Here is a 56,306-nt window from a genome sequence, read left to right on the forward strand (position 1 = left end):
CGTTCTCGTAGGTGGTGAGGTGGTCGAGCAGGCGGAAATCCTGGAACACCACGCCCATGCGCCGCCGCAGGCCCGTGAGCGCGGCGCTGGAGATGGCGCTGACCTCGTTGCCGAACACCGAGACCAGCCCGCGCGTCGGGCGCACCGAGAGCAGGATCAGGCGCAGCAGGGTGGTCTTGCCGGCGCCCGAGGGCCCGGTGAGGAACTGGAACGAGCGCGGCCGGATGCGGAAGCTGACGTCCGAGAGCACCTCCGGCCCGAGGCCGTAGCGCATGCCGACGTTCTCGAACCGCACCACGGGCCCTTCCGCCCCGGAGAGCAGGCTTTTCGTCGTCACCGGTTCGCGCAAGGGCCCCGATCGCTCCCGTTTCGTCCCGTCCGAGGGGGATGGGCGCCGCGCACGGCCATTTCAAGTCCGGCTCCGCCGCCGCGCCCGGCCGGTCGCGAGACCATCGCCGCGGACGGCGTCGGCCCCGGCCGTTTCACCGGAGCTTAACCCTAACCGGCGATGATCGCTCAAGGGTTTTCGCCGCAGGCCTCCCGGGGCGGCGGCCACCGAGCGAGCGTGCCGCGTATGATGATCGTCTGCCCGACCTGCGCGAGCGCGTACCGGATCGAGGCCGGCCGGGTCGGGATGGAGGGCCGCTCGGTCCGCTGCGCCGCCTGCCGCGAGACCTGGTTCGTGTCGCCGGCCGAGGTGCTCGCCGCCCACGCGGCCGAGCTCGACGCGGATCAAGCCCCCGAGGCCGGCGCGGACGCGGCCTCCGAGGATGCCTGGGCGGAGGCCGCGGCCGCCGTGCGCAGCACCTCGGCGGAGGCGACCATCGACAACGTCCCCGCCCCGCCGCGGGGCGCGCGCACGAAGAAGGCCAAGCCCGGCTACAAGCCCTTGGGCAAGGGCCGAAGCATCGCCGGGCTGTCGCCGGCGCTGGCTGCCGGCCTCGTGGTGCTGGCGGCCCTCCCGCTCGCGTGCCTCGCCCGCGTGCCGGTGGTGACGGCGCTGCCGCAGTCGGCCGGCCTCTTCGCCCGCATCGGCCTGCCGGTGAACCTGCGCGGCCTGGAGATCCGGGACGTCGCCGCGTTCCGCAACCCCGCCGACGGCGAGCGGCCGGCGGAGCTGGTGGTCGAGGGCGACCTCGTCGGCATCGCCCAGGACGCGGCCGCGGTGCCGCCGATCACCGTGGCGCTGCGCGACGCCGCCGAGCGCGTCGTGCGGACCTACACGATCGCCCCGCCGCGGAGCCGGCTCGGCCAGGGCGAGACCGCCCGGTTCTCCGCCCGCTTCCCCGACCCGCCGGTGCAGGCGCGCGCGCTGGAGTTGCGCTTCGCCGACGCCGCCACGGCCGGGCGGCGCACGGAGGCCGCGCACTGACGGCTTTTTGCAGCCCGACCGTGGCCGTACCCGGTCGGAATAGGCTATGGAGAGGCATGACCAGCGCATCCCGACGCGTCCGCGTCCTGTTCGACGAAGCCACCATCGCGCAGCGCAACGAGACGCTGGCCCGCGACATCCTCGCCGCCCGCCCCGAGAACCTCCTCGTGGTGGCGGTGCTGAAGGGCAGCTTCATGTTCGCCGCCGACCTGCTGCGGGCGCTGCACCGGGTCGGGCTGGCGCCGCAGGTCGAGTTCGTCCACCTGTCGAGCTACCGCAGCGGCACGGTCTCCTCCGGCCAGGTCGAGATCCTGCGCGACGTGCAGAGCGAGGTGCGCGGCCGCGACGTGCTGCTGGTCGACGACATCCTCGAATCCGGCCGCACCGTCGTCTTCGCCAAGGACCTGCTGATGGCCCGCGGCGCCAAGCGCGTGCTCACCGCGGTGCTGCTGGAAAAACCCGGAAAGCGCGCGGTGACGATCGACGCCGACTTCGTCGGCTTCACCTGCCCGGACGCCTTCGTCGTCGGCTACGGCATGGACGCGGCCCACGCCTTCCGGCAACTGCCCTTCGTCGGCGTCGTCGATTACGACAGCCCCGACCCCGACCTGTTCGGGGGCGCCTGACGCGGCGGGAGACGCGGCATTTTCGCGACCGAGGGAAGCGGGCGGGCCTTCCGCCGAGACAGATCTTGACAGGCCGCCGTGCATTCAGGCGACTTTCCCCACAGGATGAACTAGAAGGTTTCTCCCGACCCGAAAGGCGATCACGGACGACATGGCGCGCATCCTCCTGGTGGATGACGAAGAGACGGTCAGGGGCTTCCTCAAGCGGGGTCTGGAGATCGACGGCCACGCCGTCGTCACGGCGATCGACGGCAGCGACGGGCTCGACCGGCTCAACGAGGCGGAGGGCGGCTTCGACCTGATGCTCACCGACATCCGGATGCCGCTGATGGACGGCATTGCGCTGGCGCTCGCCGCCAAGCGCGACTTCCCCGACCTGACGATCCTGCTGATGACGGGCTTCGCTGACCAGCGCGAGCGCGCCCGCGGCCTCGACGCCATCGTCACCGACGTGCTGACCAAGCCGTTCTCGCTCGCCGACCTCCGCGCCACCGTGAGCCGGGCACTCGCCGCCTGAGGCGGGCCCCGCGAGCCGTGACGGATCGCGGCGCGGGGCCTCGGCGGCACGGGGCGGGTCGCGCGCCCTCCGGTTATGGCCAGCTCAGGCTGCGCGGATCGCGGCCGCCACGGCATCCGGGTATTCCTCGTGCGGGCTGAGCGCGCCCGGCACCGGCCGGCCCGAGACTTGGCTGTGCGAGACCCGGCCGGCGGCGATCAGCGCGTCCATCTCGGCGCCGGAGCGGCGCGGCGCGCGCTCCGGGCGCAGCACTAGCACCGGCGGCAGGCCGTCGCCGAACAGGTCGAGGAAGGCGGCGCGCGTCGCCACCGGGTCGAGCCCGCCGGTGACGAAGGCCGCGGTGCCGAAGCGCGCGCCGGGCTGGCGGGTGACCGCGTGCTTGTCGGCCACCAGCGCCGCGGTGACGTGGCCGGGATCGGCGTAGACGTGGGCGCGCAGCATCCGCCCGATCACCCTGGGCCGGATGTTGAGGGCGTAGAGCGCGTCGCCGATGAGCGGCGCCTCGACGGCGCGGCGGATCGCCGTGAACAGGCTCCGGCGCTCCGGCCCCATCGCGGTCGGCAGCGGGCCGCGCCACGTCGGCGCCACCAGCACGAGCGCCCGGAACGCGTCCGGGTGCCGGCGGGCGGCGGCTGCGAGGTAGCCCGCCCCGTGGCCGGCCGCGATCCCCAGCGCGTAGGGGCCGGGCGCGGCGGCGAGAAGCGCGTCGAGGAAGGCGTGCAGGGTCTCGGGCGTCAGCAGCAGCCGCGCCCGGGGATGGGCGCCGAAGCCCGGCCAGTCCGGGATCAGGCAGCGATGGTCACTGAGCGCGGCGGCGAGCCCGCGCATCTCGGCGCGGGACGAGATCGTCGAGAGCGCCGGCAGCAGCAGGGTCTCCGGGCCCTGCCCGGCGACGTCGCAGGGCGTCGGCACGGCGCGGCCGGCGACGACGAGAGCGAGGGTGCGGGTCTCCATCGGCAGCGATCGTCCCGGACGCTCAGGTGCGCAGCAGGTCGTTGATGGCGGTCTTGGCGCGGGTGCCGGCATCGACGCGCTTGACGATGACGGCGCAGTACAGCCCCGGACCGGGCGAACCGTCCGGCAGCGCCCTGCCCGGCATCGTGCCCGAGACGACGACCGAGTAGGGCGGCACGCGGCCGTAGAACACCTCGCCGGTGGTGCGGTCGACGATGCGGGTCGAGGCGCCGATGTAGACGCCCATCGAGAGCACGCTGCCCTCGCCGACGATCACCCCCTCCGCGACCTCGGCCCGCGCGCCGACGAAGCAGTTGTCCTCGATGATGACGGGGTTGGCCTGGAGCGGCTCCAGCACCCCGGCGATACCGGCGCCGCCCGAGATGTGGCAGTTCTCCCCGACCTGCGCGCAGGAGCCGATCGTCACCCAGGTGTCGACCATCGTGCCGGCGCCGACCCGCGCGCCGAGGTTGACGAACGAGGGCATCAGGATCGCGCCCGGCGCGATGAAGGCGCCGCGGCGCACGAAGCAGCCGGGCACGGCGCGGAAGCCGCCCGCACGGAACTCGGCCTCGGTCCAGCCTTCGAACTTCGAGGGCACCTTGTCCCACCACGGCGCCCCGCCGGGGCCGCCGGGGATCGGCACCATGTCGTTGAGGCGGAACGACAGCAGCACCGCCTTCTTCAGCCACTGGTTGACCACCCAGGCGCCGTCGAGCTTCTCGGCGACGCGGGCCGCACCGGAATCGAGCAGCGCCAGCGCCGCCTCGACCGCCTCGCGCACGGGGCCGCGGGTGGTGGTGTCGATGCCGGCACGCTCGTCCCAGGCGGATTCTATGGTCTGGGCGAGATCGGCGTGGGACATCGGGCGGTTCCGGGGACTTCGGCGTGGAAGGCCGTTGCTTACAAGCGGTGCCGCGGCCTGTCACCTGAGGCGAACCGGAAGCCGGATCGCGACGTGGAATGCGGCTTCCTGCCAAAGGCCGACGTTCGCATGCGCTCAGCCTGACGGCGGATAGGCTTCGCTACGCGGCGAGCTGCGCCGCGAGCATCGCCCGCACTTCGCCGATCAGCGCCGCTTCACCCTCCCGCGGTGGTAAAAGACTGAACTCGACCTCGGGCAGTCGCGGCAGGTGTCGCATTGACCGGCATATGGCCGCCCCGGCAGGGATAGCGGACGTGTTGAGGCACGCGATGCCCAAGCCCGCCACGACGGCCGATTGCAGCCCCGCGACGCCCGAGGCGGAGTGCGCGATCACGTAAGGGACGCCCTGCGCCTCCAACACCTGCCGGACGAACCGTTGCAGCGAGCAGCCCTCCGGCAGAACCAGGAGGGGCAGCGGGTCTTGCGTCGACGGCTCGAAGCCGACGCCAGCGATCCAGTTCAAGGGCTCCCGCCTGACCGGTATGCCCTCCGGCAGGCTCCGCCCGTCGAGGATTCGCATCGAGAGTCCGAGATCGAACCCGCACCCCGGCGTCTCTTGCTCGATCTGCAGGCTCTTGCGCACGGTGACGTGCAGGCGCAGCCGGGGATAGCGGGCCTGGAGCTGCTTCAGCATGTCGGCGACCGCGTCCGGGCGGAAATAATCGGTGATCGCGAGGCGCAGTTCACCGACCAAGTTCACGCCGCGCATGTCCTCCAGCGCGCGGTCGCTCAGGTCCAGCAGCGCGCGCGTGGCGCAGCAGCCGCTCCCCGGCCGGCGTCGGGCTCACGCCCCTCTTGCCGCGATGCAGCAGTGCGATGCCGGTGAACGCTTCGAGCTTGGCGAGTTGCTCGCTCACCGCCGATTGCGATCGGCAGAGATGCGGCGCCGCTGCCGAGAGGCTACCCGCCTCGCTCACGGCGACCAACGTCCGCAGATGCTCGAGATCGAAAGGGCGCATGAGAATCCAACGGTTTTTCCGAAGTGTTTTATCAGATCTTCCTGCTTTTCCGAAATCGTCTGCGTGAGCATCCTGTCCTCCCGCAATGCACGCCACAGAGGCGACCATGCCCGGTATCATTCTGAAACTGTCCGGCGAGCCCAACCTGGATCTCGTCCGCCGTATCGTTCCGCAGATCACGGCGCTCACATGCGCCGTCCTGGAGAAGCGGCCCGAGCAGACGCTCGTCATGCTCCAGTTCGTCCCACACGATCACTGGTTCATCGACAATCGCTCTCTGATCGAGCATGGCCGAAACTCCTTCCGCCTGGAGGTCACGATCACCGACGAGACCAACACTAAGGTTCAGAAGGCGCGCTACCACCGCGAGGTCTTCGCCCTGCTGTCCGACCTGATCGGCAACCTGCACCAGCATTCCAGCGTTCACCTCGTAGATTGCCGCGCTGCCACGTATGGCTATGGCGGCCTGACGCAGGAATTCCGGCATCAGCGTGCCTGATCCCGTCTTCGATCGGGTCGGACAGGGATTCCTGTTTCCGCGCGGCGGCGGCCACTGCCGCGTCACGCGCGCTTTCATGGGCTGCGCGGAACCGACGCGCGGGCGATCGGATTGCCGCCTGCAACAGGCTTCGCGCTCGCGCGTAGCCTTCGGCAGCGCGGATTTCGGGCGTGGGTGCGGAGCGACGGGGCGACATGAGACACAAGGCGTTGCGCGATCAGGTGATCGTCGTCACCGGGGCGTCCTCCGGCATCGGACTGGCGACCGTGCGCATGGCCGCCGAGCGCGGGGCCCGCGTAGTGCTCGCCGCCCGCAGCGGCGACGTGCTCGCGCAGGTGCAGGCCGAGATCGAGGGGGTGGGCGGCAAGGCCGTCCACGTCGTCGCCGACGTCGGCCGCCGCGCCGACGTCCAGGCGATCGCCGACAAGGCGGTCTCCGCGTTCGGCGGCTTCGACACCTGGGTCAACGTCGCGGGCCTGACCATCTACGGGCCGCTGCGCGACGTGTCGGACGAAGACAACACCCGCCTGCTGCAGACCAACCTCTGGGGCACGGTGTTCGGCTCGCTCGTCGCGGTCGAGCACCTGCGCAGGCGCGGCGGCGCGCTGATCAACCTCGGCAGCGTCGCCTCCGACCTCGCCTTCCCGTTCCAGGGCATGTACGCGGCGAGCAAGCACGCGGTGAAGGGCTTCACCGACGCCCTGCGCATGGAACTGCTGGACGAGGGCGCGCCGGTCTCGGTGACGCTGGTCAAGCCGACCTCGATCGACACGCCGCTGCCGCAGCGGGCGCGCAACTACATGGATCGCGAGCCGACGCTGCCGCCGCCGGTCTACCGGCCGGAGGAGGTCGCCAACGCCATCCTGCACGCGGCGGTGCACCCGCAGCGCGACATCGTCGTGGGCGGCGGCGGCAAGCTGTTCGTCGCGGCCAAGGAGTTCGCGCCCGGCGCCTACGACCTGCTCGCGCCGGCTATCATCGCCTTCCAGAAGCGCGGCGAGGCCCCCCGCGACCCGGCCGGCGCGCTCCACGCCCCGACCGGAGCCGGGCGGGTGCGGGGCAGCCAGCCGGGCTACGTCATGCGCACCAGTGCCTACACGCGGGCGAGCCTCCATCCCGTAGCCACCTCGGCGGCGGTGATCGGCCTCGGCCTCGTCGCGGCGCTGGCGGTCCTCGGCACGGGCAAGGCGACGGATAAGGAGACCGGCCGTTCCCGACGCGGTCCCGGCCGCGCCTCCTGAGATGACGGTCCCCACGGGCCACCGCATGGCCGACGCGCCCGGCCCGGTCCCGGACACGACGCGGACGGTGCCGCGAACGATCATCGACCTGCCCGGGGGCCGCACGATCGCCTATGCCGAGACCGGCACGGGGCCCGATCTCGTGGCGATCCACGGCACGCTGATGACCCTGGAGGACCCCTGGCTCGGGCCGGTGCCGGCACTGGCGCGGCACTTCCGGGTCGTCGCCGTCGACCGGCCGGGACACGGCCTGAGCGCGCGCGCCCGGTGGGGCGACGCCTCTGCCTGGCGCCAGGCCGAACTGATCCACGCGGCCGTGCAGGCGCTGGGCCTGCGGCGGCCGGTGATCCTCGGGCACTCCTTCGGCGCGGCCGTCGCGCTGGCCTACGGCCTGCGCTTCCCGGACGCGGTCGCCGGCGTCGTGGCGCTCGCCCCGGTCTGCTTCCCGGAACCGCGCCTGGAGCAGATGCTGTTCGGCCCACGCGCGATGCCGGGGGGTGAGGCGCTGTCGGAGACCCTCGGCAAGGTCTCGGACCCGGCGCTGCTGCCGCTCCTATGGAACACGATGTTCCTGCCGCAGACCATGCCGGCAGCCTTCGCTGGCGCGTTCCCGTTCGGGCTCGCGGGCCGGCCGTCGCAGATCCGCGCCGAGGGCGAGGACGCGCTGGCCCTGTGGCCGGGCCTCGCCCGCAGCGCCGCGGCGTACCCGTCCTGCCGGGTGCCGGTGCGCATCCTGTGCGGCGATGCCGACCTCGTGGTCAACACCCTGGCGCAGGGCGCCCTCGCGTCCCGGATGATCCCCGGCGCGCGCTTCGAGCGGCTGCCGGGCATCGGCCACATGCTGCACCACTTCCGGATCGATGCGGTGGTCGAGGCCGCCCGCGCGCTGGTCGCCTGAGCCGGACCAGCATCGGCTCAGCCCGGCGCCAGCATCGCCCGCACCCGCTCCAGGCCGACGCTCAGCCCGGACAGGTCCTCGGCGAGCCCCGCGCGGATCTCGGCCGCCGCGTCCGGGAACTCTTCCAGCACGCGGCGCATCAGGGCGGGGGTGATGCGCATCACCGCGGCCGGCTCTCGAGCCGTCGCGTCGCTCGGGCGCGCGCCGCGCACGAACAGCGCGAGCCGCCCGATCAGCGCGGAGGGGCCGGCGATGACCGGCGCAGCACCCGCTACGCGCGGCGCCAGCGCGATCGTCCCCGACATCACCACGAAGCCGCCATCCGCCGGATCGCCGCGGGCGAACAGGACGTCGCCGGGGCGCAGGACGCGGCGCTCGGCAGCGAAGGTGAGCAGGCGCAGCGCGTCCTGCCCGAAGGATTCGAACACCGGTGCGGCGGCGAGGATCGCGATGTCGTCGTCGAGGCCCAACGCGCGCCGCCTTCCTGAACCCGGTCCGATCCCGGTTGCTTACCCGACCGGGACGTGCCTTGGAACGGCCTCGGCGCGCGGCGGACCCGAACCGGCTGGGCGAGCCGTGCCCCGCCGCGACGCGCACGCCGCTTTCAGGGCAGCAGCTTGTAGCCGCCGCCCTCGGTGACGAGGATCGCGGCGAGGCCCGGGTTCGGCTCGATCTTCTGACGCAGGCGATAGATGTGGGTTTCGAGCGTGTGGGTGGTGACGTGGGCGTTGTAGCCCCAGACCTCGGCGAGCAGCGTGTCGCGGGCCACCACCGTGCGGCCGGCGCGGTAGAGGAAGCGCAGGATCGCGGTCTCCTTCTCGGTGAGCTTCAGCTTCGAGCCGCGCTCGCCGACGAGCAGCTTCGCGCCCGGCCGGAAGGTGTAGGGGCCGATCTGGAAGATCGCGTCCTCGGACGCCTCGTGGCTGCGCAGGTGCGCGCGGATGCGGGCCAGGAGGATCGCGAACTTGAACGGCTTGGTGACGTAGTCGTTGGCGCCGGCCTCCAGGCCCTCGACGGTGTCGGCCTCGGAATCCTGCGCGGTCAGCATGATGACCGGGCCCTTGAAGCCGTTGCGCCGCATCAGGCGCACCGCCTCGCGCCCGTCCATGTCCGGCAGGCCAACATCCATCACCGCGAGGTCGATCCGCTCCTGCCCGACGCGGGCGATGGCGCCGCCGGCATCGACCTCGGCGACCACCGTGAACTCCTCGCAGAGGTCGAGCTGCTCGGTCAGGGTCTCGCGCAGGATCGCGTCGTCGTCGCAGATGAGCAGGCGGTAGGCGTTGGACATCGTCCGTGGGACTCTTCGGCTGAGCACGTCGGAAACGGATCGTGCCCCGGAGGTCCGGCGCGGCGGGCGATCTCGCTCCCCAAAAACCCGGTGTTCTTCTGTCGCGGGCATACGCACCGGAATCGTGTGCTTTTCGCGGCCGGGACTCGGCGCGTACCCACGTGTCCGGACGCTCCGGCGTCGTCGCGGACCGCGCCACGCCGATGCGTGGCGATCCGGTGGTGATCGCCGCGGCCGGCCGTGGCAAGCCGGCATCCGGCCCGTCGCGCGAAAACCCATGACACAACGTCCGATTCAGCCACGAACGACCAAGGCCAAGACCCTGTCCCGCCTGCGGGTGCATCCGCGGGTCGGCGACCGGCGCAAGGGCCTGATGCAGGCGGGCGGCGCCGTGATCCCCTGCGCGCTCGGCGGCGGCGGCATCGTCCAGGTCAAGCGCGAGGGCGACGGCGGCTCGCCGCGCGGGCGCTTCCGCCTGCGCGGGGGGGCGTACCGGCCCGACCGGTTCGGGTGCCGGCCCGCCACCGCGCTGCCCCTGCGCCCGACCGCGCCCGGCGACGGCTGGTGCGACGACGCCCGCGACCGCCGCTACAACCGGCCGATCGCCCTGCCCGCGCCCGGCGTCGGCGCGGAGGCGCTGTGGCGCCAGGACGGTCTCTACGACGTGGTGATCGACCTCGACCACAACCGCGGCCCGATCCGCCCCGGCCGCGGCTCGGCGATCTTCCTGCACATCGCCCGGCCGGGCCACGCGCCGACCGAGGGCTGCGTCGCGCTGAAGCGCGACGACCTGCTGCGGCTGCTGCGGCGGCTCGGGCCGCGGACGCACCTCCTCATCGTCTGAGAGCCGTTCACCCCGCCGCCGGCACCGCAGCGGGGACTTCGTCCCGCCGCGGCGGCGCCAGCGTCAGGATCAGCGCCGCCGCGACGAGGCAGAGCGCGCCGGCGACGAAGAACGCCGGGAGGTAGCTCTGCAGCTCGGTGCGCGACAGGCCAGCGCCGAAGGCTGCCGCCGCCGCGCCGAGCTGGTGCCCGGCAAACACCCAGCCGAACACCACGTTGGCGCGCTCGCGCCCGAAGCGTTGTGCCGCGAGCTTCACCGTCGGCGGCACGGTGGCGATCCAGTCGAGGCCGTAGAACACGGCAAACACCGACAGGCCGGCAAACGAGAAGTCCGAGAACGGCAGGCACAACAGCGAGAGCCCGCGCAGGCCGTAGTACCAGAACAGGAGCCAGCGGTTGTCGTAGCGGTCCGACAGCCAGCCCGAGGCGACGGTGCCGACGAAATCGAACACCCCCATCCCGGCGAGCACGCTCGCCGCCTGCACCGGGCGCAGGCCGTAATCGGCGCAGAGCGGGATGAAGTGGGTCTGGATCAGCCCGTTGGTGCTCGCGCCGCAGATGAAGAAGGTGGCAAACAGCACCCAGAACACGTTCGTGCGCGCGGCCTCGCGCAAAGCCGCGACGGCGCCGACGGCGGGGCCCTTCGGGGCCTGCGCCGTGCCGCGCGTCTCGCCGTAGGGCAGCAGGCCGACATCCTCCGGCCGGTCGCGCAGCAGCAGGAACACCGCCGCGGCGGCGAGGCCGAGCAGCCCGCAGATGGTGAGCAAGGCCGCGCGCCAGCCGAGCGCCTCGGTGAGCGCGGCCAGGATCGGCAGCACGATGAGCTGCCCGGTGGCCGAACTCGCGGTCAGCAGGCCGACGACGAGCCCGCGCGATCGCGAGAACCAGCGCGTCGCCACCGTCGCGCCGAGCACCAGCGCGGTGAGCCCGGTGCCGATGCCGACCACCACGCCCCAGAGCAGGATGAGCTGCCACAGCCGGGTCATGGCGAGCGAGGCGAGCAGGCCCGAGGCGATCAGCGCCAGCGCCGCGAGCACGATCCGGCGCGGGCCGTAAGCGTTCATCAGGGCGGCGGCGAACGGCCCCATCAGCCCGAACAGCACGAGGCGGATGGCCAGCGCCGAGGAGATCGCGGCGGTGTCCCAGCCGAACTCCTGCTGGAGCGGCAGGATCAGCACGCCCGGCGCGCCGACGGCACCCGCCGTGACCAGCATGGTGAGGAAGGTGACGGCGGCCGCGACCCAGCCGTAATGGACGTTCCGGCGGGCGAGGAAGCCGGCGAGGTGAGCGGACACGGCCGTCGACGGGCTGGTTGCGATCATCAGCGACCTCGGTTCCCTCAGCGCGTTCCGCGGGAGGCCGGCATAGGCACACTTTAAGCCGCCGACGCCAAGGGGGCCGTTCCGAATTCCGGGCCGGTCCGCCCTGCGAACCCCGATCGATCGCTCCGCGAACCGGCTACGCCTTCGGCGTGCGCGCTCCGAAGATCGACGTGCCGACGCGGACATGGGTCGCGCCCATCTGGATCGCTGCCGGATAGTCGGCGCTCATGCCCATCGAGAGGATCGGCAGGCCGTGCCGCGCGGCGATCCCGGCGAGCAGGGCGAAGTGGGCCGAGGGCGGGTCCGCGACCGGGGGCACGCACATCAGACCGTGGATCGCGAGCCCGTGGGTGCCGCGGCATTCGGCGAGCAGCACGTCGACCGCATCCGGCGCGACGCCGCCCTTCTGCGCCTCGCCGCCGGTGTTGACCTGGATCAGGAGTTTTGGCGAACGCCCGCTCCGCGCGATCGCCTTGGCGAGCGCCTTGGCGAGCGACGGCCGGTCCAGCGCGTGGATCACGTCGAACAGCGCGACCGCGTCTTGGGCCTTGTTCGATTGCAGCGGCCCGACGAGGTGCAGTTCCACGTCTGGGTAGCGCGCCCGGAGCGCCGGCCACTTCGCCATCGATTCCTGCACGTAGTTCTCGCCGAACAGGCGCTGGCCGGCCTCCAGCGCCGGCACGATGCTCTCCGCCGGCACCGTCTTCGACACGGCGACGAGGTGCACCCCGGCCGGATCGCGCGCGCCATCCTCGGCCGCGCGCCGGATGCCGGCCCGCACCGCGCGAAGCCCGGCGGCGACGTCGGCCTCGCCGACGGGGGGGTGGTCGGCGGGCAATGGGCTGGCGTCCGTCATGAAGGGCTCCCGATGTCCTATGGTTGCGGGCTCTATCGGCCGGAACGCGGGCGCGCCATCGTTGACCGGTGCCCGCGCGGATATGCTAGTCCGCCCGCATCGATGCCGGCCTCGTCGCAAGCGGATTGCCGGCGCGCCTCATATACCGAAAAGCCATGACCGACAGCGCCCGCTCTCCCGCCCTCGAGCGGTACAACGCCAAGGAATCCGAGCCGCGCTGGCAGGCGGCCTGGGCGCAAGCGCGGCTGTTCGAGACCGACAACGCCGATCCGCGCCCGAAATACTACGTGCTGGAGATGTTCCCCTATCCGTCGGGGCGCATCCACATGGGCCACGTGCGCAACTACGCGATGGGCGACGTGGTGGCGCGCTACAAGCGGGCCAGGGGGTTTGCCGTGCTGCACCCGATGGGCTGGGACGCTTTCGGCCTACCGGCCGAGAACGCGGCGATCGAGCGCAAGGTCAACCCGCGCGACTGGACCTACGCCAACATCAGGGCGATGCGCGGGCAGTTGCAGGCGATGGGCCTGTCGCTCGACTGGAGCCGCGAGATCGCGACCTGCGATCCCGATTACTACAAGCACCAGCAGCGCATGTTCCTCGACTTCCTGGGGCGCGGCCTGGTCACGCGCCGCACCGCCAAGGTGAACTGGGACCCGGTCGACCGCACCGTGCTCGCCAACGAGCAGGTGATCGACGGCCGCGGCTGGCGTTCCGGCGCGCTGGTGGAGAGCCGCGAGCTGACGCAGTGGTTCTTCAAGATCACCGACTTCGCCCAAGACCTCTACGACGCGCTGGACGGGCTGGAGCGGTGGCCGGAGAAGGTCCGGCTGATGCAGCGGAACTGGATCGGCCGCTCGCAGGGGCTGGAGGTCCGCTTCGCGCTGACGGCGGCGGTGGCCGGCTGCGGCGCGGCGATCGCCGTCTACACCACGCGGCCCGACACCCTGTTCGGCGCGAAGTTCCTGGCCATCGCCGCCGACCATCCCGTGGCGGCCGCCCTGGCGGCCTCAGCTCCCGACCTGCAGGCCTTCATCGCGGAGTGCCGCCGCATCGGCACGGCGCAGGCGGCGATCGATACGGCGGAAAAACTCGGGTTCGACACGGGTCTGAAGGTCCGCCATCCCCTCGACCCGTCCTGGACGCTGCCGGTCTACGTAGCGAACTTCGTGCTGATGGAGTACGGCACCGGCGCCGTGTTCGGCTGCCCGGCGCACGACCAGCGCGACCTCGATTTTTCCAACCGCTACGGCCTCGGCAACACAGCCGTGGTCTGCCCGGAGGGGCAGGACGCGCAGTCCTTCGTCATCACCGACACCGCCTACGACGGCGACGGGCGGATGATCCACTCGCGCTTCCTCGACGGCATGACGACGGCGGACGCCTTCGAGGCGGTAGCGAACCGCCTCGAAGCGGAGGTGCTGTCGGGCGAGCCGGTCGCATCGCGAAAAGTGCAGTTCCGCCTGCGCGACTGGGGCGTCTCGCGCCAACGCTACTGGGGCTGCCCGATCCCGATCATCCATTGCGGCGCCTGCGGTCCGGTGCCGGTGCCGGTGGCCGACCTGCCGGTGCGGCTGCCCGAGACGGTGTCCTTCGACGAGCCCGGCAACCCGCTGGAGCGGGACCACGCGTGGCGCGACGTCCCCTGCCCGTCCTGCGGCGCGGCGGCGCGGCGCGAGACCGACACGATGGACACCTTCGTCGACTCGTCCTGGTACTACGCCCGCTTCACCGCGCCTTGGCTCGCCGAGGCGCCGACCGACCGCGGGGCGATCGACCGCTGGCTCCCCGTCGACCAGTATATCGGCGGCATCGAGCACGCGATCCTGCACCTGCTCTACGCGCGCTTCTTCATGCGCGCGATGCGCGAGACCGGCTGGTCGGGGACAGCCGAGCCGTTCGCAGGGCTGTTCACGCAGGGGATGGTCGTCCACGAGACCTACAGGGACGCGGCCGGCGCCTGGGTGGCGCCGGCCGACGTGAGGCTCGCCACGGAGGGCGGCGAGCGCCGGGCGTTCCACGCGACGACGCACGCGCCGGTCGCGATCGGCGCGATCGAGAAGATGTCGAAGTCGAGGAAGAACGTCGTCGATCCCGACGACATCATCGCCTCCTTCGGCGCCGACACGGCACGCTGGTTCATGCTCTCGGACTCGCCCCCTGAGCGCGACGTGATCTGGACGGAGGAGGGCGTGCAGGGCGCCGCCCGCTTCGTGCAGCGGGTCTGGCGGCTGGTGAACGCGGCCGCCGCGGCCGCCGGCGCAGGGAGCGCCGACGCGGCCCTGCGCAAGGCCGCGAACCGGGCGCTTTCCGCCTTCGGCGAGGACGTGGAGCGGCTGCGCTTCAACCGCTGCGTCGCCCACGTCTACACGCTCGCCAACGCCCTGGAGGAGGGTCTTCGCGCCGGCGCGGCGGAGCCGGCGGCGCGGGATGCCGCCGGCCTCCTGGTGCAGCTCATCGCGCCGATGATGCCGCACCTCGCCGAGGCCTGCTGGGAGGCGCTCGGCCGCGACGGCCTCGTGGCGCAGGCGCCCTGGCCCGACTTCGACCCGGCGCTGCTGGTCGAGGACGCGGTCACGCTCCCCGTCCAGGTCAACGGCAGGAAGCGCGCCGACGTCACGGTGCCGCAGGACGCGGACGCCGCCGCCGTCGAGGCCCTGGTGCTGGCCGACGAAGGCGTGCGGCGGGTGCTGGAGGGGCGCAGCCCCCGGAAGGTCATCGTGGTGCCGGGGCGGATCGTGAACCTCGTGGTGTGAGGGGCGATCGCAGTCCGAGGCGCGGGTTCCCTCCCCCCTCTGCGGGGGAGGGACGAGGCGGCTCGCTTTACCTGAAACGCTCAGTCGCCCGAAGCCGGCCCGTCGAGCGGATGCAGGCGGTCGGCCTCGGGGGCCGAGACCCGCACCGGCCGCGACAGCCGTCGCGCGAGGGCGGGGAGGTCCGGCGGCGGCGCCTCGGCCGGGGCGTAGAGCGCCCAGTCGAGGGCGGCTAGGCCCGCCTCGGTCGCGGGGTCGGCGCGCCAGTGGCGGGCGAGCGCCGGGTCGGCTTCCAGGGTCGCCGCGCGGAACGCCGACACGTCGCCCGCCGCCGCGGCGCGCCGGAGGGCGCGGCGGCCGCGTCCGGAGAGGCGCAGGGCCCCCGCGCCGGCCCCGAAGCCGATCAGCGCCAGCCCGAGGCCGAAGGCGGCGAGCCCCGCGGCGGCCGCGACCCACGGCGAGGCCGTCGTCGGGGGGCCAAGGTCGGTCTCGCGGTCGGGCAGGCCGCCGCCGATCTGGCGGGCCGGGATCTCGGCCTCGCGCATCGTGCGCGAGGCGGTGTCGAACCATGGGATGACGATGGCGTCGAGCGGGATGATCTCCGGCACGCCCGGCCGCACGTCCCACTGGTAGGTCGCCCGCGCCACCGGGCCCTGCGGCGTCACCAGGGTCTCGCGGGTGACCGGGCCGGCGAAGGTGAGGATGCCGCGGGTGCGCATCACCGGGCGCGGCGGCAGCCCTTCCGCGACCATGCCCTGCGCCTCGATCGTGACGATGCGCCGCGTGGTCTCGCCGAGCTTCACCGTCTCCGGGTCGGGCGCCCAGGAATCGGTGATCGTCACGTCACGCGCCGGCAGCCACCACGGCTCCTTCACGTCCGGCCCATTGCCCTCCCTGGTCCAGGCCGCGACCGGCAGGGGTATGGGGGCGGAGCGCACGTCGACGACCCGACGCGCGCCGTCGACGTTGACCGTCAGGCGGTGGTCGAACGGCTCGATGACGAAGTCGCCGGCATGGTGCGGGAACACCGCCACCACCCGGTCGAAGGCGATCGCGCTCTGGCCGTCGGGGAGCTTGGTCCTGCTCCAGCGGTCGCGGCCGAGCTGGCTCCAACTGAAGTTGGCGAGACTCGGCTGGACCACCTCCTCCAGCAGGATCGGCTGCTTGTAGACCCCGTGGATCTTGAGCAGCACCATCTCGCGGGAGAACGGCGCGGCGTTGCCGTTGCGCTCGGGCGTGACGGTGAGCGTCAGGTCGCCGGGCTCGATCTCGGCGCGGGCGGGGGTGGCGAGGAGGGCGAGGACGATCCAGAAAGCAGCCTTCCCTCGACGCGCGCGCCCTCCCCCATCTGCGGAGGAGGATGGCCCTTGCGTCAGCGAGGGTCGGGAGAGGGGAGCGACGATGCCGGAGACGGCGCTCCCCGCTCCCGACTTAGCTCGCCGGCCACCCTCCCCCGCAGGGGGAAGAGGGAAGATGCGCGTTGCGCGATTTTTGCCCAAGGCAGTCACCATGGGTTGCTCCCGGCGGGCATGCTGGTCCCGGCCTCGATGCGGCGGGTCTGCTCGGCCTTGAGGCGGAGCTTGAGGAAGCGGCCGGGGTCGTCCGGCAAGGTCTGGAGCCAGAGCCGGTCGGGGCGGATCTCGTGGGCCTCGAAGCTCTTGGTGACGCGGCGGACCTCCTGCTCGGGGGCCTCGGCCACCATCGCCGAGCCGCCGCCGGTGCGCCCGCGCCCGGCGGCGTCGCCCGCCGAGCCGCGGGCCTCGCCGCGGCCGGACTCGACCGTCTGCTGCTCGGCACGCCCGCGGCGCGCGACCTTGCTGTTGCCGGGGATCGAGGCCGACGAACTCGCCTCGCGGTTGCCGGCCAGCCCCTCGCCGCTGGAATTGGCCTGGACGGTGTCGTCCTTCTCCTGGTTGGCCGTGTTGTTGTAGCGGGCGCCGTACTGCGCCGAGCCGTTGGCGGTGCCGCCGCCCTTGCCACGGTCGATCGCCTCCGCGACGAGCTTGGCCAGGAGCGAGCGGTTGGCCTGCGCGTCGGCGTCGCGCGGGTTGAACTGGAGCGCCGCGTCGTAGGCCGCGATCGCGCCCGCGTAGTCGCCCATCCGCGCGAGCGCGTTGCCGAGGTTGTACGCGTTGCGCCGCCCGCCGTTACGGAACAGCGCCGCCGCCGCTTCGTAGCGCCCGGCCGCGTAGAGCGCGGGCCCGAGCCACGCGGGCTCGTCGAGCACGGCGACGGCGAGCGACGGCAGGCCGATCCCCATCAGCAGGCGCCCGAGGCCGGTGCGCGGCTGGGAGACCAGGGCGAGCGCGAGGAGGCCGGCGCCGGCGAGCGCCATTCCCCCGATCTGCGCCCAAAGCCGCCAGCGGCGGGAGAGGGCGGCGCGCAGCGGCATCGCCGCCGCGGAGAGGGCGTGCATCGACAGGGCCTGCATCGTCACGCGCTCCATCATCACGCGCTCCTGCGGAACAGGATCAGGGCGGGCACCATCGCGAGGAGCAGGAGCCAGCGGCCGAGGTCGGCGAAGGCGAGCACGGTGTAGCCGCCGGCCGCGAGGTGCTGCGCGGTGCTGGCGCCGACCGCGTCGAGGACCGGCGCGGGGCTCGCCAGGTCGGCCGCCGTGCCGCCCCCGGCCGCGACGACCTGGTCCAGCGCCGCGCGGTCGGGCTTCGGCGCGCCGGCTGGCAGGGACACCTGGGCGGGCACGAACAGGCCCTGCAGGCGCCAGCCCTGTTCCCGGATGGCGCGGGCCTCGCGAAGGGCCGCCTCGCCGATGCCGTCGCCGTCGGTGATCAGCACCACGTCGGCGGCGACGACCCCGGCCTCGCCGAGCGTCCGGCGGGCGAGCGCCAGCCCGCGTTCCGGGTGGCTGCCGCGGTCGGGCACGGTGTCGGCATCGAGCGCGAACAGGGTCGTGCCGAAGCTGTCGCGGTCGGTGGTCGGCGGCACCGCGAGGTAGGCGTCGCCCGCGTAGACCACGAGCGCCACGGAGCGCGTGCCCGCGGCCTCGGCGACACCTTGCGCCGTCTGGCGCAGGTCCTTGAGACCGCCGCCCTCCGTGACCGAGCGCGACAGGTCGGCGACGATCACCGTGGCGTCGAGGTTGCGGAAGGTCGCCGCGTCCTTGCGCTCCACCGCCGGGCCGGTGAGCGCGAGCGCAACGAGGCCGGCGGCGACCGCGGCCGCGAGGTTCGCCTGCCGCCGTCCGCCGAGCACCGCCCCGCGCCGCGCCATCAGCGCCATCAGCGCCGGATCGACCGCCTTCGCCCAGTCCCCGAGCGGCGCCGCGCGCGAGGCGGCACGCAGGGCGAGCAGGGCGATGACCGGCACCGCGAGCAGCCACCACGGCCGCAGCAGGGCGTAGGCGTCGAGCCCGCTCATCGGCCGGCTCCGCGAGCAGGATACGCGCGGTCGCCGGCCGAAACGCGGGTCCCCTTCCCCTTCTGCGGGCCGGCGGATGCACACACCTCCCGACGCGCTCGGATGAGGCACGGATTCCCTCGCCCCGCCTGCGGGGAGAGGCTCGGCTGCACCCCGCCGTGCAGCCGGGAAGCGCAGGCGAAGCCGAAGCGGCGGTGAGGGGACGGTTCCGGACGAGACCTATCCGGTATCGCCCCCTCACCGTCGGCTGCCGCCTCGCCGCGCCGACGACGGGGTCGTCGCGGCCCTCTCCCCGCAGGCGGGGCGAGGGGATGCGCGGCCGGCGACGCGGCAAGCGCCAAGATGTGTGAATCCGGTAGCCCGCAGAGCGGGAAGGACTGCGCGTCGGTCGAAGTGCTGATGTCTGAAGCGTCGGAAGGCCGTCGAGGAAGCCAGACGCGGGCGGCGGGACGATCGGTCCTCATCACCGCCTCCGCGAGGCGAGCAGCAGGGCGGCGCAGGCGAAGGCGAGCGTCGCCGGCCAGGGCCAGAGGTCGCGGCGCAGCGGCAGCGGCGGCGCCTTGGCGCGGCCGCCCTCGAGGGCGTCGATCGCGTCGGCCACCGCGATCAGGTCCGCGGTGGTCTTCACGCGGAACGCCGTCCCGCCGCTGAGGCGCGCCATCTCGCGCAGGGTCTCGGTGTCGACCACATCCTGCTCGCCGTCGGCGTCGGCCATGTCGCGGGGGCCGAGCGCGATGGTGTGGACTCTGATCCCGAGTTCGGCGGCCAGCGCCGCCACGTCCTTCGGCGTGGTCTGGCCGGCGTTGTTGGCGCCGTCCGAGAGCAGGATCACCGCCTTCGAGGACGCCGCCGGCCGGCCGGGACCGGTGTCCGCATCCTTCGGGTCGAGCCGGCGCAAAGCCAGCCCGAGGCCGTCGCCGATGCCGGTGGAGCGGCCGACGAGGCCGATGGTCGCCTCCTCCAGCGCGCGGGCGACGCTCGCGGTGTCGAAGGTGAGGCTGGCCGCCACGTAGGCTTGGTCGGCGAAGATCACGAGGCCGATGCGGTCGCCGGCCCGCCGCCGGATGAAGTCGGCGCCGACGCGCTTGACCGCGACGAGGCGGTTCACGGTCTCGCCGTCCAGCGCGAAGTCGCGCCGCTCCATCGAGCCGGAGAGGTCCATGGCGAGCATGATCTCGCGGCCCGATGCCGGCAGCGCGGTCGCGGGCAGGACGAGGCGGGGGCCGCTGAGCGCGACGACGAGGGCGGCCCACAGCGTCCAGATCGCCCAGGTGCGGCGCCGGCCGCGCGCCGCGACCTCGGCACCGGCCTGCGACTGCGCCACCAGGGAGGCCGGGACCCGCAGCGCCCCGCTGCCGCCCGCGGCCTCGGCCGGGATCAGCCTTCGGGCGAGCAGCGGCAGCGGCAGCAGCACCAGCGCGACCGGCGCGGCGAGATCGAACGCGGAGGCAAGCGCCGTGCCCCAGGCCGGGAGCCAGGTCACGCCTTGATCCGCCCGATCAGGCGGCCGAGCTCGGTGTCGAGCGCCGCCGGATCGGCCACGGGTCGGCGATACAGCCCGTCCACGAGGCCGCCGCCGGCACCCGCCGTGAAGAAGGTGGTCGCGAACAGCCTGTCGAGCCTTCCGGCCCAGGCCGATCCTCGCGCGGCGGCGGCCTCCTCGCCCTGAAGCGTGCGGGCGACCCGGCGCAGCAGCCGCGCCTGCGCCACGCGCCGCGCCTCCGGCTCCAGCGCGCCGGCGGCGGCCAGTTCGCGCAGGGCCGCGCGGCGGATCGTGGCGCGGGCGCGCACGCGCAGGTAGCGCACGAGCCCGACGAGCAGCGCGGCGGCGAAACCGAGCAGGATCGCGGCCACGACCGGCCCGGAGATCGCGCCAGCGGCATCGCCGGGCAGGTGCAGGCCGCGGAGGGATTCGAGGGTGGGCGCGTCGGTGGGGTTCATGGGGTGCGGACGGCCTGCGGGCGCGGCGCCCTCCCCCCTCTGCGGGAGCGGGTGGGCCTCGCGTCGGCGAGGGTCGGGAGAGGGGAGCGCCGCATCCGGACAGCGGGCTTCCCTCTCCCGACTTGGCTCGCGGGCCACCCTCTCCCCCGCACAAGTCGGGCTTGCCCGACTTGTGCTGCGGAAATACTGATCTCGGGCAAGCCCGAGATCAGTCGGGGCGAGGGAAGGTGCGCTTGGTCACAGCACCGCATCGAGCCGCTCCATCAGCGGTGCGTAGGCTTCCGGGCCGGCCTCGACGTCGAGGCGCAGGCCCGCGATGCCGCGGCGGGCGTAGTCGGCGAGCCGCTCGTCGGCGGCCGGCCGCCCGGCCTCGGCGGCCGAGCGGCCGGCCTGGACGGTGCCGCGGCGGCCGTCGGCCAGCGCGAAGGGGTAGAAGCCCGGCGGCCGCGTCCGCTCGAAGGCGTCGCTCACCAGAATCAGGCGGATCGAGAGGCGCTCGGCCAAGAGCGTCAGCAGGCGGTCGAAATCCGCGCCGGGGGTATCGAGCGCGCTGGCGATGACGAGGTGGCCGCCCGACGGCAGCAGGCTGCGGGCCAGCGTCAGCAGAGCGTCCAGCGGCGGATCGGCGGCGGCGGGCGCGGCGAGGGCGCGGGCGTGCGCGGCCGCGAGCGCGCCCGTCACCGCGGTCATCGCGCGCTCGGCACCGGCCGGGCGCAAAGCCGTCGGCTCGGTGCCGCCCGCGACGACGAGGCCGACGCGGCCGCCATCGCCGACGATGCGCCAGCCGAGCAGCGCCAGCGCCTCGGCCGCCGCCACCGAGCGCAGCGCCCGGCGGGTGCCGAACAGCATCGAGGGCCGGAAGTCGGCGAGCAGCACCACCGCGCGGTCGCGCTCGTCGTGATGGGTGCGGACGTGCAGGATGCCGGTGCGGGCGGTGCTGTTGCGGTCGATGTGGCGCCGGTCGTCGCCCTCCGACCACAGGCGCACGTCGTCGGGCTCGGAGCCGCGCCCGCGCCGCCGGGTCACGATCCCGCCGGGCAGTCCCGCCAGCGTCCGGGTCGCCGGCGAGACCCCGCGGCGGGCGAGGTGGCGCAGCCCCATCAGCGCCGCGCCGGAGAGGTGCAGGCCGGGGTCGGTATCGGGCGCGGCGGAGGCGGTCATGCCGGCGGCCATGCGCTCCCCCTCCCCCCTCTACGGGGGATGGTGGGCCTCGCGTCGGCGAGGGTCGGGAGAGGGGAGCGCCGCATCTGGACAGAGCGCTCCCCTCTCCCGACCCGCTTCGCGGGCCACCCTCCCCCGCAGAGGGGGGAGGGGGCGTCTGCGCTCGTTAAGCCCCTGCCTCTCACCCTCAGAGCGCCCGCACCCGCTGCACCAGCCCGGCGACGATGCCGCGGGTGGTCAGGTCCTCGGCCGCCGCGCGCCAAGTCAGGCCGATGCGGTGCGCGAGCGCGTCGGCGGCCAGTTCCGAGACGTCCTCGGGGATCACGTGGTCGCGGCCGCGCAGGTAGGCCCGCGCCTTGCCCGCCATCATCAGGGCGAGCGTGCCGCGAGGCGAGGCCGGGTGCTCGATCGCCGCGCGGAGGTCGGGCGCTGCCGCATCCGTGCGGGTCGCGGCGACGAGGCGCACGAGGTAGTCCTTCAGCGCCGGAGAGACGTAGGTCTTCAGCGCGGCCTCCCGCGCCGCCAGGATCTCGGCGAGCCCGAGCTTCACCGGCATCGCCTCGGCGTGGTGGTTCAGTTCGCCCTCGACGAGGTCGAGGATCTTCCGCTCGGCGGCCTCGTCCGGCATGCCGACGACGACGTGCAGCAGGAAGCGGTCGAGCTGCGCCTCCGGCAGGGGAAAAGTGCCAGCATGCTCGATCGGGTTCTGGGTCGCCACAACCATGAACGGGTCGGGCAGCGGATGGGTGTGGCCGGCGACCGTGATCTGGCCCTCCGCCATCGCTTCGAGCAGGGCCGACTGCACCTTGGGCGGGGCGCGGTTGACCTCGTCCACGAGGATCAGCGAATGGAACAGGGGGCCGGGCAGGAACTCGAAGGTGCCGGCATCCTGGCGCCACACCGTGGTGCCGGTCAGGTCGGCCGGCATCAGGTCCGGCGTGCACTGGATGCGCGCGAACGAGCCGTCGAGGCCGTCGGCGAGGCGCTTGACCGCGCGGGTCTTGGCCAGCCCCGGCGCGCCCTCGATCAGCAGGTGGCCGCCGGTGAGCAGCCCGATCAGCAGGCGCTCGACCAAGCCCTCGCAGCCGATCAGGCCGTGCTCCAGCCCGGCGCGCAGGTCGAGGATGCGGGCGCGCAGGGTGGCCGCCCGAGGATCGGCTGAGGGATCGGGCGTCGGACCGCCGGACGCCGGACGCTCGGCGAGCGCGGCGCCGCTCATGCGCGGGACGACCCGGCCGGCGGGAAGAGAGCCTTCATCCTGCACGTCTCCTCGTAGACTTGCCGTGTAGACTTGTCGTCGGACCCGGATTCTTGGGCGATCCGGTGCCCTGCCCGTGTGCCCGCTGCCCGGGGCACCCGTCAATCCCGCCCGCGGGCGGTGCGCACCTCGGGCGTCCGAGGCGGCGTCACGCAACCGTCACGCACGGGCGCGTAGGGAGGCGCGATGGTCCACCTGCCGAGCCCGCTTCCCGAGAGCGTGAATTCCGCGATCGGCCTGGTCGTCGCCTTCGCGCTCGGCACCCTGATCGGCGCGGAGCGGCAGTACCGGCAGCGGACGGCGGGCCTGCGCACGGCGGTGCTGGTGGCTGTGGGTGCGGCCGCCTTCGTCGATCTCGGCGTGCGGCTCACCGGCAACGAGGGCGGCACCCGCACGGTCGCCTACGTGATCTCCGGCATCGGCTTCCTCGGCGCCGGCGTGATCATGAAGGAGGGCATGAACGTGCGCGGCCTCAACACCGCCGCGACCCTGTGGTGCTCGGCCGCCGTCGGCGCCTTCGCGGGTGCCGACCTGCCGCTGGAGGCGTCGTTCGTCACGCTCGCGGTGCTGGCCTGCAACACCCTGCTGCGCCCGCTCGTCAACGCGATCAACCGCGCGCCCATCGACGCGAGCGCGACGGAGGCGACCTACGAGGTCCAGGTGACGACGGCCCCCGACGCCGCCGGCCCGGCCCGCGACCTCCTGGTCGAGCGCTTGGAGGCGGCGGGCTACCCGGTCGGCGGCGTCGCGGTCGAGGAGCGCGGCGAGGAACTGGTCGAGGTCGTCGCGACGCTGACCGCCACCGCGGTGGCGGCCAAGGACCTCGACGCGGTGGTGGCGGCCCTGGAGACCCAGCCCGGCATCCGCCACGCCACGTGGTCGGTGCAGACGGGGGATTGACGCGTTCGGGCTTCCCGTGCGCAACGGCCGGGCCCCGCCGCTACACGCTGGGCGAATTGCTGGGCGGAGCAGAACACCTGATCCTGCCTGACGTGCGGCGGCGCACCCTGGATGCGGGGCCGCGCTTCTCCCGCCCCGCCCCGACGCCACCTCTCCCCTCGCGGGACCGGACCTCGGCTCCGCACGGAGAATCTCCATGGCAGCACCTCGGAAGAACGCGCTCATCGTCGGGGCCTCGCGCGGCCTCGGGCTGGGGCTCGTCGAGACCTTCCTGAAGCGCGGCTGGCGCGTCACCGCGACCCAGCGCAAGCCCTCGCCCGACCTCGCGGCGCTGGCCTCCGACGCGCTGAGCGTCGAGACCGCCGACATCGACGACGACGCGGCGGTCTCGGCCCTGCACCAGCGCCTGGCCGGCCAAAGATACGATCTGGTCTTCGTGGTCGCGGGCGTGGCGACGCAGGCGCACGATCCCGCGCACGACGTCCCGCGGGCGGTGGCGGCGCAGGTCTACCTCACCAACGCGATCAGCCCGATCCGCTTCGCGGAACGCTTCCGCGATAGGCTGGCGGCCGGCGGCAGCCTCGTCCTGATGAGTTCGGTCCTCGGCAGCGTCGGGCTCAACGAATCCGGCGGCTGGGAGACCTACCGCGCGAGCAAGGCGGCCCTGAACACGCTGGCGCTCAGCTTCGAGATCCGCCACCGCGCCGAGAACCTCAGCGTCATCCTGATGCATCCGGGCTGGGTCCGCACCGAGATGGGCGGACCCGAGGCCGACATCGATGTGGAGACCAGCGTCGCCGGCATGGCCGACGTGATCGAGGCCCGGCTCGGCCGGCCCGGCACGGCCTATCTCGACTACCGCGGCGAGACGCTGGCTTGGTAGCCGGCACGCGCCTCACCGGCCGCGAGCCGGCATCCCCCGCGCCGGAAAATGCTCTACCGGCGCGGGTCGAGCGGGCGGCCGCGCCGCTCGACGATCACCGGCGGACGGGTGCGGCGCTCGACAATGACGGTGCGCGGCGCGCGGCTCGGGCCCGCTTGGCTGAAGATCCGCTCGGGCACCCGCTCGGGTTTTGCGCGCAAGGCGGCGAGCACATGCGGGCGGACCTCGTCGGGGGCGAGGCCGATCAGGCCGGCGGCGATCTCGACCTGCTGTTCGAGGTCGTCCGACAGGTCCTGCGCGGCGGTCACCGCCTCGATCACCGTCGGCGGCTCGCGCCGCACCCGGATCGGCGGAAGGTCGGCAAAGCTCTTCCTGGTCTTCTTCACGGCTGGGCTCGCGCTCGTCATCGCCCGAGCATAGCGGATTCGCCTCGATTGTGCACCGCATCACGGCGTGGCGGCGGCCGCCGTGCGCGGCGATGATGACGCGGTGCCGAGCGACTGGGCAGCCGGCGTCGATGCCGACGGGCGCGGCGAGTTCATTCAGGATGCAGATGCCGCAGGGTGCGGCAGGATATCGCGTCGAAATGACGCGGCAGGAAGACGCCCGCGACGCCCGGTTCCACCATCGCCGGGGGCGATGATGGCGCCGCGACACGTCGCGACCCGAGATGCCATGCCCGACCCCGTCCACGACCCCCGAGTCACGCCCGCCCGGCCGGATCTCGCCGACATCCGGTTGCGCGGATCGGTCGAGGCCGCGCGGTTCGTCGCGGGCGAACCGCGCCGCGTCGCGGTTCCCGTCGCTCCCTTGCGGCGCACGCCCCGCGCCGATGCCGGCCTGGAGACCGAGGCGGTGATGGGCGACGCGGTGACCGTCTACGAGGTTCGGGACGGCTTCGCCTGGGTCCAGATCGTCCACGACGGCACCGTCGGCTACCTCCCGGCGGCGAGCCTCGGCCCGGCCGACCCGGCCCCGACCCACCGGATCACGGCGCTGCGCAGCTTCCTCTACCCCGCCCCCGACATGAAGCGCCCGGCGCTCGACCATCTCGGCCTCGGCGCGGCCCTCGCGGCCACGGGCGAGGCGGGCGAATATCTGAGGGTCGGCGACGCGTTCGTCTTCGCGGGCCACTGCACGCCGCTCGACCGCCTGGAGCCGGACCATGCCGCGACCGCCGAGCGCCTCGTCGGCACGCCCTACCTCTGGGGCGGCCGCACCAGCCTCGGCCTCGACTGCTCGGGCCTCGTGCAGCTCTGCCTGTCGCTGGCCGGCCGTCCCTGCCCGCGCGACGCCGACCAGCAGGCCCGCGCGGTGGGCCACGCCCTGCCGCCGAGCTTCGACGGCCTGCGCCGGGGCGACTTCATCGACTGGCGCGGCCATACCGGGCTGATGCTCGATCCCGAGACCCTGATCCACGCCAACGGCCACCACATGGCGGTGGCGATCGAACCGTTGCGGCAGGCGGCGGCGCGGATCGCGGACAACAGTTACGGGGCGGTGACCGGGATGCGGCGCCTCTGATGCGGTTTCCGGCCGATGGGTTCGTGATCCTGCCCTCCATCATCCGCTCGGCACTCCCTCTCCCCTTTACGGGGGAGGGAAGGCGCTTGACCGAACCGATCAACCGGAAACCGTATGATCCGGCGCGCGGCCCGATTGTCCCCGTTTCGTCGGTGCGCGCGCTCGTAGCGAGCTCCGGAACGATCGGCGCCGCCTTCCGCCGCCCGTCCCTATCCCTTCAGCCGCATCTTGATCCGATAGGTCAGGCCGTCGCGCACGTCGCGGTAGGCGTCGAGGCGCTGCTCGCGCGAGGCGTCCTGGAGGATGGTCGGGTCGGGGGTCGGCCAGTACTCGACGTCGGCGGCCAGCGTGTGCGTCAGCGCCAGCGCCTTGTGGTGGGCCTCGGGGGCGAGCGTCACGATCAGGTCGAAGTTCAGGCCCTCCCACTCCTCCAGTTCCTCGATGGTGCGGGGCTTGTGCCGGGCGGCGTCGATGCCGATCTCGTCGAGCGCGGCGACCATGAACGGGTCGGTCGGCTCGCCCGAGCGCACGCCCGCCGACTGCACGTAGACCGACCTGCCGAAATAGTAGCGCGCGATCGCCTCCGCCGCCACGGAGCGCACGGCGTTGAAGTTGCACATGAACAGCACCGATTGCACCCGCCGCTTCCTCGGGACGGTCGGGTCGCTCGGCGGGACGACGACGTCCATCGCGAAGCGGTCTCAGGCCGGGATCGGGCGCGGGGGGCGTGCCACCGCCTCAACCCCGCCAGTGCAGGGCGAAGATCAGGGTGAACAGCCGCCGCGCGGTGACGTGGTCGAGGTCGACCTTGCCGTCGAGGCGCTGCTTCAGGGTCTCGGAGGCTTCGTCGTGCAGGCCGCGCCGGCCCATGTCGATCGCCTCGATCTGCGTCGGCGAGGCGGTGCGGATCGCGTTGTAGTAGCTCTCGCAGATCATCTCGTAGTCGCGGATCACCCGGCGGAACGGGGTCAGCGACAGCAGGTGGGTCATCACCGGCTCGCCGGCCGCGCTGGTGATCGCGAAGGAGAGCTTGTTCTCGACGAGTCCGAGGTCGAGGGCGTAGGGACCGGTGCGCCCGGGAATCGCGAAGCGGTTGTCCTCCAGGATGTCGAAGATCGCGATGGCGCGCTCGTGCTCCTGGTCGGGGTTGCCGCGCCCGATCGAGGCCTCGTCGAGGGTGACCGCCACCAGGCGGTCCCGCGACCGCTCCGCCTTCGCCTCCGACATCGACGCTGCCTCACAGGTTCAGGCGGATCGCGACGGAGCGGGCGTGGCCCTCCAGACCCTCCGACCGGCCGAGCGTTATCGCCGCGGGGCCGAGCGCCCGCAAGCTCTCCGGCGTGCAGGCCAGGATCGTGGTGCGCTTCATGAAGTCGAGGACGCCCAAGCCCGACGAGAACCGCGCCGAGCGCGCGGTCGGCAGCACGTGGTTCGGCCCGCCGACGTAGTCGCCGATCGCCTCGGGCGTGTGGCTCCCGAGGAAGATCGCCCCGGCGTTCCGGATTTTTCGCGAGAGGCCCTCCGCGTCCTGCGTCTCGATTTCGAGGTGCTCGGGCGCGAGGCGGTCGACCAGCGGCACCGCCTCGTCGAAGTCGCGCACGCGGATGATCGCGCCGTAGTCGCGCCAACTGGCGCGGGCGATCTCCGCCCGGGGCAGGGTGGTCAGCGCCCGCTCCACCGCCGCCGCGACGGCCTCGGCCAGCTCCGCGCTGTCGGTGATGAGGATCGCCTGCGCCGCCGCGTCGTGCTCGGCCTGGGCCAGGAGGTCGGCGGCGACCCAGTCCGGGTTGGCCTGCGCGTCGGCCAGGATCAGAACCTCGGAGGGGCCGGCGATCATGTCGATGCCGACCTGCCCGAACACCCGGCGCTTGGCCGCCGCGACGTAGGCGTTGCCGGGGCCGACGATCTTGGCGACGGGGGCGATGGTCGCGGTGCCGTAGGCGAGCGCGGCGACCGCCTGCGCCCCGCCGACGCGATAGACTTCGTGGACGCCGGACAGGTGGGCGGCGGCGAGCACCAGCGGGTTCGATCGCCCGTCCGGCATCGGCACCACCATGACGATCCGCGGCACGCCCGCGACGCGGGCGGGGATCGCGTTCATCAGCACCGAGGACGGGTAGCTCGCGGTGCCGCCGGGGACGTAGAGCCCGACCGATTCCAGCGCCGTCCAGCGCCAGCCCGCGGTGACGCCGAGCGCGTCGGTGGAGAGCCGGTCGCCGGGCACCTGCTCGCGGTGGAAGGCCGCGATGCGCGCGGCGGCGAAATCCAGGGCCGCCAGCGCGTCGGCCGGGCAGGCGGCGAGCGCCGCCGCGATCTCGTCGTCCGTCACCCGCAGGGCGCTGTGCGAAAACTCGGGGCCGAGGCGGTCGAAGCGGCGGGTGTAGTCGACGAGCGCCGCATCGCCCCCGGCGGTAACGCCACCGATGATGCCGCGCACCGTCTCGTCGACATCCTCCGAGATCTCGCGCTTGACGGTGAGCAGCCGCGAGAAGTCCTCCGCGAAGGTCGGGTCGGTGCTGTCGAGGCGGATCATCGGACGGTTCTTCTCGTGGTGGCGGGAGGCTCCGGCTTCAGCTCGCGGTGCCGGGCGCAGCTTCGGTGGCGTGCCCCGGACGCCCCACGGCCTCCCAGACCGGCCCGAGGTCCTTCATCCGCACCTCGACGCACTCCACGTCGAGGCGGATCGCGGCGCCGCCGGAGAACACCAGCGTGACGGTGCCCGACGGCGCCTCGGTCGGCGCGAAGGTCACCGCGAGCAGGCTCAGGGCGCTCTCGCCCGCCCCCGGCACGAGCCCGCGGGTGCGGACGCCGAGCACCCGCTCGAAATGCACGCCTGCGAGCCGCCGCCGCGGCGCATCCGGCGCCGACCAGTCGAAGCGGCGCACCACGAGCACGAAGCGGTGCTCGGCGGCGAGATAGGTGAGGTCGGCCGCGTGCAGGACCGCGTCCTGGAGATGGGCCGAGATCACGGTGAGATCCTCGGCGTCGAGGGCGGCGAGCTTGAGGAGCTCCATGACGGGGATGTCGCGCTGCACGGGAGGTCACGGGAAACGTATCGGCCCGCGTCAGTAGCGAGGTGCACCCGTTCCGGCAATCGCGGGCCGCGTTCGCGCGTGGCGATGGGGCGAGGCGGGACGCTGCGTCTTCCGGCCGCGCGGCCCCTCCGTCGCCGGCCGCCGGGGCCGATGCGCGCTCCGGCTTGCCGGTGACGGACGGGCCCGGACACCGGGGCCGGCCGACGGCCTCAGCCGCCGTTCAGGCGGGCCCGCCTAGACCGGCCCTCGACATCCAACGGGAGACGACACGACCATGACCCTGAAGCGACTCACCCTCGCGGTGCTCGCCGCCCTGACCCTTGGGACCACGTTCGGCGCGGTCGAGGCCGGCGCCCAGTCCTACGGCAACGAGTACGGCGGCCCCCGCCGCTTCGACCGCGGCTACGACGACGACCGCCCACGGCCGCGCCGCCGCGACTTCGACGACGACCGCTACGACCGTCGCCGCGAGGACTTCGGCGGCCGCCGCGGCGGCAGCATCTGCGTCACCTCGCGCGGCAACTGCGTGAGCCGCCCGGCCCCGTTCGGTTCGCAATGCGGCTGCGAGATCCCGGGCTTCGGGCCCAAGCGCGGCCAGATCGGCCGCTTATGCGCCGCGCCTCGCGGGCGATGCCGCGACGGCTGCTTCCCTTTCCCCCCTGCGGGAGGGGGAAGCGCGCGGGCCGGGATATCTTCGGTGATGCGACCTTCGCCGGCTCACCCGCGAGGCGGCCGGCCGGTCGCCGGGCTGGCCCGACCCCGGCCCCGGCCGGGCACGACGCGGCTCCGACCGCCCCTCAGATCTCGATCTCGGTCCCCACCTCGACCACCTGCCGCGTCGGCAGCCCGAAATGGGCGCCGGTGCGCTCGGCGTTGCGCTGCATGAAGGCGTAGAGGCCCTCGCGCCAGCTCACCATGCCGGGGGCGGTGGGCGAGGGGATGATCGCCTCGTGGCCGATGAAGTAGGTCATGTCCTCGAGGAACTCGGCCGGGAGCAGGCCGCTCGCGACCGCGCATTGCAGCCCTTCCGGGATCGAGGCCGTCTGCATGAAGCCGTAGCGCAGGACGACGCGCTCCATCCCCGGCGTGTAGCGCGAGATCGCCTTGCGGATGCCGGACGCGACGAGGGTGACCTGGGCCCGCTCGGTGGCCGGGACCACCGGCTCCTCCTCGTAGATCACCGTGATGAGGAGGATGCGCTCGTGCAGGCAGCGGCTGCGCTGGACCAGGCGGCCGAGCGCCATCGGGATGCCCTCGGTCGCCGCGGTGAGGAAGGCCGCGGTTCCGGGCAGCGTCACCGGCGGATGCGAGGCGAGGCGCGCGAGGAAGGCGTCCTCGGGCATGCGCATCGTCGCCCGCACCGCTTCGAGCAGGCGGTTGCCCTTCATCCAGGTCAGCATCAGGAAGGCGACCGCGAAGGCGAGCAGCAGCGGGAACCAGCCGCCCTCGAACAGCTTCGCGCTGTTGGCGGCGAAGAACACGAGGTCGACGACGAGGAACGCGCCGTTCAGCGCGATCACCGCGTAGAGGTTGTAGCCCCATTTCAGCGCGACGAGCGCGGCGAGCAGGGTGGTGATCGCCATCAGGAGCGACACCGCGATGCCGTAGGCGCCGGCCAGCGCCTCCGACGAGCCGAAGATCAGCACCGCGGCCAGCGTCGCGGCGGCGAGCAGCCAGTTCACGGCCGGCACGTAGATCTGCCCGCGCTCGGCCTGGTCGGTGTGGACGACGCGCATCGCCGGCAGGAAGCCGAGCTGGATCGCCTGCTGGGTCAGCGAGTAGACGCCCGAGATCACCGCCTGCGACGCGATCACGGTGGCCATCGTCGCCAGCGCGATCAGCGGGTAGTGCGCCCAGTCCGGCGCGAGGCGGTAGAACGGGTTGTCGATCGCGTCCGGCTCGACGATGAGCAGCGCCCCCTGCCCGAAATAATGGATCACCAGCGCCGGCAGCACGAGGCCGAACCATGCGATGCGGATCGGCCTGGCGCCGAAATGGCCCAGATCGGCATACATCGCCTCGCCGCCGGTGACCGCGAGGAAGGCCGCGCCCAGCATCGCGAAGCTCACGTGCCAGCCGGCGTGAAACAGGAAGTCGACCGCCCGCCACGGGTTGAGGGCCGCCAGGATCGCCGGCGCGTGGAGGATGCCGCCGACGCCCATCACGGCGAGCACCGCGAACCACACCAGCATCACCGGGCCGAACACTCGGCCGATCACCGCGACGCCCTTGCGCTGCACCAGGAACAGCCCGACCAGGATCACGAGGGTGACCGGCACGATGAACGGCGTCAGCAGCGGCGCCTCGACCTTCAGGCCCTCGACCGCCGAGAGCACCGAGATCGCCGGGGTGATCGCGCCGTCGCCGTAGAGCAGGGCCGCGCCGACCAGCCCGACGACGAGCAGCAGCGCCTGCCGGGAGCCGGGCTTGGCGTGGCGGGTGCCGAGCAGCGCCAGCATCGCCACGATGCCGCCCTCGCCGCGGTTGTCGGCGCGCAGGATCAGCACCGCGTATTTCAGCGAGACGATCAGGATCAGCGCCCAGAGGATCAGCGAGACCGCGCCGGTGGCCGCCGCCGCGACCGAGGCGCCGCCACCGATGCCAGCCTTGACGGCTTCCTTGAAGGCGTAGAGCGGGCTGGTGCCGATGTCGCCGTAGACGACGCCCAGCGCCCCCAGCGTCAGCGCCGGCCCGGCCCCGTGCCGCACCGCCCCGGGCTTGCGCGCCACGGGCGCGGCCGGCAGGCCGGCCCCTGCGGCCCGATTCCCCCCGAGGCTGACGGCTTGGGTCACGGGCATTCCTCGGGATCGACACGACGTTCGTCGCGAGGCTGCCTGCAAGCGCGGTGCCGATCAAGATGCCGTCCGCGCCGAATGCGGCCGTCGCACCCCGCCGTGTTTCGGGAACGCGGCCGGGGATGCCGGAGGTCTCGCGCCGTGGAGCGATCGGGTCGCGGCGGCGTTGCCCGGAAGAGGGTACGCTCCTTACGCCGGGCGGGCGGTTCGCGGCGCCCCGTGAAGCCCGGATCGCACCGCTGAACGACCGTCCCTCACCGAAGCGGCCCGAGCACCCGCTCCAGCCGCATCCGCGTGATGAGGCCGACCGCGTCGAGGGCGGCCTCGACCTCGGCGGCGGGCGGGTGGCCGAGCCCGCGCTCGAACTCCGCCAGGAGGTCCGCCTTGCCGCGCCCGCGCACCGCGACGATGAACGAGAAGCCGAATTTCGCGCGGTAGGCGGCGTTGAGGCAGTCGAACCGCGAAAGCTCGGCGTCGGTCAGGCTCCCGAGGCCGGCGCCGCCCTGCTCGGCCACCGAATCGGGCGTCATCCGCTCGGCTCACGCCTCCGGGCCGGCGAGGTTCGGATGGGCGTTAAGCAGGCGAAGGCGGTCCGCGGCCGGCGCGGCACGCAGGGCCGCCATCATGGCGGCGTGGAGCGCCGCCGGGCCGGCGAATGGGATCGCGGAGAACGCCCGCTCGGCGACCCAGGGCGAGTGCTCGAAGATGCCGCCGAAGACCGCGACGAACGCGGCGCGGTCCATCGCGTTCACCCGCGCGATGTCGAGGACCGGTTGCTCCGCCTCGCCGCCGCGGACGCCGGAGGGCGTGCCGGCGCCGAGGAGCAGCGCGGCGGCGAGGAGCGGCACGCCGAAGCGCGCGAGCGGGCCGCGCCCGGCGCCCGTCGGCGCCGCCCGGCCTGCCGTCGCGCGGAGCCGGCCTGCCGTCGCGTGGATGAGGGCGACGCGGCGCGCCGGGGTTCGTCCGATCATCGCTCGTCCTTCGCGGGCCGGGCCTTCGGGTGCAGCATGCACGCCCCGGCGCCCGCGACAACACGCCGAAGTCCCGGCCCCTCGGGCGGCCCCCGCGAGGACCGCGCCCGAACCGGCGAACTGGCACCGGACTTGCGGACACCGAAATCGCACGTCGGAGCATTCCTGGCGGTCGACTGCCCGCTCGCTCCTTGGCAACCGACCTTCGGGGAACAGCCCATGTCCGGACACGCGACACCGCCCGTCCTGGTCGTCACCGGCGCGCACCCGAAGCTCTACAGCCACGACCTCGCGCCGACTGCGCCGGAGGGGCGGACCTGGGGCGCCTTCAGCATCTTCGCGATGTGGATGTCGGACGTGCACTCGGTCGGCGGCTACACCTTCGCCGCGAGCCTGTTCTTCCTCGGGCTGACCGGATGGGAGGTGCTCGCCGCGATGGTGGTCGGCATCACCATCGTCTACGTCCTGATGAACCTGATCGGGCGCCCGTCTCTGACCTACGGCATCCCCTTCCCCGTCGTCGCGCGGATGTCGTTCGGGGTGATGGGCGCGAACCTCGCCGCCGTCTTGCGCGGCATCGTCGGCATCGTCTGGTACGGGGTGCAGACCTACTTCGCCTCGAAAGCCGTGCAGGTGCTGGTGCTCACCTTCTGGCCGGGGGCGGAAGCCTACACCCACGGCAGCATCCTCGGGCTCTCGCCGCTCGGATGGTTCAGCTTCCTCTTCATGTGGGTGTTCCAGTTGCTGATCTTCCTCAACGGCATGGAGACGATCCGCAAGTTCATCGATTTCTGCGGGCCGGTGGTCTACCTCGTGATGTTCGCGCTCGCGATCTGGATTCTGGCGCAGACCGGCACGTCGAGCCTGTCGCTGCAGCTCTCGCCCCCGGCCGAGGGCTCGACGCTCAAGCACATCGCCAACGCCGCGATGCTGATCGTCGCCTACTTCGCGGCGCTGCTCCTGAACTTCGGCGACTTCTCCCGGTTCGCGCGGGACGAGCGGGCGATGAAGGTCGGCAACTTCCTCGGGCTGCCGGTGAACTTCATCGTGTTCGCGGTCATCACCGTCATCGTCACCGCCGGCACGGTCAAGGTGTTCGGCGAGGCGATCATGGACCCGGTGGCGATCGTGGAGCGCATCGGCAACCCGTGGGTGGTGGCGCTCGGCTCGATCACCTTCATCGTCGCGACGATGGGCATCAACATCGTCGCGAACTTCGTCTCGCCGGCCTACGACATCGCCAACCTGAACCCCGAGAAGATCGACTTCCGCACGGGCGGGCTGATCACCTCGGTGCTCTCGGTGCTGGTGTGCCCGTGGCTGTTCGTGCAGAGCCCGCAGGCGATCACGGTCTTCGTGAGCATCTTCGGCGCGATCCTCGGGCCGATGTTCGGGATCATGGTCGGCGACTACTACCTCGTGAAGAAGCAGAGGATCGTGCTGGAGGACCTCTACTCCCTGTCGCCGTCCGGCTCGCTCTACTTCGAGGGCGGCTGGAACCGGATGGCGCTGATCGCGCTGGCCGGCTCCGGCTGCGTTTCGATCGGGCTGTCGCTCCTCGGCGCCTACGCGGTGATCCCGAACGTCGGCGACTGGGGCTGGCTGATCGGCGCCGCCCTCGGCGCGCTGTTCCACGTTCTGCTGATGCGCCGGGCGACCGGCCGGCTGCCGCAGCCGGTCCGCGCGGCGGCGTAACCGGTGCGCGATCGACGCGAAGGGACGGGACCACGGCCTGCAAAACGGGACCGCCCGCATGAACCGCCGCCACATCCTGTCCGCCGGCACCGCGCTCGCCGGCCTCCTCGCCGCGTTCCGCGTCCTCGGCCTGCGCGGTGCCGGGCCCGCGACGGCCGGACCGTTCGAGGTCGTCAAGAGCGATGCCGCGTGGCGGCAGGAACTCGCGCCCGAGGCCTACGCGATCCTGCGCGGCCACGGCACCGAGCGCCCGGGATCGAGCCCGCTCAACCGCGAGAAGGCAGCGGGCCGCTTCGCCTGCGCTGCTTGCGACCTGCCGCTGTTTTCCTCGCAGACCAAGTTCGAGAGCGGCACCGGCTGGCCGAGCTTCTGGGCGCCGCTCGACGGGGCCATCGGCACCACCACCGACACCGCCTGGGGCATGAGCCGCACGGAGGTGCATTGCCGCCGCTGCGGCGGCCATCTCGGCCACGTCTTCGCCGACGGCCCGCCGCCGACCGGCCAACGCTACTGCATGAACGGCGCCGGCCTGCGCTTCCACCCGGCCTGACCGCCTTCCCCTTGAGGAGATCGCCATGTCCACGAACACCGGCAAGTCCACGAACCCAGTCTCCACGAACCCAGCCTCCACGAACCGCGACAGGACCGGCCTGCGCGCGGTCGGCCTCGCCACCGCCGCCGGGCTCGGGCTGATGGCCGCCGCCTTCGGCCTGCGCGGCTTCGCCTCCGCGGAGGAAGCCGGCCGGCGCCTGCCGGAGGCGGCGGTCACCGCTGAGGAGAGCGGCCTGCGGACCGCGACGCTCGCCGGCGGCTGCTTCTGGGGCGTGCAGGGGGTGTTCCAGCACGTGCGCGGCGTCCGCCAAGCGGTCTCGGGCTATGCCGGCGGCGACGCGGCGGACGCGCGCTACGGCGCGGTCAGCACCGGCGGCACGGCGCATGCCGAGGCGGTGCGCGTCACTTACGACCCGGCCGTGATCCGCTACGACGAGCTGCTCAGGATCTTCTTCTCGGTGGCGCTCGACCCGACGCAGGTGAACCGCCAGGGCCCGGATTCCGGCCCGCAATACCGCTCCGCGATCTTCCCGGCGGACGCGGGCCAAGCCAGGGTCGCCGCCGCCTACATCGCCCAGCTCGACGCGGCCCGCACCTACGGCCGGCCGATCGCCACGCGGATCGAGCCGCAGGCCGCGTTCTACCCGGCCGAAGGCTACCACCAGGACTTCATGGCAAGCCATCCGAACCATCCCTACATCGCGGCCAACGATGCCCCGAAGCTGCGCGACCTCCGCAGCCTGTTCCCCGAGCGCACCACCCCGGAGCCGGTCCTGGTCGGCGGCCGACCGCCGTCCTGAGGGCTGGCAAAGCGCGTGGGGACCGCGCTGGGCCGAAGCGGTCGCGGGCCAGCCGGCGCCCCTCCGCGCGTCGCGTCACGGTCCCGCCTTCTCAAGGTCTTTGCGCCATGCTATCCGGCGCCGGTCGCGGGTGTAGCTCAATGGTAGAGCAGCAGCCTTCCAAGCTGAATACCCGGGTTCGATTCCCGGTACCCGCTCCAATCCCCGTCGGCGATCTTACAACGCAGCACGTGCAGCGTTCGGGGCGGCGTCCGCACCTGCCTCCGCGCCCGTCGGCAAGGCCCGACCCGGCATCGATACGACCCCCGGGCCGTACCGAGCCCGCGCTCTGATTCGGCCGACGAAGCCCGATCCCGTTCGGCGCAACCTCCCTCTTTTCCATCCAGGCAAAGGGGCACGCGCGCGGTCCGGCACGCCGCGCGCGCGGGCACAGTTCAGGTGTGCGCGAAGACGTCGGTGTCGGGCCAGCCGTCGAGGTCGAGCCGGGCGCGGGTGGGCAGGAAGTCGAAGCACGCCTGGGCGAGGTCGGCGCGGTTCTCGCGGGCCAGCATCCGGTCCAGGCGGTCGCGGGCGGCGTGGAGGTGGAGCACGTCCGAGGCCGCGTAGTCGACCTGGGCCTGGCTCAGGGTCTCGGCGCCCCAGTCCGAGGATTGCTGCTGCTTCGAGAGGTCGACGCCGACGAGTTCGCGGACCACGTCCTTGAGCCCGTGGCGGTCGGTGTAGGTGCGCGCGAGCTTCGAGGCGATCTTGGTGCAGTAGACCGGCGCCGGCATCACGCCCAGCGCGCGGAACAGCACCGCGAGGTCGAAGCGCGCGAAGTGGAAGATCTTCCGGACGCTGCGATCGGCGAGCACGGCCTTCAGCACCGCGGGCGCCGGCCCGTCGCGCAGGATCTGAACGATGTCGGCCGTGCCGTCGCCGCGCGAGACCTGGACCACGCAGAGCCGGTCCCGGTGCGGGTTGAGCCCAAGCGTCTCGGTGTCGACGGCCACCGCCGCGCCCGGGTCGAAGCCGGCGGGCAGGTCGCCGCGGTGGAGGCGGATGGTGGGCGGGCTCGGCATGGTCGCGTCCGTCGCGGGCGGAAGGCCGGCGGGTATCACCCGGCCTCCCCTCCGGCAAGGCGCGCGGCTGCCGGGGCCGCGGGCCGGGGCCGGTCCCGGACCGTCACTTCTGCCGGGCGATGATCCTGTCCTTGATGCCGTCGTAGACCGATTGCGGGAGGACCTTCTTCGAGACCAGTTCGTCCTTGCCCTTGTAGGGGCGGCCCTTGATGATCGCCGCCGCGCGTGCCGCGCCGATGCCGGGCAGCGCGTCGAGTTCGGCGCTCGTCGCGCTGTTGAGGTCGATCAAGGCGCCCTTGGCGGCGTTCGGCGATCCGGCGACGGGGGCGCTGGGTTTCGTCGGCGCGGTGGGCGCGGCCGGCGCCGTCGGGGCGGGCCTGGACGGGGCCGAGGGGGCGGGCGTCTGCGCCAGCGCCGGGGCGGCGGCGAGGCACGACAGCACGGCGAGCGCGCGCAGGAACGAGGTGTGGGACGAGGCCATGGCGGTACTCCCGAAGGAACGACGGCCCGATGCCCGGCGCCGACCACGCCCGGTGTGAGCCGCGCCGCTTGAACCCCGGCTTAACGCACCGGCCGCGTGGTCGCCGGGGTTCGCACGCACCGGCGGTTCACGCCCGCCGGGCCGGCGGGATACGGCGGATCGCGCCGTCAGGCGAACGTCTTGCGCGGGTCGAAGGCGTCGCGCACCGCCTCGCCGGCGAAGACGAGCAGGCTCAGCATCGCGGCGATCACCAGGAAGCCGGACAGCCCGAGCCAGGGGGCGGTGAGGTTGTCCTTGCCCTGCGCCAGCAACTCGCCGAGCGAGGGCGAGCCGGGGGGCAGGCCGAAGCCGAGGAAGTCGAGCGAGGTCAGGGTGGTGATCGAGCCGTTGAGGATGAACGGCAGGAAGGTCAGCGTCGCCACCATGGCGTTCGGCAGCAGGTGCGCAGCCATGATGCGCAGGTTCGACAGGCCGAGCGCCCGCGCGGCGCGGACGTACTCGAAGTTGCGCGCGCGCAGGAACTCGGCCCGCACCACGCTGACCAGCGCCACCCACGAGAACAGCAGCATGATCCCGAGCAGGACGAAGAAGCCCGGCGCGATGAAGGCCGAGATGATGATGATGAGGTACAAGGTCGGGATGCCGCCCCAGACCTCGATGAACCGCTGGAACGCGAGGTCGACCCAGCCGCCGAAATAGCCCTGCACGGCGCCGGCGATCACCCCGATCACCGAGGAGACCGCGGCGAGGATCAGCCCGAACAGCACCGAGATGCGGAAGCCGTAGATCACGCGGGCGAGCACGTCGCGGGTGGTGTTGTCGGTGCCGAGCCAGTGCCGGGGAAGGCTCGAACAGCCGGCGCCGGGCCGCGTCTCCGCGGCGCGGCACTGCGCGTCGGTGAGCATCCAGGTCGGCGGCGAGGGCGAGGGCGTCGGCAGGCCGTCGTTGATGGTGTCGTAGGAGAACGGGATCGGCGGCCACACCGCCCAGCCGTTCTCCGCGATCTCCCTGGCGATCTCGGGGGTGCGGTAGTCGGTCCGCGCGAGGAAACCGCCGAACTTCTCCTCCGGATAGTCGATCAGCACCGGAAACAGCCACTCCCCCTTGTAGGCGGCGACGATCGGCCGGTCGTTGGCGATGATCTCGGCAAAAAGGCTGACGAGGAACAGCCCGGAAAAGATCAGGAACGAGACGTAGCCGAGGCGGTTACGCCGGAAGTTCTCCAGGCGGCGGCGGTTGAGGGGCGACAGGCCGCCGCGGCGCGGCCCGCCCGGCGAAGGCGTCTGAGGCAGGCCCGCGCCCGGGCGCAGGACGATCGGCTGCGCGCCGGGCATCGGCGCGGAGACGGCTTCGGCTTCGGTAGGGCGGGCGATCTCGTTCATCGATCGCGGCTCCGTCGACCCGTCCGGACCATTGCCGCAGGGATCGCGCGACGCGCGACGCACTCCCTCCCCCCGCGGAGGGGTGAGGGAAGGGCGCCGTCGCGAAAAGCGGTCAGCCGTCGAGGCGCACGGCCGTGCCGTCGATCTCGTTCGGGCGCACCCCGCCGTCGCGCTCCATCCAGCGCCGCAGCAGCCGGACGTTGCGGCGGTTGGCCTTGAAGGCCGCGTCGAACAGGTCGCCGGCCAGGGGCACGAGGCCGATCGCCCCGTCGAAGGCGACGTTCAGCGCCATCCGCGCGATCAGCCGGCGCGGCGCCCCGAGGCGGCGCGCCTCGGCGACGATGTAGGACGAGATCACCATGCCGGCGATGTCGCCGACCACCGGCACGAGGCCGATGATCGCCTCGATGCCGATCCGGCGGTTGAGGCCGGGGATCAGGAAGGCGGAATCGAGCAGGTGCGCCAGCGCCTCCAGCCGGGCGAGGCTCGCCTCCCGGCTCGGGTCGGCGCTGCGGGACGGCGCATTCGCGCGCCAAGTCCGCGAGAAGGTCTGCGAAGAATCCATCGCGGGAATCCGGGAAGCGAGGGCGGCCATGCGCGCAGATGTGGTCCCGCCGCCCGGTCCCGGCAAGGAGGCGGACCCCGACGAGGCCCTGATCCGGATCGTCGGGAAGACCCTGGCCGAGGTCGATCGCGCCGTGCGCGCGGGCGCATGCCGGCATCGTCTCGAACGCCGTGGTCGGCGGATCGGAGAGGACCGGGTTCATGCGCGGCGGATACGCCCGCCCGGCGAGGTGTGGGCCTAAGCTGCGTCGGGAAGCGTGCATCGGCGGCGTAATCGACCTCGGCTGCGGAGACCCGCCCCGTCGTGGCGTTTCGAGACCCTGTACCATGGCCGCTCGCCTCGAGCGACACGTGCGCAAGCGCACGCGGCCGCCGCGTTCCGGCAGCGGGCGATTCTGACGAATGTTGACATTCGTCAATCGTGAGGTAATTTGCACGGACACGGCCGGGACGGTCCCCGTCGGGGCTGGACTTCGCCCCCTCGTTCCGCGCCTTCGGGGTGCCGGACCGGTCGTGGAGAGGCCCGCCAATCCGTTGGCGGGCCTTTTCGCGTTTCCGGGGCGGCGCCCATCGCCCGGCGGAGCGGCGCGACCGGGCCAGCAACACGGCCGAAACCCCGATGCCGCACTGACGACGCATTGGCGGGCCAGGGCTCGAGCGAACGAGGATTCGGGCGAACGCGGGCTCGGGCGATGGCGGCAAGCAAACCCGCAGACCCCGATCTCGGCCGCCGCGCGGCGGGGACCCAAGCATCCTTGCGCGAAGTGGCCGCCGGTTCGCGCGAGACAATGATGCGTCACCAGGGAGACCGAAGCAGGCATGCGTAGGCGAAGCCACGAAAGCCCGCTTCGCCCGCACGACGATGCCGCAAGGCGGGGTGCGTTCGGATGCTGTACACCTGCCGGCCCGCACGATGCCGGGTCGGCGAAGCGCCCCGGACCGCTGCGGCGTGGTCCTCCGGGCCGGACGGTAGGGGATCGGGCGCAGTCCCAGAGGCGGCGTCGGAACGTGGTCTGACCAAGCATGAATGAGAGCTCACCCATCCGGACCGAGACGGCGCGTGCGTTCCAGCCGGAGCCCCCGGTTCGGGCGCGGCGCCGCCTTGGCCGCTGGATGCTGCTGCTGCTCGCCCTGCTCGCGGCCGGCGCGGTCGCCCACCGCTGGTACGACGGGCGCACGCAGGTGGCGGGCGACGCTGGGACGACGCCGGGCAAGGGCGGCCGCGGCAGCGGCCGGCGCGGCGGCGGCGACCTGCCCCAGGCGGTCGGCATCGCGCAGGTCGCCACCGGCGACGTCCCCGTGGTGCTCCAGGGCCTCGGCACGGTGACGCCGCTCGCCACCGTGACCGTGAAGTCGCAGATCAGCGGCTACCTCACCGAGATCGGTTTTCGCGAAGGGCAGACCGTGAAACGCGGCGACTACCTCGCCCAGGTCGACGCGCGGCCCTACGAGGCGCTGCTCGCCCAGTACCAGGGCCAGCTCGCCCGCGATCAGGCGCTGCTCCAGAACACGAAGCTCGATCTGGCCCGCTTCCAGCGGCTCGCGCAGCAGGACTCGATCTCGAAGCAGAACGTCGACACGCAAGGGGCGCTGGTGAAGCAGACCGAGGGCACGGTCGCCTCCGACCAGGCGCTCGTCGACCAGCAGCGGCTCAACATCGCCTACGCCCGCATCACCTCGCCGGTCGAGGGCCGGGTGGGCCTGCGGCAGGTCGATCAGGGCAACTACATCACGGCGGCCTCGACCAGCATCGTCGTCGTCACCCAGCTCCACCCGATCTCGGTGGTGTTCACGCTGCCCGAGGACGACGTCTCGCGGGTGATGCGGCGGGTGCGCTCGGGTGCCAAGCTCGCGGTGCGCGCCTACGACCGCGGCGATGCCCACGAGATCGCCACGGGTACGCTCGACACCGTCGACAACCAGATCGACGTCACCACCGGCACGGTGCGCCTGCGGGCGCTGTTCGAGAACCAGGACGAGGAGCTGTTCCCGAACCAGTTCGTCAACGCCAAGCTCACCGTCGACACGGTGACGAACGCGGCCCTCGTGCCCAACGCCGCGATCCTCCAGGGCACGCCGGGCACCTACGTCTACCTGATGGACGGCGACGAGAAGGTCGTCATGCGCCCGATCAAGACGGGCGAGACCGACGGCGCCCGCACCGTCGTGCTCTCGGGTCTCCAGGCCGGCGACCGCATCGTCACCGACGGCACCGACCGCCTGCGCGACGGCGCGCCGGTGCGGATCACCGCAGGGCAGCAGACCGCGGACGGAAAGCCCGTCGAGCCCGCCGCAGCCCCGCCCGAGGGCGGCCAGAGGCGCGGACGCCGGCGGCAGCAGCAGTGAGTCGGAGCGGACATGCCGCGCGTTCCCCCTCGCCCCGCCTGCGGGGAGAGGCCCGGCTGCACCCTGCCGTGCAGCCGGGAAGCGCAGGCGAAGCCGAAGCGACGGTGAGGGGGCGATGCCGGAGGAGGCTTCTCCGTTCGCGCCCCCTCACCGTCGGCTGCCGCCTCGCCGCGCCGACGGCGAGGTCGTCGCGGCCCTCTCCCCGCAGGCGGGGCGAGGGGATGCGCACCCGCCGCCGCGGTGGACGCACCGATGTATGCGTCTGCAAATCCGCAAAGAGGGGAATGATGGCGCGGCGCGCCCGTGAGGACCGCGCATGAACCCGTCGCGCCTCTTCATCCTGCGCCCCGTCGCGACCACGCTGCTGATGCTGGCGATCCTGATCGTCGGCGGGGTGTCGTACCTGAACCTGCCGGTCTCGGCGCTGCCGTCGGTCGATTACCCGACGATCCAGGTGCAGACGTTCTATCCCGGCGCCAGCCCCGAGGTGATGACCTCGGCGGTGACCGCGCCGCTGGAGCGGCAGTTCGGCCAACTGGCCAACCTCAACCAGATGACCTCGCAATCCTCGGCCGGCGCGTCGGTGATCACACTGCAGTTCAACCTCGATCTGCCGCTCGACATTGCCGAGCAGCAGGTCCAGGCGGCGATCAACGCCGCCGGCAACCTGCTGCCATCCGATCTGCCGGCGCCGCCGATCTACGCGAAGGTCAACCCCGCCGACGCGCCGGTGCTCACGCTCGCGCTGACCTCGAAGACCCTGCCGCTGACGCAGGTGCGCGATCTCGCCGAGACGCGGCTCGCCCAGAAGATCAGCCAAGTGGCGGGCGTCGGGCTGGTCAGCATCTCCGGCGGCCAGCGGCCGGCGGTGCGGGTGCGCTTCAACGCGCGGGCGCTGGCCGCCTACGGCCTCAACATCGACGATTTGCGCACCACGATCACCAACCTCAACGTCAACACGCCCAAAGGCAGCATCGACGGGCTCAAGCAGTCCTACGCGATCAACGCCAACGACCAGATCCAGGACCCGAAGGCCTACGACGACGCGATCATCGCCTACAAGAACGGCGGCCCGGTCAAGCTCTCGGATGTCGCCGACGTGGTGCAGGGGCCGGAGAACACCAAGCTCGGCGCCTGGGCCGACGCGACGCCGGCGATCATCCTCAACATCCAGCGCCAGCCCGGCGCCAACGTCATCGCGACGGTGGACAAGATCAAGGCGCTGCTGCCCCAGCTCCAGGCGAGCCTGCCCGGCGCGATCCAGGTGGGCCTGCTCACCGACCGCACGGTGACGATCCGCGCCTCGGTCGAGGACGTGCAGTTCGAGCTGGGGCTGGCCGTCGCGCTCGTGGTGCTCGTCATCTTCCTGTTCCTGCGCAGCCTGTCGGCCACCCTGATCCCGAGCCTGTCGGTGCCGCTCTCGCTCATCGGCGCGCTCGCGGTGATGGACCTCTACGGCTTCTCGCTCGACAACCTCTCGCTGATGGCGCTCACCATCGCCACCGGCTTCGTCGTCGACGACGCCATCGTGGTGATCGAGAACATCTCCCGCCACGTCGAGGACGGGGATTCCCCGCTCGAGGCCGCGCTGAAGGGCTCGCGCGAGATCGGCTTCACCATCATCTCGCTCACCGTGTCGCTGATCGCGGTGCTGATCCCGCTCCTGTTCATGGGCGACGTGGTCGGGCGCCTGTTCCACGAATTCGCGATCACCTTGGCCGCCACCATCGTCATCTCGGCGGTGGTCTCGCTGACGCTGGTGCCGATGCTGTGCGCGCGGCTGCTCAGGCACGTGCCGCAGGCCGAGCGCCGCCGCGAGGGGGCGTTGAGCCGCATGGGCCGGCGCGCCACCGAGGGCGTCATCGCCTCCTACGGGCGCTCCCTGACGGTGGTGCTGAACCACCAGGGCCTGACGCTCGTGGCCACGCTCGCCACGGTGGCGCTCACCGCCTACCTGTTCGTGGTGATCCCCAAGGGCTTCTTTCCGGTGCAGGACACCGGCGTGATCCAGGGGATCACGCAAGGGGACCAGACGCTGTCCTACGCCGCGATGGCCGAGCGCCAGCAGCGCATCGCCGCCATCATCCTCAAGGACCCGGATGTCGCCAACCTGTCCTCGTTCATCGGCGTCGACGGCCAGAACGTGACGCTGAATTCCGGCCGCTTCCTGATCAACCTGAAACCGCACGCCGAGCGCGGCGCCAGGAATGACGGCAAGGTCGGCGACATCATCCGCCGCATCCAGGCCGCCACCGCCGACGTCGCGGGCCTGCGCCTGTACATGCAGCCGGTGCAGGATCTGACCATCGACACCGCGGTCTCGGCGACGCAGTACCAGGTGATCCTGGAGACGCCCAACCTCGACGACTTCGAGACCTGGGTGCCGCGCTTCACCGACGCGCTCTCCCGGTCGCCGGTGGTGGCGGACGTGGCGAGCGACCACCAGGGCCAGGGGCTCGCCGCCTACGTCACCATCGACCGGCCGACGGCGGGCCGCTACGGCATCACCCCGGCGACCATCGACAACGCCCTCTACGACGCCTTCGGCCAGCGCATCATCTCGACGATCTTCACGCAGACGAACCAGTACCGGGTGATCCTCGAAGCCGACCCGGACCTGCACAGGACGCTGGACAGCCTGAACGCGATCCACCTGCCCTCCTCCACCGTGACGAGCGGACAGGTGCCGCTCTCGGCGGTGGCCACCGTCAGCGAGCGCCGGGCGCCGCTTCTGATCTCCCATCTCGGCCAGTTCCCGGCCACCACCGTATCGTTCAACCTCGCCCCCGGCGCGGCGCTCGGCCAGGCGGTGGACGCCGTCGAGGAGGCGCGGAAAAGCATCGACTTGCCGCCGAGCTTCCGCGTCGTGCCGCAGGGGTCGGTGTTCGCCTTCCAGTCGGCGCTCGGAAACGAGCTGTTCCTGGTGCTGGCCGCGATCGTTACCGTCTACATCGTGCTCGGCGTGCTCTACGAGAGCTTCATCCATCCGATCACCATCCTCTCGACGCTTCCGTCGGCGGGCATCGGGGCGCTGCTCGGATTGATGCTCTTCGGGCTGTCGCTCGACATCATCGCGATCATCGGCATCGTGCTCCTGATCGGCATCGTGAAGAAGAACGCGATCATGATGATCGACTTCGCGCTCCAGGCCGAGCGCGAGGCGGGCATGTCCCCGCGCGACGCAATCTACGAGGCGTGCCTGCTGCGCTTCCGCCCGATCCTGATGACGACGCTGGCCGCGCTGTTTGCCGCGATCCCGCTGATCGCCGGCACCGGCGTCGGCTCGGAGCTGCGCCAGCCGCTCGGCATCGTCATCGCGGGCGGGCTGATCGTCTCCCAGGTGCTGACGCTGTTCACCACGCCGGTGATCTACCTCGCCTTCGACCGCCTGGAGCGGCGGATTATGGGCCGCAGGGAGCCCGACCTGTCGGCGGGCGAGGCGCTGCCGTGAGGGAGCGCGCGACGGATCCGCGCATCCCCTCGCCCCGCTTGCGGGGAGAGGGCCGCGACGACCTCGTCGTCGTCGCGGCGAGGCGGCAGCCGAAGGTGAGGGGGCCGGGGCAGATGCGCCTCCTCCGTTCGCGCCCCCTCACCCCCGCTTCGGCTTCGCCTGCGCTCCCCGCATGCACGACAGGGTGCATGCGGGCCTCTCCCCGCACGCGGGGAGAGGGGGACCGCGTCGCGAACCGCGCGGGCCTCCGGCCATGAACATCTCCGAGCCCTTCATCCGCCGGCCCGTCGCGACCACGCTGCTCACCCTCGGCGTGCTGCTCGCCGGCATGTTCGCGTTCCTGAAGCTCCCCGTCGCGCCGCTGCCGCAGGTCGACTTTCCCGTCATCCTCGTCCAGGCGCAGATGCCGGGCGCGTCGCCTGAGACCATGGCGCAGACGGTGGCAGCCCCCCTGGAGCGCCGGCTCGGGGCCATCGCCGACGTCAACGAGATGACCTCGACGAGCTCGACCGGCAGCGTGCGCATCGTGCTGCTGTTCGGGCTGAACCGCAACATCGACGGCGCCGCCCGCGATGTCCAGGCGGCGATCAACGCCGCGCGCGCCGACCTGCCGACGGCGCTCCGCCAGAACCCGACCTACCGGAAGTTCAACCCGGCCGACACGCCGATCGTCATCCTCGGCATGACCTCGGACACCCTGACCCCGGGCCAGCTCTACGATGCCGGCGCCACGGTGGTGCAGCAGAAGCTCTCGCAGCTCTCCGGCGTCGGCAACGTCGACATCGGCGGCTCGTCGCTGCCCGCCGTCCGGGTCGAGCTCGATCCGACCGCCCTGTTCCATTACGGCATCGGCCTGGAGGGCATCCGCGCGGCCCTGGCCTCGGCCAACGCCAACGCGCCCAAGGGCGCGATCGAGGCCGGGGACCGGCGCTACCAGCTCTACGCCAACGACCAGGGCCGCAAGGCCGAGGATTACCGCGACATCGTCGTGGCCTACCGCAACGGCGCCGGCGTGCGCCTCACCGACGTCGGCCAGGTGATCGACTCGGTCGAGGACCGGCGCAACCTCGGAGTGGTCAACGGGCGCCAGGGCGTGCTGCTGTTCGTCTACAAGCAGCCGGGCTCCAACGTCGTCGAGACGATCAACGGCGTGAAGGCGGCGCTGCCGCAGATCGTCTCGGCACTGCCCGGCGGCATCGACGTCAAGCTCACCGGCGACCGCAGCGCGACGATCCGGGCGTCGCTGGCCGCCACGGAGGAGACGCTGCTGATCGCGGTGGGCCTCGTGATCCTCGTGGTGTTCGCGTTCCTGCGCTCGGGGCGCGCCACCCTGATCCCGGCGGTGGCGGTGCCGATCTCGATCGTCGGCACCTTCTCGGCGATGTACCTGCTCGGCTACTCGCTCAACATCCTGTCGCTGATGGCGCTGATCATCGGCACCGGCTTCGTCGTCGACGACGCCATCGTCGTGCTGGAGAACGTCCAGCGCCATATCGAGATGGGCAAGTCGCGCGTCGCGGCGGCGCTGGTGGGCGCGCGCGAGGTCGGCTTCACGGTGATCTCGATGAGCCTGTCGCTCATCGCCGTGTTCCTGCCGATCCTGCTGATGGGCGGGCTGATCGGGCGCATCTTCCAGGAATTCGCGGTGACCCTGTCGCTGGCGATCCTGATCTCGCTGGCGCTCTCGCTCACCACCACGCCGATGATGTGCGCGCTCCTGCTGCGGCCGGAGGCGCACGGGGCCAAGCGCCCGAACCTGCTGATCCGCGCCCTGGAGGGCGCCTTCACCCGCACGCTCGCCGCCTACGAGCGCAGCCTGCGCGTCGCGCTGCGCCGTCCCCGCCTCGTGCTGCTGACGCTCGCCGCGACGATCGGGCTCAACGTCTGGCTCTACGTCATCGTGCCCAAGGGCTTCTTTCCCGAGCAGGATACGGGGCAGATGATGGGCGGCGTCCAGGCCGACCAGCGCATCTCGTTCCAGGCGATGGAGAAGAAGCTCAAGGAGGCCGCTGCGATCGTGCAGGCCGACCCGGCGGTGGACAGCGTCGTCGGCTTCACCGGCGGGCGCGGCACCAACTCGGCCAACGTGTTCATCGGCCTGAAGCCCCGCGGCCGGCGCGATTCGATCACCGAGGTGTCGAACCGCCTGCGCCCGAAGCTGTCGCAGGTGGCGGGCGCGCGCCTCTACGTGTTCCCGCGCCAGGACCTGCAGATGGGCGGGCGCCAGAGCTTCTCGCAGTTCCAGTACACCCTCCAGGGCGATACCGCGGCCGAGCTCTACGCCGCGGCGCCGAAGCTGGTGCAGGCGCTCCAGGCGGACCCGACGTTTGCCGACGTCACCTCCGACCAGCAGGAGGGCGGGCTGGAGAGCCGGCTGGTGATCGACCGCGCCACCGCCTTCCGCTACGGCATCACGCCGGACAAGATCGACAACACCCTCTACGACGCCTTCGGCCAGCGCCAGGTCTCGACGATCTACAACCCGCTCAACCAGTACCACGTCGTGATGGAGATCGCCCCGCGCTACCTCGAGAGCCCGGAGACCCTCAAGCAGCTCTACGTCTCGACCTCTGGGGGCAAGGCCCGGGGCTCGGCCACCACCAACGCGGTCGCCGGCACGGTGGCAGCGGCAGGCGGCGCGGCCACGCCCTCGGCGAGCACGGCCGACGCCGCCTCGAACGCCGCCGCGATCGCCTCGGATTCGGCCCGCAACGCCGCCTCGAACGCGATCGCGGCCTCGAAAGGCGGCGCCTCGTCGAGCGCGCCGGTCTCGTCGGCCGTGGAGACGATGGTCCCGCTCTCGGCCTTCACCCGGCTGGAGACCGGCAGCGCGCCGGTGCAGGTGAGCCACCAGGGCCTGTTCGTGGCCACCACGATCTCGTTCAACCTCGCGCCGGGAAAAAGCCTGTCGGACGCGACCGCGGCGATCGATGCGGCGATGGCATCCTTGCGGCTGCCGGCGACGATTCACGGCGAGTACGCGGGGGCCGCCAAGAACTACGTCGCCTCGACCTCGCGCCAGCCGCTCTTGATCCTGGCCGCGATCCTGGCCGTCTACGCGATCCTCGGCATCCTCTACGAGAGCTTCGTGCACCCGATCACGATCCTCTCGACGCTGCCGTCCGCCGGCATCGGCGCGCTGCTGGCGCTGCTGGTGACCGGCACCGAGTTCACGATCATCGCGCTCATCGCGGTGTTCCTGCTCATCGGCATCGTCAAGAAGAATGCCATCCTGATGATCGACTTCGCGCTGGACGCCGAGCGCACGCGGGGCGCCGCCCCGCAGGAGGCGATCTTCGAGGCCTGCCTCTTGCGCTTCCGCCCGATCATGATGACAACGCTCGCCGCGCTGCTGGGCGCGGCGCCGCTGATCCTCGGCCGCGGCGAGGGCTCCGAGCTGCGCCGGCCGCTCGGCATCGCGATCGCCGGCGGCCTGATCGTGAGCCAGATCCTGACCCTCTACACCACCCCCGTCGTCTACCTGTACCTCGACCGCCTCCGGCACCGGGTGCGGGCGGGGCGCCGCACGAACGGCGCGGCGCTGCCGGCGGGCGAGTGAGTCGATTGTCGATAAAACCTCAAAGGTGCGTGCGTCCCCCTCTCCCCGCTTGCGGGGAGAGGGCCGCCTGCACCTCGTCGTGCAGGCAGCGAGCGGAAGCGAAGGTGAGGGGGCTTCGACGGGCGTGACATCGTCGGATACGCCCCCTCACCCTTGGCTGCCGCCTCGCCGCGCCGACGACGAGGTCGTCGCAGCCCTCTCCCCGCAAGCGGGGAGAGGGGATGCGCGGGCCGTCGCTGCGCGCGTCCTTCGGACCGCAGCACTCCTCGCCCTCACGACATCCCTCACCGCCTGCGTCGTCGGCCCCGACTACGCCCGCCCCTCCGTCGAGACGCCGCTGGGCTTCAAGCAGGGCGGCGCCCGCGAGGACGGTGCCGCCGACGTGGCGGCCCGCAAGAACTGGCGCCCAGCCGCGCCCAACGACGGGGCCGAGCGCGGCGACTGGTGGCGGGTGTTCCGCGATCCCGCACTCGACCGGCTGATCCGCCTCGTCGACGTCGACAACCAGTCCTTGCGCCAGTCGGTCGCCAATTACCGGCAGGCCCGCGCCCTCGTGGAGCAGGCCCAGGCCGCCCTCTACCCCACGGTGATCGGCGCGCCGAGTATCACCCGCTCGCGCACGGGCGGCGCCGAGCGCACCAGCGTCTCGATCCAGGGACAGGCGAGCTGGGAGCTCGACCTGTTCGGGCGCATCCGGCGCACCATCGAGAGCGAGACCGCCCTGGCGCAGGCGGACGCGGCGACGCTCGGCCTCGTGCGGCTCACCATCCAGGCGGAGGTCGCGAGCAACTACCTGTCGCTGCGCTACGCCGATTCGCTCCAGCGGGTGCTCAACGCCAACGTCGAGAACTTCAAGCGCACGCTGGCCATCGCCGAGAACCAGTACGCGGCCGGCGTCGCCGCGCGCTCCGACGTGATCACCGCGCAGACGCAGGTGCAGAGCACGCAGGCCGCAGCCATCGCCGTCGCGCTGACGCGGGCGACCTACGAGCACGCCCTGGCCACGCTGATCGGGCGCCCGCCCTCGGAGCTGTCGCTGCCGGTGGCGCCGCTGGCCGCAAACCCTCCCGCGGTGCCGGTCGGCATCCCCTCCGCCCTGCTGGAGCGCCGCCCCGACGTGGCCCAGGCCGAGCGCAGCGTCCAGGCGGCGAGCGAGCAGATCGGCGTCGCGGTGGCGGCGCTCTACCCCAGCGTGCAGCTCTCGGCCTCGGGCGGCCTCGCGGGCCTGACGCGCAACGGCCTGCTCTCGGCGGCCAACCAGGTCTGGTCGGTGACGGCGGCGGGCAGCGAGGTGCTGTTCGACGGCGGCGCGCGCTCGGCGGCGATCACCGCCGCGCGGGCGGCCTACGACGCCGCGGTGGCGAACTACCGGCAGACGGTGCTCACCGCCTTCGCCGAGGTCGAGAACGGGCTCGCCGGCGTGCGCATCCTCGCCCGCCAGCAGGTGGCGCAGGACGAGGCCCTGGCCTCGGCCCGCCGCGCGGTCGAGATCACCCTCAACGAGTACCGCGCCGGCACCCAGAACTTCACCACCGTGGTCACGGCCCAGGCGCTGGCGCTCAACAACGAGGTCGCCGCGCTCCAGGTGCGGCTGTCGCGCTTCACCACCGCCGTCGGCCTGATCCGGGCGCTCGGCGGCGGCTGGGACGCGCGCGCGCTCCCGAGCGATGCCGAGCTGAAGGGCCCGCGCCTGCCGATCGACCTGTCGCCGGCCGTCCAGCCGACCGAGTGAGGCGGACGGCTCGGGGCGCGAGGCCGCGCCCCGTCCCTCCGGTCAGGCGGCCCGGCCCGCGCGCGCGCCGTCGGCGAGGCCCGGTTCGGGCGGGCGCCCCGGCGCGTCGAGCCACCGCCGGCGCAGGCGCGCGCAGGGCCGCTCGACGGCGGCCTGCATCAGCGCGCAGAACGCCAGCGTCGGCGGCAGGCCGGCGGCGATCAGGACGAGGGGTCCCGAACCCGGGCGCAGGTGCTGGATCAGCGCGATCACCGTCGGGTGGACGAGGTAGAAGCTGTACGACCACAGCCCGAGCCGGCGCATCGGCGCCGAGCCGAGCCAGCGCACGAGCGCGCCGCGCCCGTGGAGGAGCGCCGCGAAGGGTACGAACAGGGCCGCGCTCTGCACGGTGTAGCGCAGGCTCTCGCGGAAGGCGGGGTCGCGGACCGCCAGCGTAGCGAGGATCACGAGGCCCGCCGCCGCCACGTGCCAGGGCTTCGGCCGCCAGGCACGGTCGCCCGGCACGACCGGGTTGTTCCACAGGCCGAGGCAGCAGCCGAACAGGATCGCGTCGATCCGCGTGTGCGTCCAGGAATAGTTCAGGCTGTAGTCGGCAAGCCGCCAGACGTTGAGGCAGCGGACCGCGAGCACGAGGCCGCAGACGGAAAGGCACGCGAGCGCCGCCCGGCCGGGCGACCGGCGCCCGAGCCAGAGCGCGAAGGCCACCGGGAAGGCGAAGTAGAAGTGCTCCTCGATGGCCAGACTCCAGAGCGGTACCGGCAGCACCCGCTCGGTGCCGAACAGGGCGGGATAGTTCGTCAGGAACGTCGCCTGCCCGAGCACCGCCACGGCGTCGACATGCATCCAGTCGAGGAGACCGAGCCCGTAGAGCAGGCCGGAGACGGCGAGCGTCAGGTACATCGGCGGCAGGATGCGCAGGGCGCGCCGCAGGTAGAACGCGCCGAGCGACACGCCCCCGGTCGCCGCCCGCTCGATCCGAAGCAGGGTGGTGATCAGGTAGCCGGACAGGAAGAAGAACACCGTGACGCCAAAACCGCCGGGCACGACGTGGCTCAGCCCGCAATGGGCGAGGTAGACGATCAGGATCGCGAGCGCCCGCACCCCGTCGAGCTGCGGCAGGTCGGGCATCGCGGCCGGGATCTTCGGGGCGGGGTCGAGGGCTGGGATGGCGGGGCTCCATGAGATTCTGGACGATCGCATGGGAGCGGAAATTTTTCGTGCCGCCCATCCGCATCGGAACCGGAGCGGGTGCGACAGGGAAGGATGCATGCCATCGCCGGAAGCCCCGGCCTGCCCCTCCCCCCTTGCGAAGCGGGTCGGGCGACGACCGCGCGCGTCGGCGAAGGCCGCCGTCGCACAGGGGATTGGTAACCCTCCCCTCGCATCATCGCGCCCGGAACCGCCGCGGCGCGGAGCCGAGACCGGGATTCGCGTGATGTTCTCGACCGCCTTCCTGCGCGCGGGCCTGTCGCCGCTGGCGCTGCTCGCCGCCTTGAGCGCCGCGGCCGCGCAGGGCGCGCCGCCGCCCGCTCCGGTTCCCGCTCCCTCGCCCCTGCCGGCGCCGGCCCAGCCCGCACCGGCCTCCGCGGCGCTACCGGCCCCCGCCGCCGCGGCCGCGGAAAGCCCGAGAAAGCCGGCGCCGGAACTGGTCTATGCCGCCGTCTCGGCCGATCCGGTGCCGACGCTGACGGCAAGAACCTTCGTCGAGACCCTGCGCGCGGCCGAGCGTTACCAAGCCTTCGCCGAGGCCGGCGGCTGGGAGCCCCTGCCGGAGCACGTCGTGTGGAAGCCGGGCGCCGCCAACCCGGCGGTCCCGGCCCTGCGCCACCACCTGACGCTGACCGGCGACCTGCCCGCCGACGCAGCCCCGAGCGACCGCCTCGACGCCGCGCTGATCGCGGCGGTGACCGCGTTCCAGGCTCGGCACGGCCTGCCCGAGACCGGGCTGGTCGGGCGCCTGACCCTGGCCGCCCTGAACGTGCCGGCCGGCGTCCGCCAGCGCCAGCTCGCGGCCTCGGCCGCCCGGCTGATGGGCTCGAAGTTCCCGTTCGGCGACCGCTACGTCGTGGTCAACATCCCCGCGGCCACCGTCGAGGCGGTGGAGAACGGCACGGTCGCGCGCCGCTACGTCGCCGTGGTCGGCAAGCCCGACAAGGCGACGCCCGCCGTCGAGACGCGGATCACCGACGTGAACTTCAACCCGACCTGGACGGTGCCGGCCTCGGTGGTGAAGAACGAGATCATCCCGCGGATGCGGAAGGAACCGGGGTATCTCGCCAAGAACCACATCCGCATCCTCGGCCCCGGCGGCGTCGAGGTCGATCCCACGGCCGTGAACTGGAACACCGAAAAAGCCGTGAGCTATACGCTGCGCCAGGATGCCGGCTTCGACAACGCGCTCGGCCAGGTGCGGATCGACATGCCGAACCGGTTCGCGGTCTACATGCACGACACGCCCTCGAAATCGCTGTTTGCGCGCACCATCCGCTTCCACAGCCACGGCTGCGTCCGCGTCGGCGGCGTGAAGGCGCTGGTCGGCTGGCTGCTGCAGGGCGTCGAGGGGCCGAACGGCCCGGGCTCGTCCTGGGGCCCGATCGAGATCGAGACCGGCATCGCCGACGGCGAGCGCCGCGACCTCAAGCTGGTGAGGCCGGTGCCGGTGACCTTCGTCTACCTCACCGGCTACGCGGGCGCCGACGGCCGGGTGCAGTTCCGCGACGACATCTACGGCCTCGACGCGCCGGGCGCCCCGGTGCCCTCGGCCGCGACCGAGCCCGCGGCCACTGGCTCGGTCGCCCCGCGCCCCGCAATCCGGCCGGCGAAGGCCGGGCAGCACCCGCCGGACGCCGCAGACCTGAAGCCCGCGGTCCCGGCCGCGAGCCGGCCGCGCGCGCCGCGGCCGCCCGGCTCGATCCAGGACTGACCCGCTCCGGCCCGGAACCGCTCGGCGCGCCCCGGAACAATCGCGGCCACCGTTCATTTCCGCCGGGAGTGGGACGCCGGAGCCGGCCGAGACGGGCCGGCGGCGAACCCCCGCGATTTTCCGAACGGAGCGACCCCATGGCGAAGGCCAAACCCGGCAGCCGCATCGAGAGCGACCGCCTCAACACCCCGACCGACCTCGACCCGAACGACGCGCGCAAGATCGCCGAGGGCCTCACCGTCCTGACCTCGGACCTGTTCGCGCTCTACATCAAGACCAAGAACTTCCACTGGCACATGAGCGGGCCGAACTTCCGCGACTACCATCTGCTGCTCGACGAGCAGGCCGAGCAGATCTTCGCGATCATCGACGACGCGGCCGAGCGCGCGCGCAAGATCGGCGGCACCGTGCTGCGCTCGCTCGGACAGGCGAAGTCGCTCACCCGCGTCCCCGACAACGACGCCGAGTACGTCTCGCCGCTGGACATGCTCAAGGAGCTGCGGGACGACAACAAGGCGCTCACCGCCAACATGCGCGACCTGCACGCGGTCACCGACGAGGCCGACGACGTCGCGACCACCTCGAAGCTGGAGGAGTGGATCGATCAGTCCGAGGAGCGGACATGGTTCCTCTACGAATCCACCCGCAACGCCAGCGACGGCGGCCACTGACGCCGACGGCCCCGCACCGACCGGTGCGGGGCCTTTTTTCATGGCCGCCCGCGCCGGCGACCTTTCCGGCTCCATCGGAGTACGCACGCGATAGGCGCGCCCTGCGAGGACGCGGTGCTCATGGATCGGCCGGGGACGCGACCTCCAGTTCCAGCCGCACCTTCACCACCCCCATATCCTCCGGGTCGCGCGCCTGCACGAAGCCGAGCCGCTTGCACACGGTAAGCATCGCCCGGTTCTCGGCCAGCACTGTGCCCTCGACGAAGCGGATGCCCTCGGAGCGGGCCCAGTCGAGCATCAGGCCCATCAGGGCGAGCGCCAGCCCGGTGCCGCGGGCATCCGAGCGGACGAGGATCGCGTATTCGCCCGCGACCCCGTCGGCATCCGCGTGCAGCCGCACCGCGCCGAGCATCCGTTCGCCGCCGCCCGCGGCCGCGTCGGCCGCCAGCGCGACGAAGGCGATGGCGCGGGCGTAGTCGAGCTGGGTCAGGCGGGCGAGGAAGGCGTGACTGAAGTCGCGCACGGGGGCGAAGAAGCGCAGGCGCACGTCCTCCGGGTCGATCCCGGCAAAGAACACGCGGAAGGTCGGCTCGTCCTCGGGGCGCACCGGCCGCACCGCGACGGTACGGCCCTGCAGCCGCAGCGTCCGCACCCATTCGGACGGGTACGGGCGGATCGCGAAGCGCGGATGGCCGCCCGACGCGCACTTGGCGCTGGCCCCGAGGCGGACGCGGGCATCGAGCGCCAGGACGCCGTGCTCGTCGGCGAGCAGGGGGTTGATGTCGAGCTCGCGCACCGCCGGCAGGTCGGCGGCGAGCTGGGCGAGCTTCACCAGTGTCAGCGCGATGGCGCCGACGTCGGCGGCCGGCACGTCGCGATAGGCCGACAGCCGCCGCGCGACGCGGGTGCGGGCGATGAGATCGCCCGCGAGCGCCAGATCCAGCGGCGGCAGGCCGAGCGCCCGGTCGTCGATCACCTCCACCGCGGTGCCGCCGCGGCCGAACACCACCACGGGGCCGAAGACCGGGTCCTCGGCCAGGCCGGCGATCAGCTCGCGGCGCTGCCCCCTGCGCACCATCGGCTGCACCGCGAAGCCCGTCACCCGCGCGTCCGGCCGCTCGCGCCGGGCGCGGGCCAGGATCGCGCGCGCGGCGTCGCGCACGTCCTGCTCGCTCGTGAGGTCGAGGTGTACCCCGCCGATGTCGGACTTGTGCACCACGTCCGGCGAGACGAGCTTCAGCGCCACCGCGCCGCCGCCGGCGATGATCGGCCACGCCGCCGCCGCCGCCGCGTCGATGTCGGGGGCGAGCGTCAGGGGCACGGTGGCGATGCCGTAGGCGGTAAGCAGCCCCGAGACCGCGACGGGATCGAGCCACGCCGCGCCCGCGCGGAGCGCGGCCGCAACGATCGCCTCGGCGCCCTGCCTGTCCGGCGCGAAGTCGCGCGGCAGGGAATCGGGCGTGCGCATCAGGTCGTCCTGCGCCTCGCGGTAGCGCACGAGGTGGAGGAAGCCGTCGATCGCTTCGGACTCGCCGGAGAAGTTCGGGATGCCGGCGCGCGCCAGGATCGCCCCGGCCGCCTCGCCGTACGACACCGCGAAGACGGGTTTCCTGCGCGCCTGTCCCTTCTGCGCCTGTCCCTCGCGCGCCTGCGCCACCGTGTCGGCGACCGCCCGCGCCACCGAGGCTGCGTCCGAGCGGGCGGTGGGCACGTGGATCGCCAGCACCGCGTCGCTCGCCCGGTCCGCGAGCATCGGCGCCAGCGCCTGCGCGTAGGCGGCCCCGTCGGCCCCGATGCCGAGATCCGTGCCGCCGCCATCGGCCGGCGTGCCGCCCCGGTCGGCCAGCCGGTCGGCGGCGAGCAGGCCGATGCCGCGGCCGTTGGCGAGGATCGCGAGGCGCTGGCCCCGGAACGGGCGCTGCCGGCCGAGCGTCTCGACGGCCGAGAACATCGCGTCGAGGTCCGGCACCGCGAGCAGCCCGGCCCGGCGGAAGGCGGCGTCGTAGACCGCGTCGGGCTTGGCCAGCGCGCCGGTATGGGTCTCCGGGGTGCGGCCGTCGCGGGCGTGGCGGCCGGCCCGCAGGACCACCACCGGCTTGGTGCGGGCGGCGGCGCGTGCCGCCGACATGAAGCGGCGGGCATCGCTCACGCCGCCGAGGCAGAGCAGGATGGCGCGGGTGCGCAGGC

48 protein-coding genes, 1 tRNA gene and 1 pseudogene (1 of these 50 running past the window's edge) are annotated in these 56,306 nt (G+C 72.7%); 21 read left to right on the forward strand and 29 right to left on the reverse strand.

Annotation, left to right across the window (positions count from 1 at the left end; translation table 11 throughout):
- Window positions 1-337: ATP-binding cassette domain-containing protein (locus ACFE86_RS00470; protein ID WP_375453358.1), on the reverse strand; the 337-nt coding region annotated here is incomplete at its 3' end.
- Between the two features lie 237 nt (window positions 338-574).
- Between ACFE86_RS00470 and ACFE86_RS00475 the strand changes: the two genes are divergently transcribed.
- From ACFE86_RS00475 to ACFE86_RS00485, 3 genes are all read left to right on the forward strand, one after another.
- The gene (locus ACFE86_RS00475; protein WP_375453412.1) at window positions 575-1,372 is read left to right on the forward strand and encodes a zinc-ribbon domain-containing protein; all 798 of its coding nucleotides are present in this window, start codon (window positions 575-577) and stop codon (window positions 1,370-1,372) included.
- Between the two features lie 56 nt (window positions 1,373-1,428).
- A complete protein-coding gene (gene hpt / locus ACFE86_RS00480) occupies window positions 1,429-1,998 on the forward strand; it encodes a hypoxanthine phosphoribosyltransferase (protein ID WP_375453359.1) in 570 nt (189 codons plus the stop codon).
- Window positions 1,999-2,149: 151 nt separating this feature from the next.
- Window positions 2,150-2,515 carry a response regulator gene (locus ACFE86_RS00485; protein ID WP_375453360.1) on the forward strand — a complete coding sequence of 122 codons (366 nt, stop codon included), beginning with the start codon at window positions 2,150-2,152 and terminating at the stop codon, window positions 2,513-2,515.
- 84 nt (window positions 2,516-2,599) lie between these two features.
- On the opposite strand, the gene ACFE86_RS00490 is transcribed toward ACFE86_RS00485, so the two are convergent.
- The 4 genes from ACFE86_RS00490 to ACFE86_RS00505 form a co-directional block, all read right to left on the reverse strand.
- A complete protein-coding gene (locus ACFE86_RS00490; protein WP_375453361.1) occupies window positions 2,600-3,469 on the reverse strand; it encodes an alpha/beta fold hydrolase in 870 nt (289 codons plus the stop codon).
- A gap of 22 nt (window positions 3,470-3,491) precedes the next feature.
- Entirely contained in the window at window positions 3,492-4,334 is an 843-nt protein-coding gene (dapD, locus tag ACFE86_RS00495; RefSeq protein ID WP_375453362.1) for a 2,3,4,5-tetrahydropyridine-2,6-dicarboxylate N-succinyltransferase, read from the reverse strand.
- 160 nt (window positions 4,335-4,494) lie between these two features.
- Entirely contained in the window at window positions 4,495-5,103 is a 609-nt protein-coding gene (locus tag ACFE86_RS00500; RefSeq protein WP_375453363.1) for a LysR substrate-binding domain-containing protein, read from the reverse strand.
- On the reverse strand, window positions 5,078-5,461 hold the full coding sequence (locus ACFE86_RS00505) for a LysR family transcriptional regulator (RefSeq protein ID WP_375453364.1): 384 nt from the start codon (window positions 5,459-5,461) through the stop codon (window positions 5,078-5,080). Before ACFE86_RS00505 ends, ACFE86_RS00500 begins: the two co-directional genes overlap by 26 nt.
- Here ACFE86_RS00505 and ACFE86_RS00510 point away from each other — a divergent pair.
- The 3 genes from ACFE86_RS00510 to ACFE86_RS00520 all read left to right on the forward strand — a co-directional run bounded on the left by ACFE86_RS00510 (window position 5,460) and on the right by ACFE86_RS00520 (window position 7,991).
- Window positions 5,460-5,852 carry a 4-oxalocrotonate tautomerase family protein gene (locus ACFE86_RS00510; protein WP_375453365.1) on the forward strand — a complete coding sequence of 131 codons (393 nt, stop codon included), beginning with the start codon at window positions 5,460-5,462 and terminating at the stop codon, window positions 5,850-5,852. The genes ACFE86_RS00505 and ACFE86_RS00510 overlap by 2 nt on opposite strands.
- Window positions 5,853-6,046: 194 nt before the next feature.
- Window positions 6,047-7,093, forward strand: a complete 1,047-nt coding sequence (locus tag ACFE86_RS00515; protein WP_375453366.1) for an SDR family oxidoreductase — start codon at window positions 6,047-6,049, stop codon at window positions 7,091-7,093.
- A gap of 1 nt (window position 7,094) precedes the next feature.
- The gene (locus tag ACFE86_RS00520) at window positions 7,095-7,991 is read left to right on the forward strand and encodes an alpha/beta fold hydrolase (protein ID WP_375453367.1); all 897 of its coding nucleotides are present in this window, start codon (window positions 7,095-7,097) and stop codon (window positions 7,989-7,991) included.
- A gap of 17 nt (window positions 7,992-8,008) precedes the next feature.
- On the opposite strand, the gene ACFE86_RS00525 is transcribed toward ACFE86_RS00520, so the two are convergent.
- Entirely contained in the window at window positions 8,009-8,461 is a 453-nt protein-coding gene (locus ACFE86_RS00525) for a Crp/Fnr family transcriptional regulator (RefSeq protein WP_375453368.1), read from the reverse strand.
- A gap of 134 nt (window positions 8,462-8,595) precedes the next feature.
- Window positions 8,596-9,282, reverse strand: coding sequence for a response regulator transcription factor (locus tag ACFE86_RS00530; protein WP_375453369.1), 687 nt, complete (start codon window positions 9,280-9,282; stop codon window positions 8,596-8,598).
- A 277-nt stretch (window positions 9,283-9,559) separates the two neighbouring features.
- On the opposite strand from ACFE86_RS00530, the gene ACFE86_RS00535 reads away from it, so the two are divergent.
- On the forward strand, window positions 9,560-10,126 hold the full coding sequence (locus ACFE86_RS00535) for a L,D-transpeptidase (protein WP_375453370.1): 567 nt from the start codon (window positions 9,560-9,562) through the stop codon (window positions 10,124-10,126).
- Between the two features lie 7 nt (window positions 10,127-10,133).
- Here ACFE86_RS00535 and ACFE86_RS00540 read toward each other — a convergent pair whose 3' ends face one another.
- Complete coding sequence (locus tag ACFE86_RS00540) at window positions 10,134-11,447, reverse strand: MFS transporter (RefSeq protein WP_375453371.1); 1,314 nt, start codon at window positions 11,445-11,447, stop codon at window positions 10,134-10,136.
- Between the two features lie 136 nt (window positions 11,448-11,583).
- A complete protein-coding gene (locus ACFE86_RS00545; protein ID WP_375453372.1) occupies window positions 11,584-12,303 on the reverse strand; it encodes a YggS family pyridoxal phosphate-dependent enzyme in 720 nt (239 codons plus the stop codon).
- A 155-nt stretch (window positions 12,304-12,458) separates the two neighbouring features.
- Here ACFE86_RS00545 and leuS point away from each other — a divergent pair, with 155 nt between their 5' ends.
- Complete coding sequence (gene leuS, locus ACFE86_RS00550) at window positions 12,459-15,059, forward strand: leucine--tRNA ligase (protein WP_375453373.1); 2,601 nt, start codon at window positions 12,459-12,461, stop codon at window positions 15,057-15,059.
- 80 nt (window positions 15,060-15,139) lie between these two features.
- Here the strand turns inward: leuS and ACFE86_RS00555 are convergent, their stop codons facing one another.
- The 7 genes from ACFE86_RS00555 to ACFE86_RS00585 all read right to left on the reverse strand — a co-directional run bounded on the left by ACFE86_RS00555 (window position 15,140) and on the right by ACFE86_RS00585 (window position 22,755).
- Window positions 15,140-16,567: a hypothetical protein gene (locus tag ACFE86_RS00555; protein ID WP_375453374.1), complete on the reverse strand. Its 1,428-nt coding sequence runs from the start codon at window positions 16,565-16,567 to the stop codon at window positions 15,140-15,142.
- Window positions 16,561-17,472: a tetratricopeptide repeat protein gene (locus ACFE86_RS00560; protein ID WP_375453413.1), complete on the reverse strand. Its 912-nt coding sequence runs from the start codon at window positions 17,470-17,472 to the stop codon at window positions 16,561-16,563. The genes ACFE86_RS00555 and ACFE86_RS00560 overlap by 7 nt, the downstream gene beginning before the upstream one ends.
- 32 nt (window positions 17,473-17,504) lie before the next feature.
- Window positions 17,505-18,434 carry a VWA domain-containing protein gene (locus tag ACFE86_RS00565; RefSeq protein ID WP_375453375.1) on the reverse strand — a complete coding sequence of 310 codons (930 nt, stop codon included), beginning with the start codon at window positions 18,432-18,434 and terminating at the stop codon, window positions 17,505-17,507.
- 463 nt (window positions 18,435-18,897) lie between these two features.
- Window positions 18,898-19,917, reverse strand: a complete 1,020-nt coding sequence (locus ACFE86_RS00570) for a VWA domain-containing protein (protein ID WP_375453376.1) — start codon at window positions 19,915-19,917, stop codon at window positions 18,898-18,900.
- The gene (locus ACFE86_RS00575; RefSeq protein ID WP_375453377.1) at window positions 19,914-20,375 is read right to left on the reverse strand and encodes a DUF4381 family protein; all 462 of its coding nucleotides are present in this window, start codon (window positions 20,373-20,375) and stop codon (window positions 19,914-19,916) included. The genes ACFE86_RS00570 and ACFE86_RS00575 overlap by 4 nt, the downstream gene beginning before the upstream one ends.
- 237 nt (window positions 20,376-20,612) lie before the next feature.
- Window positions 20,613-21,536, reverse strand: a complete 924-nt coding sequence (locus tag ACFE86_RS00580) for a DUF58 domain-containing protein (protein WP_375453414.1) — start codon at window positions 21,534-21,536, stop codon at window positions 20,613-20,615.
- 187 nt (window positions 21,537-21,723) lie between these two features.
- Window positions 21,724-22,755, reverse strand: a complete 1,032-nt coding sequence (locus ACFE86_RS00585; RefSeq protein WP_375453378.1) for an AAA family ATPase — start codon at window positions 22,753-22,755, stop codon at window positions 21,724-21,726.
- Between the two features lie 225 nt (window positions 22,756-22,980).
- Here ACFE86_RS00585 and ACFE86_RS00590 point away from each other — a divergent pair, with 225 nt between their 5' ends.
- Both ACFE86_RS00590 and ACFE86_RS00595 read left to right on the forward strand, forming a co-directional pair.
- Complete coding sequence (locus ACFE86_RS00590) at window positions 22,981-23,694, forward strand: MgtC/SapB family protein (protein WP_375453379.1); 714 nt, start codon at window positions 22,981-22,983, stop codon at window positions 23,692-23,694.
- A 196-nt stretch (window positions 23,695-23,890) separates the two neighbouring features.
- Complete coding sequence (locus ACFE86_RS00595) at window positions 23,891-24,577, forward strand: SDR family oxidoreductase (protein WP_375453380.1); 687 nt, start codon at window positions 23,891-23,893, stop codon at window positions 24,575-24,577.
- A 53-nt stretch (window positions 24,578-24,630) separates the two neighbouring features.
- On the opposite strand, the gene ACFE86_RS00600 is transcribed toward ACFE86_RS00595, so the two are convergent.
- A complete protein-coding gene (locus ACFE86_RS00600) occupies window positions 24,631-24,963 on the reverse strand; it encodes a hypothetical protein (protein WP_375453381.1) in 333 nt (110 codons plus the stop codon).
- 289 nt (window positions 24,964-25,252) lie between these two features.
- Here ACFE86_RS00600 and ACFE86_RS00605 point away from each other — a divergent pair, with 289 nt between their 5' ends.
- The gene (locus ACFE86_RS00605) at window positions 25,253-26,101 is read left to right on the forward strand and encodes an NlpC/P60 family protein (protein WP_375453382.1); all 849 of its coding nucleotides are present in this window, start codon (window positions 25,253-25,255) and stop codon (window positions 26,099-26,101) included.
- A gap of 209 nt (window positions 26,102-26,310) precedes the next feature.
- Here the strand turns inward: ACFE86_RS00605 and ACFE86_RS00610 are convergent, their stop codons facing one another.
- The 6 genes and pseudogenes from ACFE86_RS00610 to uraD all read right to left on the reverse strand — a co-directional run bounded on the left by ACFE86_RS00610 (window position 26,311) and on the right by uraD (window position 32,902).
- Window positions 26,311-26,790, reverse strand: coding sequence for a low molecular weight phosphatase family protein (locus ACFE86_RS00610; RefSeq protein WP_375453383.1), 480 nt, complete (start codon window positions 26,788-26,790; stop codon window positions 26,311-26,313).
- 49 nt (window positions 26,791-26,839) lie between these two features.
- The gene (locus ACFE86_RS00615; RefSeq protein WP_375453384.1) at window positions 26,840-27,328 is read right to left on the reverse strand and encodes a UPF0262 family protein; all 489 of its coding nucleotides are present in this window, start codon (window positions 27,326-27,328) and stop codon (window positions 26,840-26,842) included.
- A gap of 10 nt (window positions 27,329-27,338) precedes the next feature.
- Entirely contained in the window at window positions 27,339-28,634 is a 1,296-nt protein-coding gene (gene hisD / locus ACFE86_RS00620; RefSeq protein ID WP_375453385.1) for a histidinol dehydrogenase, read from the reverse strand.
- Window positions 28,635-28,671: 37 nt separating this feature from the next.
- Window positions 28,672-29,115, reverse strand: a complete 444-nt coding sequence (locus ACFE86_RS00625) for a DUF2948 family protein (RefSeq protein WP_375453415.1) — start codon at window positions 29,113-29,115, stop codon at window positions 28,672-28,674.
- Window positions 29,116-29,933: 818 nt separating this feature from the next.
- Window positions 29,934-31,865, reverse strand: a complete 1,932-nt coding sequence (locus ACFE86_RS00630; RefSeq protein ID WP_375453416.1) for a potassium transporter Kup — start codon at window positions 31,863-31,865, stop codon at window positions 29,934-29,936.
- A gap of 320 nt (window positions 31,866-32,185) precedes the next feature.
- Window positions 32,186-32,902: pseudogene (gene uraD, locus ACFE86_RS00635) on the reverse strand (2-oxo-4-hydroxy-4-carboxy-5-ureidoimidazoline decarboxylase).
- Between the two features lie 219 nt (window positions 32,903-33,121).
- On the opposite strand from uraD, the gene ACFE86_RS00640 reads away from it, so the two are divergent.
- From ACFE86_RS00640 to ACFE86_RS00655, 4 genes are all read left to right on the forward strand, one after another.
- Window positions 33,122-34,597 (forward strand): NCS1 family nucleobase:cation symporter-1, encoded by a 1,476-nt coding sequence (locus tag ACFE86_RS00640; protein WP_375453386.1) that lies wholly within the window; start codon window positions 33,122-33,124, stop codon window positions 34,595-34,597.
- A gap of 58 nt (window positions 34,598-34,655) precedes the next feature.
- The gene (gene msrB, locus ACFE86_RS00645; protein WP_375453387.1) at window positions 34,656-35,147 is read left to right on the forward strand and encodes a peptide-methionine (R)-S-oxide reductase MsrB; all 492 of its coding nucleotides are present in this window, start codon (window positions 34,656-34,658) and stop codon (window positions 35,145-35,147) included.
- 142 nt (window positions 35,148-35,289) lie between these two features.
- The gene (gene msrA / locus ACFE86_RS00650) at window positions 35,290-35,949 is read left to right on the forward strand and encodes a peptide-methionine (S)-S-oxide reductase MsrA (protein WP_375453417.1); all 660 of its coding nucleotides are present in this window, start codon (window positions 35,290-35,292) and stop codon (window positions 35,947-35,949) included.
- A 126-nt stretch (window positions 35,950-36,075) separates the two neighbouring features.
- A tRNA-Gly gene (locus ACFE86_RS00655) sits at window positions 36,076-36,149 on the forward strand.
- 234 nt (window positions 36,150-36,383) lie between these two features.
- Here ACFE86_RS00655 and ACFE86_RS00660 read toward each other — a convergent pair.
- The 4 genes from ACFE86_RS00660 to ACFE86_RS00675 form a co-directional block, all read right to left on the reverse strand.
- Window positions 36,384-37,010, reverse strand: a complete 627-nt coding sequence (locus ACFE86_RS00660) for a ribonuclease D (RefSeq protein ID WP_375453388.1) — start codon at window positions 37,008-37,010, stop codon at window positions 36,384-36,386.
- 103 nt (window positions 37,011-37,113) lie between these two features.
- On the reverse strand, window positions 37,114-37,491 hold the full coding sequence (locus ACFE86_RS00665; protein ID WP_375453389.1) for a helix-hairpin-helix domain-containing protein: 378 nt from the start codon (window positions 37,489-37,491) through the stop codon (window positions 37,114-37,116).
- Between the two features lie 167 nt (window positions 37,492-37,658).
- The gene (locus ACFE86_RS00670) at window positions 37,659-38,873 is read right to left on the reverse strand and encodes an ABC transporter permease (protein ID WP_375453390.1); all 1,215 of its coding nucleotides are present in this window, start codon (window positions 38,871-38,873) and stop codon (window positions 37,659-37,661) included.
- Window positions 38,874-38,985: 112 nt separating this feature from the next.
- A complete protein-coding gene (locus tag ACFE86_RS00675) occupies window positions 38,986-39,438 on the reverse strand; it encodes a DUF4112 domain-containing protein (protein WP_375453391.1) in 453 nt (150 codons plus the stop codon).
- 1,022 nt (window positions 39,439-40,460) lie between these two features.
- Here ACFE86_RS00675 and ACFE86_RS00680 point away from each other — a divergent pair.
- From ACFE86_RS00680 to ACFE86_RS00695, 4 genes are all read left to right on the forward strand, one after another.
- Window positions 40,461-41,783, forward strand: a complete 1,323-nt coding sequence (locus ACFE86_RS00680) for an MdtA/MuxA family multidrug efflux RND transporter periplasmic adaptor subunit (RefSeq protein WP_375453392.1) — start codon at window positions 40,461-40,463, stop codon at window positions 41,781-41,783.
- A gap of 316 nt (window positions 41,784-42,099) precedes the next feature.
- Window positions 42,100-45,234, forward strand: coding sequence for an MdtB/MuxB family multidrug efflux RND transporter permease subunit (locus ACFE86_RS00685; RefSeq protein ID WP_375453393.1), 3,135 nt, complete (start codon window positions 42,100-42,102; stop codon window positions 45,232-45,234).
- A 253-nt stretch (window positions 45,235-45,487) separates the two neighbouring features.
- Entirely contained in the window at window positions 45,488-48,793 is a 3,306-nt protein-coding gene (locus ACFE86_RS00690) for an efflux RND transporter permease subunit (RefSeq protein ID WP_375453394.1), read from the forward strand.
- Window positions 48,794-48,917: 124 nt separating this feature from the next.
- Window positions 48,918-50,525 carry an efflux transporter outer membrane subunit gene (locus tag ACFE86_RS00695; RefSeq protein WP_375453395.1) on the forward strand — a complete coding sequence of 536 codons (1,608 nt, stop codon included), beginning with the start codon at window positions 48,918-48,920 and terminating at the stop codon, window positions 50,523-50,525.
- A gap of 42 nt (window positions 50,526-50,567) precedes the next feature.
- Here ACFE86_RS00695 and ACFE86_RS00700 read toward each other — a convergent pair whose 3' ends face one another.
- Window positions 50,568-51,653 carry an acyltransferase family protein gene (locus tag ACFE86_RS00700; RefSeq protein WP_375453396.1) on the reverse strand — a complete coding sequence of 362 codons (1,086 nt, stop codon included), beginning with the start codon at window positions 51,651-51,653 and terminating at the stop codon, window positions 50,568-50,570.
- 307 nt (window positions 51,654-51,960) lie between these two features.
- Between ACFE86_RS00700 and ACFE86_RS00705 the strand changes: the two genes are divergently transcribed.
- Together ACFE86_RS00705 and ACFE86_RS00710 are read left to right on the forward strand one after the other, a co-directional pair.
- Entirely contained in the window at window positions 51,961-53,448 is a 1,488-nt protein-coding gene (locus ACFE86_RS00705; protein WP_375453397.1) for a L,D-transpeptidase family protein, read from the forward strand.
- 137 nt (window positions 53,449-53,585) lie between these two features.
- The gene (locus tag ACFE86_RS00710) at window positions 53,586-54,119 is read left to right on the forward strand and encodes a Dps family protein (protein ID WP_375453398.1); all 534 of its coding nucleotides are present in this window, start codon (window positions 53,586-53,588) and stop codon (window positions 54,117-54,119) included.
- 118 nt (window positions 54,120-54,237) lie between these two features.
- Here ACFE86_RS00710 and ACFE86_RS00715 read toward each other — a convergent pair whose 3' ends face one another.
- On the reverse strand, window positions 54,238-56,306 hold the 3' portion of the coding sequence (locus ACFE86_RS00715; protein WP_375453399.1) for a bifunctional acetate--CoA ligase family protein/GNAT family N-acetyltransferase. It continues 607 nt past the right edge of the window; the window shows 2,069 of its 2,676 coding nt (coding positions 608-2,676); the start codon falls outside the window, past its right edge; it ends in the stop codon at window positions 54,238-54,240.

The organism is uncultured Methylobacterium sp. (assembly GCF_964244095.1).
GTDB lineage: Bacteria > Pseudomonadota > Alphaproteobacteria > Rhizobiales > Beijerinckiaceae > Methylobacterium.

Bases quoted from the DNA above. Each gene is read 5' to 3' on its own strand.
- msrA (WP_375453417.1), top strand. From the start codon at position 35,290: ATGGCCGCCGCCTTCGGCCTGCGCGGCTTCGCCTCCGCGGAGGAAGCC.
- ACFE86_RS00540 (WP_375453371.1), bottom strand. From the start codon at position 11,447: ATGATCGCAACCAGCCCGTCGACGGCCGTGTCCGCTCACCTCGCCGGC.
- ACFE86_RS00555 (WP_375453374.1), bottom strand. From the start codon at position 16,567: ATGGTGACTGCCTTGGGCAAAAATCGCGCAACGCGCATCTTCCCTCTT.
- ACFE86_RS00580 (WP_375453414.1), bottom strand. From the start codon at position 21,536: ATGACCGCCTCCGCCGCGCCCGATACCGACCCCGGCCTGCACCTCTCC.
- ACFE86_RS00590 (WP_375453379.1), top strand. From the start codon at position 22,981: ATGGTCCACCTGCCGAGCCCGCTTCCCGAGAGCGTGAATTCCGCGATC.
- ACFE86_RS00505 (WP_375453364.1), bottom strand. From the start codon at position 5,461: ATGGTCGCCTCTGTGGCGTGCATTGCGGGAGGACAGGATGCTCACGCA.
- ACFE86_RS00615 (WP_375453384.1), bottom strand. From the start codon at position 27,328: ATGTCGGAGGCGAAGGCGGAGCGGTCGCGGGACCGCCTGGTGGCGGTC.
- ACFE86_RS00660 (WP_375453388.1), bottom strand. From the start codon at position 37,010: ATGCCGAGCCCGCCCACCATCCGCCTCCACCGCGGCGACCTGCCCGCC.
- hpt (WP_375453359.1), top strand. From the start codon at position 1,429: ATGACCAGCGCATCCCGACGCGTCCGCGTCCTGTTCGACGAAGCCACC.
- ACFE86_RS00510 (WP_375453365.1), top strand. From the start codon at position 5,460: ATGCCCGGTATCATTCTGAAACTGTCCGGCGAGCCCAACCTGGATCTC.
- ACFE86_RS00705 (WP_375453397.1), top strand. From the start codon at position 51,961: ATGTTCTCGACCGCCTTCCTGCGCGCGGGCCTGTCGCCGCTGGCGCTG.
- ACFE86_RS00560 (WP_375453413.1), bottom strand. From the start codon at position 17,472: ATGCACGCCCTCTCCGCGGCGGCGATGCCGCTGCGCGCCGCCCTCTCC.
- ACFE86_RS00625 (WP_375453415.1), bottom strand. From the start codon at position 29,115: ATGGAGCTCCTCAAGCTCGCCGCCCTCGACGCCGAGGATCTCACCGTG.
- dapD (WP_375453362.1), bottom strand. From the start codon at position 4,334: ATGTCCCACGCCGATCTCGCCCAGACCATAGAATCCGCCTGGGACGAG.
- ACFE86_RS00535 (WP_375453370.1), top strand. From the start codon at position 9,560: ATGACACAACGTCCGATTCAGCCACGAACGACCAAGGCCAAGACCCTG.
- ACFE86_RS00585 (WP_375453378.1), bottom strand. From the start codon at position 22,755: ATGAGCGGCGCCGCGCTCGCCGAGCGTCCGGCGTCCGGCGGTCCGACG.
- ACFE86_RS00475 (WP_375453412.1), top strand. From the start codon at position 575: ATGATGATCGTCTGCCCGACCTGCGCGAGCGCGTACCGGATCGAGGCC.
- ACFE86_RS00700 (WP_375453396.1), bottom strand. From the start codon at position 51,653: ATGCCCGACCTGCCGCAGCTCGACGGGGTGCGGGCGCTCGCGATCCTG.
- ACFE86_RS00530 (WP_375453369.1), bottom strand. From the start codon at position 9,282: ATGTCCAACGCCTACCGCCTGCTCATCTGCGACGACGACGCGATCCTG.
- ACFE86_RS00490 (WP_375453361.1), bottom strand. From the start codon at position 3,469: ATGGAGACCCGCACCCTCGCTCTCGTCGTCGCCGGCCGCGCCGTGCCG.
- ACFE86_RS00545 (WP_375453372.1), bottom strand. From the start codon at position 12,303: ATGACGGACGCCAGCCCATTGCCCGCCGACCACCCCCCCGTCGGCGAG.
- ACFE86_RS00605 (WP_375453382.1), top strand. From the start codon at position 25,253: ATGCCCGACCCCGTCCACGACCCCCGAGTCACGCCCGCCCGGCCGGAT.
- ACFE86_RS00520 (WP_375453367.1), top strand. From the start codon at position 7,095: ATGACGGTCCCCACGGGCCACCGCATGGCCGACGCGCCCGGCCCGGTC.
- ACFE86_RS00670 (WP_375453390.1), bottom strand. From the start codon at position 38,873: ATGAACGAGATCGCCCGCCCTACCGAAGCCGAAGCCGTCTCCGCGCCG.
- msrB (WP_375453387.1), top strand. From the start codon at position 34,656: ATGAACCGCCGCCACATCCTGTCCGCCGGCACCGCGCTCGCCGGCCTC.
- ACFE86_RS00565 (WP_375453375.1), bottom strand. From the start codon at position 18,434: ATGAGCGGGCTCGACGCCTACGCCCTGCTGCGGCCGTGGTGGCTGCTC.
- ACFE86_RS00610 (WP_375453383.1), bottom strand. From the start codon at position 26,790: ATGGACGTCGTCGTCCCGCCGAGCGACCCGACCGTCCCGAGGAAGCGG.
- ACFE86_RS00680 (WP_375453392.1), top strand. From the start codon at position 40,461: ATGAATGAGAGCTCACCCATCCGGACCGAGACGGCGCGTGCGTTCCAG.
- ACFE86_RS00685 (WP_375453393.1), top strand. From the start codon at position 42,100: ATGAACCCGTCGCGCCTCTTCATCCTGCGCCCCGTCGCGACCACGCTG.
- leuS (WP_375453373.1), top strand. From the start codon at position 12,459: ATGACCGACAGCGCCCGCTCTCCCGCCCTCGAGCGGTACAACGCCAAG.
- ACFE86_RS00595 (WP_375453380.1), top strand. From the start codon at position 23,891: ATGGCAGCACCTCGGAAGAACGCGCTCATCGTCGGGGCCTCGCGCGGC.
- ACFE86_RS00640 (WP_375453386.1), top strand. From the start codon at position 33,122: ATGTCCGGACACGCGACACCGCCCGTCCTGGTCGTCACCGGCGCGCAC.
- ACFE86_RS00500 (WP_375453363.1), bottom strand. From the start codon at position 5,103: ATGCGCGGCGTGAACTTGGTCGGTGAACTGCGCCTCGCGATCACCGAT.
- ACFE86_RS00710 (WP_375453398.1), top strand. From the start codon at position 53,586: ATGGCGAAGGCCAAACCCGGCAGCCGCATCGAGAGCGACCGCCTCAAC.
- ACFE86_RS00485 (WP_375453360.1), top strand. From the start codon at position 2,150: ATGGCGCGCATCCTCCTGGTGGATGACGAAGAGACGGTCAGGGGCTTC.
- ACFE86_RS00675 (WP_375453391.1), bottom strand. From the start codon at position 39,438: ATGGATTCTTCGCAGACCTTCTCGCGGACTTGGCGCGCGAATGCGCCG.
- ACFE86_RS00690 (WP_375453394.1), top strand. From the start codon at position 45,488: ATGAACATCTCCGAGCCCTTCATCCGCCGGCCCGTCGCGACCACGCTG.
- ACFE86_RS00575 (WP_375453377.1), bottom strand. From the start codon at position 20,375: ATGAACCCCACCGACGCGCCCACCCTCGAATCCCTCCGCGGCCTGCAC.
- ACFE86_RS00665 (WP_375453389.1), bottom strand. From the start codon at position 37,491: ATGGCCTCGTCCCACACCTCGTTCCTGCGCGCGCTCGCCGTGCTGTCG.
- ACFE86_RS00515 (WP_375453366.1), top strand. From the start codon at position 6,047: ATGAGACACAAGGCGTTGCGCGATCAGGTGATCGTCGTCACCGGGGCG.
- hisD (WP_375453385.1), bottom strand. From the start codon at position 28,634: ATGATCCGCCTCGACAGCACCGACCCGACCTTCGCGGAGGACTTCTCG.